Source organism: Neptunicoccus cionae, from assembly GCF_002860325.1.
Taxonomy (GTDB): Bacteria; Pseudomonadota; Alphaproteobacteria; order Rhodobacterales; family Rhodobacteraceae; genus Amylibacter; species Amylibacter lutimaris.
The window spans coordinates 399,173-456,843 of sequence record NZ_PKOJ01000001.1 but is presented as its reverse complement, the minus strand read 5'-3'; the positions used below and the strand labels follow the sequence as shown (position 1 = coordinate 456,843).

General features: G+C 57.0%; 41 protein-coding genes (1 of these 41 cut by a window edge). 30 read left to right on the top strand and 11 right to left on the bottom strand.

Annotated features, from left to right (window positions below; all coding sequences use genetic code 11):
- Nucleotides 1–135 precede the first annotated feature (135 nt).
- Nucleotides 136–1,422: an acyl-CoA dehydrogenase family protein gene (locus tag C0U40_RS02110; protein ID WP_101654092.1), complete on the top strand. Its 1,287-nt coding sequence runs from the start codon at nt 136–138 to the stop codon at nt 1,420–1,422.
- A gap of 8 nt (nt 1,423–1,430) precedes the next feature.
- Here the strand turns inward: C0U40_RS02110 and C0U40_RS02105 are convergent, their stop codons facing one another.
- On the bottom strand, nt 1,431–2,195 hold the full coding sequence (locus tag C0U40_RS02105; protein ID WP_101654091.1) for a DeoR/GlpR family DNA-binding transcription regulator: 765 nt from the start codon (nt 2,193–2,195) through the stop codon (nt 1,431–1,433).
- A 144-nt stretch (nt 2,196–2,339) separates the two neighbouring features.
- On the opposite strand from C0U40_RS02105, the gene C0U40_RS02100 reads away from it, so the two are divergent.
- Together C0U40_RS02100 and C0U40_RS02095 are read left to right on the top strand one after the other, a co-directional pair.
- A complete protein-coding gene (locus tag C0U40_RS02100; RefSeq protein ID WP_101654090.1) occupies nt 2,340–4,757 on the top strand; it encodes a GcvT family protein in 2,418 nt (805 codons plus the stop codon).
- Nucleotides 4,758–4,767: 10 nt separating this feature from the next.
- The gene (locus C0U40_RS02095) at nt 4,768–5,694 is read left to right on the top strand and encodes a choline kinase family protein (protein WP_101654089.1); all 927 of its coding nucleotides are present in this window, start codon (nt 4,768–4,770) and stop codon (nt 5,692–5,694) included.
- Here C0U40_RS02095 and C0U40_RS02090 read toward each other — a convergent pair.
- A complete protein-coding gene (locus C0U40_RS02090) occupies nt 5,691–6,461 on the bottom strand; it encodes an inositol monophosphatase family protein (protein WP_101654088.1) in 771 nt (256 codons plus the stop codon). The genes C0U40_RS02095 and C0U40_RS02090 overlap by 4 nt on opposite strands.
- 218 nt (nt 6,462–6,679) lie before the next feature.
- On the opposite strand from C0U40_RS02090, the gene C0U40_RS02085 reads away from it, so the two are divergent.
- The 11 genes from C0U40_RS02085 to trhA all read left to right on the top strand — a co-directional run bounded on the left by C0U40_RS02085 (nt 6,680) and on the right by trhA (nt 19,667).
- Complete coding sequence (locus tag C0U40_RS02085; protein ID WP_101654087.1) at nt 6,680–7,612, top strand: ABC transporter substrate-binding protein; 933 nt, start codon at nt 6,680–6,682, stop codon at nt 7,610–7,612.
- Nucleotides 7,613–7,731: 119 nt separating this feature from the next.
- Nucleotides 7,732–8,745: a quaternary amine ABC transporter ATP-binding protein gene (locus C0U40_RS02080; RefSeq protein ID WP_101654086.1), complete on the top strand. Its 1,014-nt coding sequence runs from the start codon at nt 7,732–7,734 to the stop codon at nt 8,743–8,745.
- A complete protein-coding gene (locus C0U40_RS02075) occupies nt 8,746–10,728 on the top strand; it encodes an ABC transporter permease (RefSeq protein ID WP_101654085.1) in 1,983 nt (660 codons plus the stop codon).
- Nucleotides 10,725–11,600, top strand: a complete 876-nt coding sequence (locus C0U40_RS02070) for a choline kinase family protein (protein ID WP_101654084.1) — start codon at nt 10,725–10,727, stop codon at nt 11,598–11,600. Before C0U40_RS02075 ends, C0U40_RS02070 begins: the two co-directional genes overlap by 4 nt.
- Before the next feature lie 8 nt (nt 11,601–11,608).
- Nucleotides 11,609–14,041: a GcvT family protein gene (locus C0U40_RS02065; protein ID WP_101654083.1), complete on the top strand. Its 2,433-nt coding sequence runs from the start codon at nt 11,609–11,611 to the stop codon at nt 14,039–14,041.
- A 472-nt stretch (nt 14,042–14,513) separates the two neighbouring features.
- Nucleotides 14,514–15,038, top strand: a complete 525-nt coding sequence (locus C0U40_RS02060) for a hypothetical protein (protein WP_101654082.1) — start codon at nt 14,514–14,516, stop codon at nt 15,036–15,038.
- The gene (locus tag C0U40_RS02055; RefSeq protein ID WP_101654081.1) at nt 15,035–15,433 is read left to right on the top strand and encodes a phage holin family protein; all 399 of its coding nucleotides are present in this window, start codon (nt 15,035–15,037) and stop codon (nt 15,431–15,433) included. The genes C0U40_RS02060 and C0U40_RS02055 overlap by 4 nt, the downstream gene beginning before the upstream one ends.
- Nucleotides 15,426–16,682, top strand: a complete 1,257-nt coding sequence (locus C0U40_RS02050) for a DUF3618 domain-containing protein (protein WP_180957593.1) — start codon at nt 15,426–15,428, stop codon at nt 16,680–16,682. The genes C0U40_RS02055 and C0U40_RS02050 overlap by 8 nt, the downstream gene beginning before the upstream one ends.
- Before the next feature lie 60 nt (nt 16,683–16,742).
- Nucleotides 16,743–17,690 (top strand): YihY/virulence factor BrkB family protein, encoded by a 948-nt coding sequence (locus C0U40_RS02045; RefSeq protein WP_101654079.1) that lies wholly within the window; start codon nt 16,743–16,745, stop codon nt 17,688–17,690.
- Between the two features lie 55 nt (nt 17,691–17,745).
- Nucleotides 17,746–18,891: an AI-2E family transporter gene (locus tag C0U40_RS02040; RefSeq protein WP_101654078.1), complete on the top strand. Its 1,146-nt coding sequence runs from the start codon at nt 17,746–17,748 to the stop codon at nt 18,889–18,891.
- Nucleotides 18,892–19,025: 134 nt separating this feature from the next.
- Nucleotides 19,026–19,667 carry a PAQR family membrane homeostasis protein TrhA gene (trhA, locus tag C0U40_RS02035; protein ID WP_101654077.1) on the top strand — a complete coding sequence of 214 codons (642 nt, stop codon included), beginning with the start codon at nt 19,026–19,028 and terminating at the stop codon, nt 19,665–19,667.
- A 19-nt stretch (nt 19,668–19,686) separates the two neighbouring features.
- Here the strand turns inward: trhA and C0U40_RS02030 are convergent, their stop codons facing one another.
- Nucleotides 19,687–22,179: a cation:proton antiporter gene (locus C0U40_RS02030; RefSeq protein ID WP_101654076.1), complete on the bottom strand. Its 2,493-nt coding sequence runs from the start codon at nt 22,177–22,179 to the stop codon at nt 19,687–19,689.
- Between the two features lie 391 nt (nt 22,180–22,570).
- Here C0U40_RS02030 and C0U40_RS02025 point away from each other — a divergent pair, with 391 nt between their 5' ends.
- Together C0U40_RS02025 and add are read left to right on the top strand one after the other, a co-directional pair.
- Nucleotides 22,571–27,814 carry a DUF11 domain-containing protein gene (locus C0U40_RS02025; protein ID WP_180957592.1) on the top strand — a complete coding sequence of 1,748 codons (5,244 nt, stop codon included), beginning with the start codon at nt 22,571–22,573 and terminating at the stop codon, nt 27,812–27,814.
- A 195-nt stretch (nt 27,815–28,009) separates the two neighbouring features.
- Entirely contained in the window at nt 28,010–29,029 is a 1,020-nt protein-coding gene (gene add, locus C0U40_RS02020) for an adenosine deaminase (protein ID WP_101654074.1), read from the top strand.
- A 7-nt stretch (nt 29,030–29,036) separates the two neighbouring features.
- On the opposite strand, the gene C0U40_RS02015 is transcribed toward add, so the two are convergent.
- The 7 genes from C0U40_RS02015 to C0U40_RS01985 form a co-directional block, all read right to left on the bottom strand.
- Complete coding sequence (locus tag C0U40_RS02015; RefSeq protein ID WP_101654073.1) at nt 29,037–30,416, bottom strand: amidohydrolase family protein; 1,380 nt, start codon at nt 30,414–30,416, stop codon at nt 29,037–29,039.
- 6 nt (nt 30,417–30,422) lie between these two features.
- Complete coding sequence (locus C0U40_RS02010) at nt 30,423–31,307, bottom strand: aromatic ring-hydroxylating dioxygenase subunit alpha (protein WP_101654072.1); 885 nt, start codon at nt 31,305–31,307, stop codon at nt 30,423–30,425.
- Nucleotides 31,308–31,317: 10 nt separating this feature from the next.
- Nucleotides 31,318–32,736 carry an 8-oxoguanine deaminase gene (locus C0U40_RS02005; protein ID WP_101654071.1) on the bottom strand — a complete coding sequence of 473 codons (1,419 nt, stop codon included), beginning with the start codon at nt 32,734–32,736 and terminating at the stop codon, nt 31,318–31,320.
- Nucleotides 32,733–33,668, bottom strand: a complete 936-nt coding sequence (locus C0U40_RS02000; RefSeq protein ID WP_101654070.1) for an ABC transporter permease — start codon at nt 33,666–33,668, stop codon at nt 32,733–32,735. Before C0U40_RS02000 ends, C0U40_RS02005 begins: the two co-directional genes overlap by 4 nt.
- 1 nt (nt 33,669) lies before the next feature.
- On the bottom strand, nt 33,670–34,725 hold the full coding sequence (locus tag C0U40_RS01995; RefSeq protein ID WP_101654069.1) for an ABC transporter permease: 1,056 nt from the start codon (nt 34,723–34,725) through the stop codon (nt 33,670–33,672).
- Nucleotides 34,722–36,218 carry an ABC transporter ATP-binding protein gene (locus C0U40_RS01990; protein WP_286134736.1) on the bottom strand — a complete coding sequence of 499 codons (1,497 nt, stop codon included), beginning with the start codon at nt 36,216–36,218 and terminating at the stop codon, nt 34,722–34,724. Before C0U40_RS01990 ends, C0U40_RS01995 begins: the two co-directional genes overlap by 4 nt.
- An 80-nt stretch (nt 36,219–36,298) precedes the next feature.
- Nucleotides 36,299–37,423, bottom strand: coding sequence for a BMP family ABC transporter substrate-binding protein (locus C0U40_RS01985; RefSeq protein ID WP_101654067.1), 1,125 nt, complete (start codon nt 37,421–37,423; stop codon nt 36,299–36,301).
- Nucleotides 37,424–37,756: 333 nt separating this feature from the next.
- On the opposite strand from C0U40_RS01985, the gene C0U40_RS01980 reads away from it, so the two are divergent.
- The 14 genes from C0U40_RS01980 (at nt 37,757) to C0U40_RS01915 (ending at nt 52,830) form a co-directional block, all read left to right on the top strand.
- Nucleotides 37,757–38,041 (top strand): hypothetical protein, encoded by a 285-nt coding sequence (locus C0U40_RS01980; protein ID WP_219619762.1) that lies wholly within the window; start codon nt 37,757–37,759, stop codon nt 38,039–38,041.
- The gene (locus tag C0U40_RS01975) at nt 38,038–38,721 is read left to right on the top strand and encodes a Rieske (2Fe-2S) protein (protein WP_101654066.1); all 684 of its coding nucleotides are present in this window, start codon (nt 38,038–38,040) and stop codon (nt 38,719–38,721) included. Before C0U40_RS01980 ends, C0U40_RS01975 begins: the two co-directional genes overlap by 4 nt.
- Nucleotides 38,718–39,338, top strand: a complete 621-nt coding sequence (locus C0U40_RS01970) for a glutathione S-transferase family protein (RefSeq protein WP_101654065.1) — start codon at nt 38,718–38,720, stop codon at nt 39,336–39,338. Before C0U40_RS01975 ends, C0U40_RS01970 begins: the two co-directional genes overlap by 4 nt.
- An 8-nt stretch (nt 39,339–39,346) precedes the next feature.
- A complete protein-coding gene (locus C0U40_RS01965; RefSeq protein ID WP_101654064.1) occupies nt 39,347–40,270 on the top strand; it encodes a LysR family transcriptional regulator in 924 nt (307 codons plus the stop codon).
- Between the two features lie 101 nt (nt 40,271–40,371).
- Nucleotides 40,372–40,872: a thiamine pyrophosphate-binding protein gene (locus C0U40_RS01960; RefSeq protein WP_101654063.1), complete on the top strand. Its 501-nt coding sequence runs from the start codon at nt 40,372–40,374 to the stop codon at nt 40,870–40,872.
- Complete coding sequence (locus tag C0U40_RS01955; RefSeq protein WP_101654062.1) at nt 40,869–41,477, top strand: thiamine pyrophosphate-dependent enzyme; 609 nt, start codon at nt 40,869–40,871, stop codon at nt 41,475–41,477. Before C0U40_RS01960 ends, C0U40_RS01955 begins: the two co-directional genes overlap by 4 nt.
- A gap of 7 nt (nt 41,478–41,484) precedes the next feature.
- Entirely contained in the window at nt 41,485–43,008 is a 1,524-nt protein-coding gene (locus C0U40_RS01950) for a GMC family oxidoreductase (protein WP_101654061.1), read from the top strand.
- Nucleotides 43,005–44,375 (top strand): amidohydrolase family protein, encoded by a 1,371-nt coding sequence (locus C0U40_RS01945; protein WP_101654060.1) that lies wholly within the window; start codon nt 43,005–43,007, stop codon nt 44,373–44,375. Before C0U40_RS01950 ends, C0U40_RS01945 begins: the two co-directional genes overlap by 4 nt.
- A gap of 10 nt (nt 44,376–44,385) precedes the next feature.
- Entirely contained in the window at nt 44,386–45,225 is an 840-nt protein-coding gene (locus C0U40_RS01940; protein ID WP_101654777.1) for an aromatic ring-hydroxylating oxygenase subunit alpha, read from the top strand.
- Entirely contained in the window at nt 45,222–48,281 is a 3,060-nt protein-coding gene (locus C0U40_RS01935) for a molybdopterin cofactor-binding domain-containing protein (RefSeq protein WP_101654059.1), read from the top strand. Before C0U40_RS01940 ends, C0U40_RS01935 begins: the two co-directional genes overlap by 4 nt.
- A complete protein-coding gene (locus C0U40_RS01930; RefSeq protein WP_101654058.1) occupies nt 48,268–48,732 on the top strand; it encodes a (2Fe-2S)-binding protein in 465 nt (154 codons plus the stop codon). The genes C0U40_RS01935 and C0U40_RS01930 overlap by 14 nt, the downstream gene beginning before the upstream one ends.
- Nucleotides 48,729–50,237 carry an aldehyde dehydrogenase family protein gene (locus C0U40_RS01925; RefSeq protein ID WP_101654057.1) on the top strand — a complete coding sequence of 503 codons (1,509 nt, stop codon included), beginning with the start codon at nt 48,729–48,731 and terminating at the stop codon, nt 50,235–50,237. The genes C0U40_RS01930 and C0U40_RS01925 overlap by 4 nt, the downstream gene beginning before the upstream one ends.
- A gap of 24 nt (nt 50,238–50,261) precedes the next feature.
- Entirely contained in the window at nt 50,262–51,590 is a 1,329-nt protein-coding gene (locus C0U40_RS01920) for an amidohydrolase family protein (protein WP_219619761.1), read from the top strand.
- A gap of 94 nt (nt 51,591–51,684) precedes the next feature.
- Nucleotides 51,685–52,830 (top strand): YHYH protein, encoded by a 1,146-nt coding sequence (locus C0U40_RS01915; protein WP_101654056.1) that lies wholly within the window; start codon nt 51,685–51,687, stop codon nt 52,828–52,830.
- A gap of 18 nt (nt 52,831–52,848) precedes the next feature.
- Here C0U40_RS01915 and C0U40_RS01910 read toward each other — a convergent pair whose 3' ends face one another.
- On the bottom strand, nt 52,849–57,671 hold the 3' portion of the coding sequence (locus C0U40_RS01910) for a calcium-binding protein (protein ID WP_101654055.1). It continues 3,673 nt past the right edge of the window; only the last 4,823 of its 8,496 coding nucleotides appear in the window; its start codon lies beyond the right edge, outside the window — the gene reads right to left on this strand; the stop codon is at nt 52,849–52,851.

Genomic DNA, 57,671 nt, shown 5'->3' with positions numbered 1-57,671 from the left:
CCAAATTCCGCTATGCTACGCCATTAGTGTCAGACAATACGTCACTAAATTCTGTTTATCAATGGGTCTCTCCGGCTTAGCGCCACGCAAAATGCAGCCGCCGGAGCAAGCCCGCCCCTAACGAACGAGCCTGAAATGATCCCTGAGAAATCCGATAAAACCCGCGAACTGGAAGACCGTCTGAAAGATTTCATGGACCAGCATATCTATCCGAACGAAGCCCGCTTCTATCGGGAGTCTGAGGATATCGGACCATGGGGCGTCCATCCGGTTGTGGAAGAACTGAAGATCAAAGCGAAAGAAGCCGGATTGTGGAACCTTTTCCTGCCGGAATCGGACAAAGGGGCCGGACTGAACAATCTGGAATACGCCGCGCTGTGTGAAATCATGGGCCGCAGCCATCTTGCGCCCGAAGTATTCAACTGCTCCGCTCCTGACACGGGCAATATGGAAGTGCTGGAACGCTATGGCACGGAAGAACACAAGAAACAGTGGCTGGAACCGCTGTTGAAGGGTGAAATCCGCTCCAGTTTTGCGATGACGGAACCCGCCGTTGCCTCCTCTGATGCGCGGAATATTGAAAGCGCCATCGTGCGGGACGGCGATGAATATGTGATTAACGGGCGCAAATGGTACACCACTGGTGCGACCGACCCCCGCTGCAAGATCATCATTTTTATGGGTAAATCAGATCCGAGCGCCGAGACTTATCGTCAGCAATCCATGATCCTCGTCCCGAAAGACACTCCCGGTGTCACGGTGAAACGTTCGATCCCTGTGTTCGGATTTTACGGCGTGCCGGACCGTGCCTCTGAAGTGATCTTTGACAACGTGCGTGTACCTGCCTCTAACATGCTGCTGGGTGAAGGCTGCGGGTTTGAAATTGCACAGGGCCGTCTTGGGCCGGGTCGTATCCACCACTGTATGCGCCTGATCGGGCTGGCCGAACGCACGCTGGAAAAAATGGTAATCCGCGCCGGTGAACGGACGACATTTGGCAAGGTTCTGTCCGAACAATCCGTCACCCGTGAACGCATCGCCCAGTCCCGCATCCTGATCGAACAGTCCCGCTTGTTGACCCTGCGGGCCGCCCATATGATGGACACTGTCGGCAACAAGGAAGCCAAGGCCGAGATTGCCATGATCAAGGTTGCGGTGCCAAATATGGCCTGTCAGGTGATCGACTGGGCCATCCAGCTTTTCGGCGGCGGTGGCACCAGCAACGATTTCGGACTGGCGGCAGCCTATGCGACGGCGCGTATGTTGCGCCTTGCCGATGGTCCCGATGAGGTCCACCGCGACCAGATCGCGCGGCTGGAATACAAGAAACAGGCCAAGGCGAATGCAGAGCGGCCCAATGTGAAGCTGTCAGATCAGGAACCGGCGGTCAGCAATATGGCTTTGGGCCTGACGCTGGACTGAAAAACGCGTTAGCCCTGCTCTGCGATCCGCAGTTCCAGTCCTGACAGGAGCTTGTCAAAGGCTGGGTCGGGGCGGCGGTCTGTTACGACAAAATCGCCAGCCTTTAACAGGGGCTGGCGCACCGCGGGGCGACGGTCCTGCGGTGTGAATTTGGAATGGTCCACTGCCATTATCACCTTGCCTGCATTGCGCAGCATGGCGGTGGCAATTTCCACTTCGCATTGTTCATGCACCAGAAACCCTTTGACAGCATCCACCATCGACGCGGACAAAAGCGCGTAATCCACCTGCATCCTCTCGATCACGTCAAATGCCGAGCGGTCAAAGGCTGCCCCGTCATGGTCGCGCAACTGGGTTCCCGCCATAAACACCTTGTTGCCCGGAATAATCGCCAGCGTGCTGGCCACAAAGGCCGAATTCGTCACAACGGTCAGTTCCTTGCGCGCCCGCAAGGCCTGCGCGATAAACCCCGAGGTCGAACCGGTGTCGATTGCAATACTGGCCCCGTCCCCGATGATCTCTGCCGCTTCCTTGGCAATGGCTACTTTGGCGGCACGGTTCAGGTTCATCCGCGCCAGATAAGGCGGGTCCGTTGCGATACGATTGGAAACCAGCGCTCCGTGCACCTTGTCCAGACGCCCGCTTGCGACAAGAGGCTGTGTTACACGGCGGATGGTCTGGTCGGACACGCCGAGCATTTGCGAAAGCTCCACTACCGAGAGTGTTCCCCGCATATCAACCGCGTGTAGAATCTGTGCTTCATATTTCGACATTTGCGATACCTATACCCAGAAACTTGCCAAACAACAGCCCGCATTTGTTGATTTTGCGGCTTATATCAACACAAATCAACAAATTCGTTGCCACGATGTTGATTTTAACTACTGTGAACCGTGAAAACCCCCTTGGATGGCATCATGGCACAACACGCAGCGAAACATCTGATCATTGGCGGAGGCATCATCGGGTGCTCTATCGCTTATCACCTGACCCGCATGGGCGAGAAAAACGTCGTGCTGCTGGAACGGGCCAGTCTGACCGAAGGCGCCACATGGCACGCGGCAGGGCTGGTGGGGCAGTTGCGCTCCTCGCGCAACACGACGCGGATGCTGAAGAAATCGGTCGAGATGTACGACAGGTTGCAAGATGAGGAAGGGTTGCAGTTTGACTGGAAGAAGACCGGCTCCCTGCGGCTGGCGGCGACCAGAGAACGGATGCTGGAAGCAAAGCGGCTGGCAACCATGGCCCGCAGTTTTGATCTCGAAATGCAGATCATCAGCCCTTCCGAGGCTAAAGACCTGTTCCCGCTGATCGACGACAAAGGGCTGGAAGGCGCTGCCTTTATCCCTTCTGACGGCTATGTAGATCCGGCCTCGCTGTGTCAGGCCATCGCAGGAGCCGCGCGGCGGCAAGGCGCAGATATCCGCCAGAATGTTGAAGTGACAGATTTCAATACCAGCGGCGGGCGGATCACCTCGGCTGAAACCACCGAAGGGCGCTGGGAGGCGGAAACGGTTATCCTTGCTACCGGCATGTGGAGCCGCGAAATCGCCGCGAAACTTGGCATCAGAGTGCCCGCCTGCGCGGTCGAACACCAGTATATCATCACGGAATCCACTGGCAGCGATATCGGCAACTACCCCACCCTGCGCGATCCCGAGCGGCTGGTCTATTACAAACCGGATGTTGGCGGGCGGCTGGTGGTCGGCGGCTATGAAGAGGACACCCTGCCCTTCGGCAACACAGGTATTCCGGGGAAATTCGTGCGCCAGCTTTTGCCTGAAAACCTTGACCGTTTCCTGCCGTTGGCGGAACTTGCGGGTAAGGTCACACCCGTCATCAACGAGGTCGGCATCCGGCAGGTGATCAACGGTCCGATCCCCTATTCCGCCGACGGGGATTTCGTGATGGGCTGGCAGCCCGACTATAAGAACCTGATGATGGCGACAGGGTTTCTTTATGGCATTGCCGCAGGTGGCGGTGCCGGAGAGATGATTGCCGAGTGGGTGGTGGACGGGCAACCCTCGCTTGATCTATGGCCATTGGATGTTCGCCGTTTCGGGCCGCATCACGGCACGCGCGCCTTTATGTATCCCCGCGCGGTGGAACATTACGCCCATCACTACAAGATGCGCTATCCCGGGCAGGAACATGAAACCGCCCGCCAGTTGCGCCTGTCCCCGCTCTATCAGAAACTGAAGGATCAGGGCGCGGTTTACGGATCGAAAAACGGTTGGGAGCGCCCGCTATGGTTCGCCCCCGAAGGGGTTCCGGCTACAGACCAACTGGACTTCCTTAACCCCGGATGGAAACAGTTTGCCGCACAGGAACACAAAGCCGTGCGCGAACGTGTGGCCCTGATCGACCAGACCAGTTTTGCCAAATTCGAAATCCTCGGGTCAGGTACGCTGCACCTTTTGCAAAGACTATGTGTTTCCAACATGGACAAGCCCGTGGGCAGCATCATCTACACCCAGATGTGCAACGCCAAAGGCGGGACAGAGGCTGACGTGACCTTCATTCGCCTTGGTGCAGAGCGGTTCTACATGGTCACAGGATCGGGCTTTGGGGTGCATGACAGCAACTGGATCAAAAGGCATCTGCCCAACGACGGGTCGGTGCATCTGATCGAGGTGACAAGCGGAACCGCTGTTCTGAATATCGTCGGCCCGAAATCGCGCGACGTTCTGGCCGCTGCTTCTGAAAGCGATGTATCGGACAGCGCCATTCCGTTCTCAACCGCGCGGGAGATCATCATCGGTGCAGCACCGGTACGGGCCGCACGGATGGGATATGTCGGGGAACTGGGGTATGAATTACACATCCCCACCGAATTTGCCGCCCATGTCTATGACACTTTATGGCAGGCGGGACAGCCCCACGGCATCGCAAATGTAGGCTACCGTGCGATTGAAAGCCTGCGGATGGAAAAGGGCTATGTTTATTGGTCGGGTGACATAACGCCGGATTACACCCCAATCGAAGCGGGGCTCGGCTTTCGCGTGCATCTGAAATCCAAGGGCGACTTTATCGGCAGAGAGGTTCTGGAAGCGCAGAAAACCGGCGGGATCGACCGGCGGCTTTGCACGTTTGTAACGGACGAACATTTGCCCCTGACCGGGGGCGAGGCGATCCTGCTCGGGGATCGTCTGGTCTCGCTCGCGACATCTGTCGGCTATGGTCACACTGTGGGGCAGACCATCCTGCGGGGCTATCTGGATCGGGAACATTGGCAACAGACAGATTTCACGCTGGAGGTTTTCGGGGACCATTACAGCATCCACCAGACCGACAGTCCGGTCTATGATCCGGCGAACAGTGCATTAAAAGGGTAACGGGGGAACGATGACAGACAACAGGGACAAGGTACTGGCAGCGCTGCGGGAGGCACCGCAATTTAACCATGTGCAGCAGGTAGATAGTATTACACGGCTCGGCGGGATGACCAATCTGGTCTACCGTGTGGAATTTGACGGCTCGTCCGTGATTGTCAGGATTCCGGGCGAAGGTACGGAAGATTACATCGACCGCGCGGTGGAGAAGCACAATGCGAAGGCCGCTGCGCGGGCCGGTGTGTCACCAGAGGTTCTGCTTGCCCGATCCGAAACCGGCCTGATGATCACGCGAACGGTGCCTGACATTGAAACCATGACTCCTGCGCTGTTTCAAAGCCGGAAAGGCGCGCCCGCAAGGGCAGGCAAGGCGCTGGCAAAACTGCATGGCTCGGGCGAGACGTTCCAGTTCCGGTTCGAGCTGTTTTCGATGATTGACGATTACCTGAAAATCCTTGCGACCAAAGACGTAGACCTGCCCGAAGGCTATCACGATGTGGTATCAGCCGCCGCGCCGGTTAAACAGGCACTCGCCAATGCGGACCTGCCCCTGGCGCCTTGCCATTGTGATCCGCTGTGCGAGAATTTTCTGGATGACGGCAATATCATGTGGATTGTGGATTGGGAATATTCCGGCATGAACGATCCCTTGTGGGATGTGGGCGACTTGTCAGTCGAGGCAGGTTTGAATGCAGCACAGGACCGAGAACTCTTGGAAGCCTACTTCGGACGTTCACCGACCGCAGCCGAGATCGGGCGCATGGTGATTTACAAGGCCATGTGCGATCTGCTCTGGACCCTTTGGGGATTGATCCAGCATGCCGACAAGAATCCGGCCGAGGATTTCTGGGCTTATGCCACGGAACGCTTCGCGCGGTGCAAGGCCCTGATGCAAGACCCTGCCTTTGCCGGTCATGTGGCTGCGGTGGAAAAGGGTTAAGCGTTCACAAGTTCCATCAGTTCACGGTGCAGGGCCGGTGTCGCCGCTGTAAGGGTGCGCCCGTCGGAATTCATGGTTAAAGCCTGGCCCTCCCAGTCTGTCATGATTCCCCCCGCCGCATGGACCACCGCGGACACCGGCAGGTAATCGTAGGGTTGCAGATCGTAATCCACGACCGCGTCGGCCAGCCCGCGGGCCACCAGCGCATGGGGATAGCAATCCGCCCCCATACGCCGCAACTCTCCGGCCTGCACGAGTCGGGAAAAGACCGCAGGTTCGCGGACCGCCAGCTTGTCCCCCTCGTTCAGAAACAGACGCGCGGTTGCAAGGCTCTCGCAACGGCTGCTTTGGACCGGCACACCGTTACACATCGCCCCCAGCCCGACCGCGCCGGTATAGGTTTCGCCCAGCGCAGGCATCCGGATGATCCCGAGTTGTGGCGTACCGCTGTGCAAATATCCCAGCAGCAGTCCGAACAGGGGCAGACCGGTAATAAAGGAACGGGTTCCGTCGATTGGATCAACAATCCACATATCCGCACCGGTCCCCGAACGGCCGAACTCCTCGCCGTAAATCGGCTCTTGCGGAAAGGCTCTGGCCAGACCGTCTCGGATCGCGGTTTCGGTTTCTTTATCTGCAACCGTTACAGGGCTCTGGTCCGACTTGGTTTCAATGTCGGGGCTGTTGCGAAAATGGGCCATCGCCACTTTTGCAGCTTGTTCGGTAATGCGGGTTGCCGTTTCAAGGCGCAGTTTCAGATCGCTCATTACGTTTATCCGGTCTGCCAAATTTTCGGGCGTTTAGGCGGTTTCCTGTTCGGTATCCCGCAAATCCTGACGCAAATCTACATATAATCGAAACTTTTGTTGATTTTTGTTGATATTGATTTGGAATCTGATTGTATAGTTGGATCATTACCGGCGATCCGCGGGCATTTGACCCGACCCAAGACCGGACGCCCCGATCCAACACAGGGAGTTTTAGAATGAAGTATATTTCCGTAGCGGCGGCCGCGTTTTTGGCGGCATCACCGGCGCTGGCACAGGAATCCACCGACCCGATCAAACTGACCTTGCACGACTGGTCCGGTCAGCTCATCACCACCACGCTGATGGGCGAGGTTCTGGAAGAAGCCGGATATAACGTCGAATATGTTCAGGCGGATTACATCGCGCAATTTGCCGGTCTGAAAACCGGCGATCTGCATGTGGCGATGGAACTGTGGGAAACCACAGCGCGCGAAGCAATGGACGAGGCCTTTGCCACCGGCAATGTGGTCAATCTGGGCGAAACCGGCATGATGGCGATCGAGGAATGGTGGTATCCTTCCTATATGGAAGAACGCTGCCCCGGCCTTCCGAATTGGGAAGCGTTGAAGGATTGCGCGGATGAGTTCGCCACAGCCGAAACCGCACCGATGGGCCGGTATCTGGGCGGCCCTGTCACGTGGGGCGGCTTTGATGATGAACGGGTTGAAGCACTGGAACTGGATTTCGAAGTGGTGCACGCAGGCACCGATGCGGCGCTATTTGCCGAACTGGAAGCGGCCTACCAGCGGAAAGACCCGATCATGCTCTGGCTCTATTCACCCCACTGGGCACCGGCAAAATTCGAAGGCAGCTATGTCGAGTTTCCTCCTTACACACCGGAATGCTACAGCGATCCGTCTGTTGGTGTAAATCCGGACGCTGCCTATGACTGCGGCAAGCCGACAGGTCCGATCTGGAAGGCGGCATGGGCCGGACTTGGCGAGAAATGGCCAAACGCCGAGAAAGCAATCAAGAACTTCAAGATCACCAACGAAGACATGGGCGCAATGGTGGCCGATGTGGATCTGAACGGCAAAACCGTTGAAGAGGTTGTTGCGGCTTGGATGACCGAGAACAAAGACGCATGGTCTTCGTGGATCGTGAAGTAACAGCATATCCAAAAAGGAGCGCGGCAGGAAATGCGGCGCTCCAGCATCCAATACCCCCTGATAGCACGACACATGCTTAGGCTGCGCGGCCTGCCCGCGCCAGCCGCCCCGAGGACAGAATGAACCAATCAGTCATACTAGAATGCCGCGATGTCTGGAAACTTTACGGACCGAACGCCGAAACCTTCCTGAAAAACACGCCGGCGCCGAAAAAGGGGGATCTGGGACGGGCCGGATTGATCGGCGCGGTACGGGCGGCCAATGTGCAGATTTTCAAGGGCGAGATTTTCGTGATTATGGGCCTGTCGGGATCCGGTAAATCAACACTGGTCCGATGTCTGTCCCGCCTTGTGGAACCCACGGCGGGTGAAATCCACTTTGAAGGTGAAAACCTTCTGAACAAGACCGACAAGGAGCTGATCCAGATCCGGCGCAGCAAAATGGGTATGGTTTTCCAGCAGTTTGCCCTGCTGCCCCATCTGACGGTTCTGGAAAACGCCGCCTTCCCGCTGGATGTGCAGGGCGTGCCCAAGGCGGAGCGTCTGGCCCGCGCGCAAGAGGTGGTGGAACTGGTCGGTCTCAAGGGGCGCGAAGGTTATTACCCGCGCGAATTGTCCGGTGGCCAGCAGCAACGGGTCGGCATCGCAAGGTCTCTTGCGGTGGAACCGGACCTGTGGTTTCTGGACGAACCGTTTTCTGCGCTTGATCCGCTGATCCGGCGCGAAATGCAGGACGAATTCATCCGCCTGCAGAACATGCTGCACAAGACGATCATCTTCATTACCCACGACTTTGACGAGGCGATCCGCCTTGCCGACCGTATTGCCGTCATGAAGGACGGCGCGATCCAGCAGGTGGCCAAGCCCGAAGAACTGGTTCTGAACCCTGCAACCGATTATGTGGCGGAATTTACCCGCCATGTGAACCGCGCCAAAGTGATCACTGCCGCCGCCCTTGCAGAACCGCTAAGCGGCGACAGTTTTTCCGGAACCGTTCCTGCAAACGCCACAATTGAAACCATCGGAGATCGTGTCGAGGCTGCCGAACACCCGTTTCACGTGGAACAGGACGGCGAAGTCATCGGCCAGATCACCCGAAGTGCCGTGATCGACGTTTTGGTGGGGCGGCGCTGAATGGGACGCTGGCTCACATCCGGCAGGGTTTTCTGGCTTGGCCTGTTTGCGGTCACTTGGCTGCTGTCGCAATATTCCTTCCAGCTTTACAAGGCGCTCGATGCCCGCTGGATCATCCGCTATCCAAAGAAATGGCAACTGCCACTGGAAGACTCTATCAGCGGTTTTCTGGACTGGCTGGTGGAAACTGCGAACTTCTATTTCTTCACTTTCAGGGACCTGACCCGCGCGATTGCCGCCGTGCTGGAAGCCCCTTACCAGTTCCTGCGCAATCTGCTCATTGAAGGCTTCACCACAGGCTATGGCGACAGCGCCGTGCAACTTGCCCCGTCGCTTGGCTGGGTGGCTGTCGTGGTCTGCGTCATTGCCATCGGCCATTACGCCCGTAACTGGGCGCTGGCTGCGCTGGTAGGGGCGTGTTTTCTCTACCTTGCTGTGTTCGGGCAATGGCACAGTGCCATGATCACGCTGGCCTCTGTTCTGATCGCGGTGCCGATCGGCGCGGTCGGCGGGTTGTTTCTGGGGATTGCGGCCTACCGCGCACCGTGGTTCAACCGCCTGCTGCAACCCGTTCTGGATCTGATGCAGACAGTACCGGTCTTTGCCTATCTGGTGCCGATCCTGATCCTGTTCGGTTTTGGCCCTGTTGCCGCACTTGTGGCAACCGTGATTTATGCCATGCCTCCGATGGTACGGATCACCATTCTGTCGCTTCATTCCGTACCCGAAGAAATTCAGGAAGCCGGACGCATGGCGGGCTGCACAAAGCGCCAGATCATGTGGAAGGTTCTGGTGCCCTCGGCCACACCGTCCCTTATGGTTGGCGTCAATCAGGTGATCATGCTCTCGCTCAACATGGTGATTATTGCGTCAATGATCGGCGCGGGCGGGCTCGGGTTCGATGTGCTGGCGTCTTTGCGGCGGCTCGACATCGGCGCGGGAATTGAAGCAGGACTGGCCATTGTTGTCATGGCCATCGCGCTTGACCGTGCCAGTCAGGCCTTTGCGGAACGCAGCCAGCGAAACCTGCCGGAAGGCAATCTTCTTCAACGCCATCCGTGGAGCAGCACCGTGCTCTTGGTGATCCTGGCCAATCTGGTGCTGGGCCGTTTCGTTCCCGCGCTGCAAACCTATCCCGATGCCATGACCCTGACCACCGGCCCCTTCTGGAGCGATGCGATGGAGTGGATCAACGTCAACTTTTTCGACACCTTCGAGGCGATCAAGGTCGTTGTGTTGCAAGGGCTTTTGCTGCCGGTAAAGAAATTCTTCAGCGGTATCCCCTGGGCTTGGGGCATCATCGCGACCGGCCTGATTTCATGGCGCATCGGCGGCTGGAAGCTGGGCGTTATGGCCGCCCTGATGATGGCCTTTATTGCAGCAAGCGGGCTGTGGGCCAAGGCGATGATAACGATTTATCTGTGCGGTGTGTCGGTTCTGATCGCCACGGTGATCGGCATACCCCTTGGCATTTGGGCCGCCGAGAAACCCGCTGCGGGGCGTGTGATCCTCGGGTTTATGGACACGCTGCAAACCCTGCCAAGCTTTGTCTATCTGATCCCGGTTGTGATGCTGTTCCGCGTCGGTGATTTCAGCGCCATGATCGCGGTCGTTCTTTATGCGCTGGCCCCTGCGGTACGCTATGCCGCCCACGGTTTGCGTGATGTACCCGAACAGATGATCGAAGCCGGTGTCATGTCCGGTTGCACCAAACGGCAACTGCTGTGGCGGGTGAAACTGCCGCTGGCCACGCCGCAACTGCTGCTGGGGCTGAACCAGACCATCATGCTGGCAATTTCCATGCTGGTGATCACCGCTTTGGTGGGCACCCGCGATCTGGGGCAAGAGGTCTATATCGCCCTGACCAAAGCCAACGCAGGGCAAGGCATCGTCGCGGGTCTGTCCGTGGCCTTCATCGCCATTGTGGCCGACCGGATCGTAAACGCACTGGCCGAAGGACAACGCAGGAGGTTGGGCTTATGACAGAAAACGCGATAGAACGGACAGCCGCCCTGTCCTGCTTTAGTAACCCGCAGGACATCAAACCGCTAAGCGGCGGAATCACCAATGTGAACCTGACTGTCACCGATCAGGGCCGAAAATACGTGGTTCGCATCGGTGCGGATATTGAAGAACACGGCGTCATGCGCTGGAACGAACTGGCCCTGTCCCAAGCAGCAGCCAAGGGCGGGTTTTCCCCCGAAGTTGTTTACCACGAAGACGGTGTTCTGGTGCTGGAGTTTCTGGAGGCGCGTACCTTTGCCGAAGAAGATGTGCGCAAACCCGAAAACCTGCACCGGATTGTGGCGCTGATGCACGACGTGCACACAGAAATGGGACAGCATCTGATCAAACCCGTTCTGGCCTTCTGGCCCTATCAGGTGAACCGCACCTATATCACACGTTTGCTGGCCGCAGGCTCCAAGTACCAAGGCATGTTCGACGAACTTACCGCACAAAGCGAAATGCTGGAGCAAGCGACCGGAGCAGTGGAACTGGTGATCGGGCACAACGACCTGCTGGCGGCAAATATTCTGGACGACGGTGACAAGCTCTGGCTGATCGACTGGGAATACGGCGGCTTTAACGCGCCCCTGTTCGATCTGGCCGGACTGGCTTCGAACAACGGGTTGGGCGAGGCGCAGGAACGGCAGATGCTGGAACAGTATTTCGCCGCCTCCGCCGATGATCGCTGGCGCCCCTATCAGGCGATGAAATGCGCCTCCCTCATGCGCGAAACACTCTGGTCGATGACCTCTGAAATCCACTCGGCGCTGGACTTTGACTATGCGCAATACACCAGCCAAAACCTCGACAGGCTGAACGCGGCCCTGTCCGACTTTGCAAACACGTAAGGCAAGATATGAAACTCCCATCCTCTTCGAAAATCGTCATCGTCGGTGGCGGAATTATCGGGTGCTCCACCGCCTACCATCTGGCGCAAATGGGTCAGGAGGTGTTGCTGCTGGAAAAGGCGCAGCTGACGTCCGGTTCCACATGGCACGCAGCCGGACTCGTCGGACAGCTGCGGTCGAACGCCAATATCACGCGGCTGCTGGGCTATTCCATTGATCTTTACAAAAACCTCGAAGCGGAAACCGGCCTTGCCACCGGCTGGAAGATGAACGGCGGGCTGCGATTGGCGTGTAATCAGGAACGCTGGACCGAGGTGAAACGGCAGGCCACCACCGCCCATAGCTTCGGGCTGGACATGCAGCTTTTGTCCCCGCAAGAAGCACAGGACCTGTGGCCGCTGATGGACATCGGTGATGTGGTTGGCGCGGCCTTCCTGCCCACAGACGGACAGGCCAACCCTGCCGACATCACACAAGCGCTGGCCAAAGGTGCGCGGGCCAAGGGCGCGAAACTGGTGGAACATACCCCTGTAACAGAAATCCTGACGGAGAAGGGAAAGATCACCGGCGTGCGCACCCCGCAAGGCGATGTTATGTGCGAAAAGCTGGTCTTGTGTTGTGGCCAGTGGACCCGCGAACTGGCCAAAACCATCGGCGTGACCGTGCCGCTGGTGTCTGTCGAACACCAGTATATGGTGACTGAACCCTTTGATGTGCCTTCCGATCTGCCGACCCTGCGCGATCCTGACCGTTTGACCTACTACAAGGAAGAAGTTGGCGGGCTGGTCATGGGCGGCTACGAACCTAACGGCATCCCTTGGGCGAAAGAAGGTATCCCCGAACCGTTCGACTTCCAGCTGCTGGAGTCGAACTTCGACCATTTCGAACAACTTGTCGAACTGGCCCTGCCCCGCGTTCCCGCCTTGCAAACGGCAGGGATCAAGCAACTGATCAACGGTCCCGAAAGTTTTACGCCCGACGGGAATTTCATCCTTGGCGAAGCTCCGGAAATGGCCAATGTCTTTATCGGCGCAGGGTTCAACGCCTTCGGCATCGCTTCGGGTGGCGGCGCGGGCATGGCGCTGGCGGAATGGGTGGCCAACGGCGCACCGCCCTATGACATGTGGCCGGTGGACATCCGCCGCTTTGGCCGCCCCCATTCCGATGAGGACTGGGTGCGTACCCGCACACTCGAAGCCTACGGCAAGCATTACACGATGGCATGGCCCTCAGAGGAACATTCCAGCGGCCGCCCCTGCCGCCGCTCACCGCTTTATGAAACCCTGCTGCGCAGCGGGGCCGTCTTTGGCGAGAAACTGGGCTGGGAGCGGCCCAACTGGTTTGCCGAAGAAGGTGAGGATGCCCGCGACATCTACACATTCGAGCGGCCGAACTGGCACGCCGCTGTCGGGCGCGAACACCAGGCCGCACGGGAAGCAGCGGTGCTGTTCGACCAGACCTCTTTTGCGAAATTCATCCTGAAAGGGCCAGATGCAGAAGCGGCGTTGAACTGGATCGCCTCCAACCGTGTGGACAAGCCCGTCGGCAGTATCATCTATACCCAGATGCTGAACGACAAGGGCGGCATCGAATGTGACCTGACCTGCGTGCGCATCGCGCTGGACGAGTATTACATCGTGACAGGCACCGGCTATGCCACCCATGATTTCGACTGGATCGCCCGCAACATCCCCGAAGGCATGAATGCGCAACTGGTGGATGTGACCTCTTCCAACGCGGTGCTGTCCCTTTTCGGACCCAAAGCCCGCGAGATCCTTGCTGCCTGCACCCGCGACGATATTAGCAATGAACCCTTCCCGTTCGGCCAGTCCCGAAAAATCGGCATCGCAGGCTGTCCGGTACTGGCCCTGCGGATCACCTATGTCGGCGAACTCGGCTGGGAATTGCACCTGCCTGTGGAATACGCGCTGACTGTCTATGAAGCGATTCACGCGGCGGGTAAGGAACACGGGCTGCGTAATGCAGGCTACCGCGCCATTGAAACACTCCGTCTGGAGAAAGGCTATCGCGCGTGGAGCTCGGATATCGGGCCAGACCATACACCGGATGAAGCGGGGCTTGGCTGGGCAGTAAAAATGAAATCCAACATTCCGTTCAAAGGACGCGAGGCGGTGCAGGCACAGCGGGAAGAGGGCAAGAAAAAGATCATGGCCACTTTCACCTGTAACGGGGATGTAATCCTGTCGGGCCGCGAAACCATCTATCGCAACGGGGAAACCTGCGGCTGGCTGTCCTCTGCCGGCTACGGGCACACGCTCGGGCAGAGTATCGGCATGGGCTATGTGCGCAGCGACAGAGTGATTGATCGCGACTATGTGCTTTCAGGAGAATATGAACTGGAAGTAGCCACAGAACGGGTGCCCGCAAACGTCACGCTTTCCCCGTTGTTCGATCCCAAAATGGAGCGGGTGAAAGCCTGATCTCCAGCCCCCAGGGCTGCTTCTGCAAGGCTTCGACCCCCATTGCATCCGGTGTCTCGTTACGCCGGGTGCGGTACGGAGTCTGCCAAAAAGATACTGTCGCATTGTAACCGCCAAGCTGCGTTTTATTCCAAAGCACACGGACACATCCGCGCCGGAGGCAAAATCTTTGCCTGCCAGTTCACGCCAACGCGACTTTCCATTTTATCCAGTCACAGCCGCCGCTTAGTGAAGCTCACCCTTCACGCCGCGGGGTGTATTTCTCCCGCTTCACTCACCCTTTGGTGACATTTCCGTCAGTTTTGCTGGAACGATTCCGATCAAAGCCGCGTTGGAACTGCAATGGGTGACGCGCAGACGCACCGCTTAAGAAGGAGAAATGAACATGCACAATGTATTCTACATCATCGGGGTGGTCGTCGTCGTTCTGGCCATCATCAGCCTTGCATTTTAAACCGACAGGAGACGCATTATGACCAATCAAAATACGTTGAACACTCAAGGCAAATCTTCCGTAGCGGAAAAAGCAAAAGAGACTGCTTCGGAACTGGCCGGACAAGCTAAAGAAACGGCCAACAGCGCAGCGCAAACTGCTGCGAATGCCGCAGTCCAACAAGCAGACAATGCAAAGGCATCCGTCGCTGACGAAGTGTCAGGTGTTGCCTCTGCCCTGCGCACCGCCGCAGGTGAAATGCGCAACGGATCGCCACAGGAACGCACGTTCGGCCAGATGGCCGAGGGTCTGGCAGATGCGTCTGATGCGCTGCGGGACAAAGACCTTGGCACGATGGTCGAGGACGTGACCCACTTCGCCCGCAAGAACCCGCTGCTGTTTCTTGGTGGCGCCGCGCTGCTCGGCTTTGCCGCAACACGCTTTGCCAAAGCGTCCGGCAGCTCCAGCCACGACGACAGCAACGCAGACGCTGCGCAGGGATACCAGACCTACGCACCAGCCGCACAAACAGGAACAACACGCACAGGAGGAGATTTCTCATGAGTGACCATCAACCGAATAAAAGCGCCGGTTCTGTCCTGAGCGATGCGCTGAACAACGTCAGTTCGCTGGTCCGCAGCGAAGTTGATCTGGCCCGTGCCGAAATCAGCGAAAACGTTAACCGTGCCGGTACTGCCCTTGGTATGATCGCAGGCGCCGCAATTATTGCGCTGGTCTCCCTGAATGTTCTGGCAGGCGCCCTTGTGGCCGGTCTGGCCGAAGCGGGTCTTGATGCCGGATGGGCTGCGCTGATCGTTGGCGTGATCCTTGCCGGTATAGCCTACGGGATGATCGCCAAAGGACTGAACGATCTGAAACTGTCCAGCCTTGCACCGACACGCACCGCAAAAAACGTCAAACGTGATGCCAAAGCTATCAAGGAGTCTTACGATGCCTAACGACACCAGAAGTGCCAGTGAAATTGAACGCGACATTGAACGGCAGCGTGCCAATCTGAGCGACAATATCGAAACCCTGCAAGACAAGTTTTCCATCGACACGATGGTACGTCAGGTCGGTGACCAGTTCCGCGAACACGGTGGTGATCTGGGCCGCTCTGTTGTGGAGCAGGTCAAAGCCAATCCGGTACCGCTGGCCCTGACAGGGATCGGTCTTGCCTGGATGATGTTCGGAAACGGGCAGAAGCGTGAACAGTCTAACCACTCCCGCGCTTACCGGACGGATGAACGTTATGACAGCCGCGACCGCAATGCCTACCCCGCGACCCGTGTCGCGCCGCATCCGGCGGACGATTATCGCTCCCGCGAGGACGATTACCGCCAGTCCCGTACCCGCAGCGGAATGCCCTATACACCGCCTGTAAACACACTTGGCAATGGTGATCCACTGCCATCTTGGTCGCAAGATGATGACGATGACGGGTCTTCCTTCATCTCGGATCGTGCCGCTGATGCCAAGGAGTCACTGGCAAACGCGCGGGATCGTGTCGCTGACGCGAAGGATCAGGTGGCCGGTAGCGTGGCTGATGCCAAAAATCAGGTGTCCGGCAGTGTATCCCACGGTGCTGACAAATTGCGCGACGGTGCGGGTAATCTGCGGGACAAGGTTTCTTCAGCCGCAGCCTCAGGCAAATCCGCAATCGCCAGTGGTGCAGGGACCGTTCAGGACAAAATGGCGGCCGCACGCAGCCGGATTGCGGAAGGTACCGAGAACCTTAGCGAGGAAGGCCGCAAACGGGTTATTGCAGCCCGCGAGAAAGCCATCGAGATGCGCCGGACCGCAACACAGAAAGCCTCTGAAGGGGCGGACGCCGCGGCGGACTTCTACGACCGGCAACCACTTGTCGTTGGTGCTCTGGCGCTTGCCATCGGTGCTGCATTGGGCGGGGCCCTGCCTCGTACACGTACCGAAGATAAATACGTAGGCGCACACAGCGACAAGATGTTTGAAGAAGCGGAACGCATCTTTCAGGAAGAGAAAGAAAAAGCCGCACGGGTTGCAAAATCAGTCCAGAAAGAGGTGAAGGATATCGCATCCGAAACCAAATCCGATCTGGACAGCGGCGCACCCGGTAACAAAACCGCAGTGGAAGCTGTTGGCGACAAGGCCAAATCGGCTGCCAATCGTGTCGCAGACAAAGCCAAATCAAAGGCCAAGGAAGAGGAGCTTGGAAAACCAAGCACCTGATTGACGAAGGGGGCTTTTACAGCCCCCTTTTTCCCCTCCTAGCAAAGAAGGAAGACCCAGATGGCAAGAGGCCGCACAGCAGAATCTCCTGATCACATCCCTGCCAAAGGCTGGAAGGATGTCGCGTTCCGCGTCAAGGACGAGATCGCGAACGATCGGATAGGGTTGGTTGCTGCCGGTGTGGCGTTTTACGGCCTTCTGGCGTTATTTCCGGCCATCACCGCTGTCATCGCCATCAGCGGTTTGCTGGTCGAACCCAGCCAGATTGTCGAGCAAATGCAGTCTTTCTCCGGTCTGATGCCGGAAGAGGTTATGACAATTATTACCGATCAGGCGACCGCAGTTGCCGGATCACGAGACGGAGGTCTCGGGCTGGCTGCGGTCATCGGCATACTGGTCGCGGTCTATTCGGCGTCCAAAGGGATGGCCAGCCTGATCGAGGGGTTGAATGTCGTCTACGACGAAAATGAATCCCGCGGCTTTATCAAATTGAAACTGGTTACAATCGGCCTGACACTCCTGCTGATTGCCGGCCTGATTATCGGGCTCGGAGTTACACTATCAGTCCCTGCAATTCTGGCTTTTGCCAATCTGGGGACGCTGTCCTCGGTCTTCGCAACAGTACTGCCGTGGCTGGTACTTGTGGCAATGACGATGTTCGGACTGGCCGCGCTGTACCACTTTGCTCCTTCAAGGGACCGCCCGGAATGGCAATGGGCCTCTCCCGGAGCCATTATCGGCTGTATCATGTGGATCGCCGCCTCCATCGGCTTTGCTTTTTACGTGGGGAACTTCGGGTCTTACAATGAAAGTTTTGGCACCTTGGCCGGTGCAATCGTTTTGCTGATGTGGTTCTGGATTTCCGCCTACATCGTTCTGGTTGGCGCGGAGGTGAACGCAGAGCTGGAGGCGCAAACCCGCAAGGACACAACGGTCGGGCAGGATGAACCGATGGGGGAGCGCGACGCTGTAAAAGCGGACAATCTGGGCGAGGCAGCGGGGAAGTGAACAACATAGTCCCCAACCGCCACTGCGCGTTTTTTCTAACGGCGAGTCTGGCGTGATGACAAACACCCCACCGGAAATGCCTCCTTCACCCCAAGAAAAATTATCGTCGCACCTTGTCGGGTTGCGGGTACCTGTTTTTGGCATCTTTCTTATTTTGCTGTTGCAGGCCCTTGTCTGGGCCAGCGACTTTTTAATTCCCGTCACCACGGCATTTCTCGGCTATCTGATCCTGAACCGCCCCCGCCGCTGGCTGGAGCGCAGCGGGGTTCCGCCTTTCCTGTCGGCAACGCTGTTTGTGACCGTGCTATCTGTCGTGATCAGCATGTTTCTCGTTCAGATCAGTTCCCCGACAGCCCAGTTCATAGAAGATCTGCCGTGGCTGATCGAACAGATGAAGGCCCAGCTTTCAAATTCCGGCGGTACGCTGGAAGCGATCAAGGATGCAACGGTCGCGGCGGGTGAAATCATTGCGGATCAGGAACAGGAAACGGTTGAGGTAGAAGTGGTATCCGATCCCGGTATCGTCACCGCAATTTTCAGCATGGCACCAAGCTTTTTAAGCCGTATTCTATTCGCGCTGGTGCTGTTGTTCTTTCTGATCTCATCAGGCGACCTGTTTCTCGCAAAAACCATCGAGAGCATTGACGCTTTCGCAGAAAAGCGCCGTGCTGTTGAAGTCCTGCACGCTATCGAGGACCGGCTCGGCTATTACCTCGGGGGGATAACACTCATCAACATCGGGCTGGGCATTACAATCAGCATCGCGATGTATCTATGGGGGATGCCCAACGTGCTGGTCTTCGGATTTCTCGCCTTTGGTCTGAATTTCGTCCCCTTCCTGGGAGGTCTGATGGGGGCGGCGATTGCAGGTTCCGTAGCATTTGTCAGCCTTGAAAGCGCATGGACCGCACTCGGGGTGTTTGCAACCTATGCGACCCTGACCTCTATCGAAGGGCAACTGGTGACGCCCATGCTGATCTCGAAAAGGATGCGGTTAAACACGACAATCGTGTTCCTGACGGTCGCTTTCTTTGCCTGGATCTGGTCGGTAATGGGGATGGTCGTGGCCCTGCCCATTCTTATCGTGATCAAAATCGCCTGCGATGAATCCCGTTCCCTGCGGGTGATCGGCCGCTTTATCGGCGGAGCGGATGACGACCGCGCTGTGGCAGCCGCCCGTGAAGAGCGCACGGCCGGCTGACCCGGCAACATTGGTTGAATAGGGCATTCCAAGGTCGCCAAGTTACCCAAACGTCATACGCCATCCAGCGCGGATTGATTGGACTTTCAGGCCTGATACGGCTAGGTCCGTTTGGGTTAACAGACAGGGCAACCATGACAGATACGACCTATCCGAGCCAGTTCGTCTCCCACCGCCGCGCGGATACAGCCGTGCACCTGCTGGGGCTGGTATTGATTTTTGTCGCCGGCGGGCTGGTAATGATCAAATCTGCCGCGGTTCATCCGCTGACGGTTTTTCTTGCTGTCAGCGTCTATGTTTTGTGTGCGCTGGTGTCCAATGTGGCATCATGGACCTATCATTTTGCCCCGTGGCACGGGCACCGCGTTACCCTGCGCCGGTTGGATCATGCCGCGATCTATCCCAGCATTGCCGGAACATTCACACCGTTTTTCGTACTCGCCAATACCGGCTGGACCCTTTCCCTTCTGGTGATCTGCTGGGGCCTGACCTTTGTCGCAATTTATAAAAAGCTGACAGATGTGGCTGTGCAATCCAAATGGTCGACGGCTTCTTACCTCGGGCTTGGCGCTATCGGGCTGCTGGCCCTGCCCGATATGCAGCACATGCCGCTGGTGACACTCTGGTGTATTATCGCAGGTGCGGGCGCCTATGTGATCGGCACCGTCTTCTACACGCGCCGGTCCATGCCTTTCCGTTATGCGATCTGGCATCTTTGGGTGAATATCGGCGGCATTTTCATGTTTGCCGGAATCTGGAACGCGCTGTTTATGTGATTGCGGCTGTCAGACAGCGCTACACCAGATCGCTGGTGGAAATACCCCGTTTGCTGGCACTGGCCCGAACCGCTTCCTGAATGGCAGGACTGCGGTCAAGAAGGCGGCGAAAGCGCATTTCATCGAGCACCAGCAACGTTGAAGGGGCAATGGCCCGCACTTCGGTGCGACGTGCCTTATTCGTCAGGATCGCCATCTGGCCAAACATTTCACCACGCCCCAAGCGCCATGTCTGCCCCGCCGTTTCCATTTCCGCAGCGCCGGAGGCAATAAAGAACACGCTTCGCGCCGGAGTATCCCTGCGCATGATAATTTCACCGGCATTGGCGTATTGGGTCTGAAGCGCACGGGCAAGCCGCTTGAGAGCAGTCTCGTCAAGATCCACGAACAGGGGGAACTGACGCACTAGTTCGATCCGTTGGAAGGCAACATCAAGTCGGGGGCGGTCTTCGGCAGCGGCCCGACGTGTCGCTGTCTGCTCCATCAGCTTGGTAAACACCTCGGCACCGATCAAACCGTCCTCGCGCATGGCAGTGTATTCCCGCTCCTCCAGCCGTAGCGCAGTGCGACGGATAAAACGGCGCTCCAGTTCTTCCGCATAGCCCGGATACTGCAACCGCAATCCATCCAGTGCCGTTTCAACCACTTCAATCCTGCGGGACAGTAATTCCGCCAGCAGATCCGACAGACGCCGGCCGTGAATACGCCGGATGCGCCCTCCGATAAAAGCGTCCAGATCGCGCAGGACCAAGCGTTGTGACAAAAGCAGTTCGAACCGGTCCGCCGTCATTCCGGCCAAGGGACCCGAGATGCCCAAACGGTTGTGCAACAACCCTGCGATCCGGAACCCGCGCCCGTAGGACACACTCCGCCGTGCGGCCCTTTGATAGCCGCTGCGGCCACCACTGCGCGCGCCCTCGATCAGGCGGTCCGCATCCGACAGCACCTGCTCGGCCATCCGCGCCGAAATGGTGCGTTCGCGCACACGGTCAAGGATCGTGTCACGTTCGTGGCCAGCCAGCGCGATCAGGCCCAGCGTCACCCGGTCCCGTTCCAAAATATCCGCATTGTCTTCGGCCTGTTTCACAGCCTCTTCCAACCGGTCTCCGAACCGCTTGGCTTCGGAGCGCACGATCTCATGGGTCAGGTCGTAGTTTTCGGTGGTGCGTGACAAATCCTCCCGCACGGTTTGCAACGCAACCGCCACCACCTGACGGGACAGTGCCTCGTCAATCGGGGACAGGTTTTCCAGCCCCAGCCAGCGGATCACCCTGCGCAGGGTTGTCCCCTGCACCAGCAGCGTAAATAGCGTGAAACCCGTGGCCAGAATGCCAACGACCCGCTGGATGTCGTTGGGTACGCGGAAACTCTCTGTTACCGCCAGTGCCAGCGCCAGTGTCACCGCTCCCCGCAACCCCCCCCACAGGATAGCCGTACGGTAGGGGCGCTCGACTTTGGGGGACAGACGGAATTTATGAAGTATCGGCATCAGGACAAACAGGATCACGGCACGCGCCGTGATCGCTGCAAGGATCACCACACCGATCAACAGGAAATCATGCAACCGGACATCTGTAAGGAAACGGGGGATCAGGAATGCCGCCAGAATAAAGATCAGCGCACCGGCCCAATGGGCCAACACATCCCAAAGTTCGCGCAGGCTGATCCAGGTCTGGGGCAGCAACCGCCCCGGTCCTGCAAGGTTCAAGGTCAGCCCCGCTGCGACCACCGCAATCACACCCGAAGCCCCGATGCTTTGTTCTGCCCCGATGTAAACCAGATAGGGCAACGCCACCGAGATCGAGACCTGCGCCAGCTCGAACTGCGGGAAGGCTGCCATTAACCATATTGCAATGCGCGCGACGATCCAGCCGACCAGCACACCACCCGCAATCAGAAGCGGGAAGCGACCCAACGCATCTGCCAGAGTCGGGTCTGGCACACCAAGCATGACAAACCCCATGAACAGACCAAACAATGCGATGGCAGCCGCGTCGTTCAACAGGCTTTCACCCTCGATGATCCGCGCAACACGGCGCGGCGCGGAAATAGAGCGGAAGATCGACACCACAGCCGATGGATCCGTCGTGGAGACAATCGCTCCGATCAGCAAACAGGCCGCCAGCGGCAATGTGCTAGCCCAGGAAAGCGCATACCCGACAAACAGGGTCGCCACTACAACAGCCACCACTGCCAGAACGAGAATCGGCACCCAGTCATCCAGCATCCGCCGCAGATTCATACCCAGCGTCGCCTGAAACAGCAGGGTCGGCAAAAAGACGTACAGGAACACATTGGACCGGATAGGAAAGCCCAGAATCACCTCTGCCACCGGATTAAGAGCGTCTGTCAGATCCGTCTGCATAAAGAAGATCGCGGTCACGCTGATCAGAATACCAATCACCGCAAGAAGCGCGCTATACGGCATCCGCAACCGCGCAGCCAGAGGCTCTGCGACGCCGATTACAACAAACAGCGTCGCAACAATCGTAGTGATTAAAACTATGTCCATATTATTGAAATACCACAGCAAACATCTGGTGCACTGCTAAAATAGAGCGTCGTTGAAAAGAATTAGCGAAACCTTGCCCATTCAGACCGCAGGGGATGAAGCCCCGCAATAAAGAGACGGATTTATAAAGGTGCGCGGCGGTCAGAATGCAATAATTTTTATAATAATATCCTTCTTTCGATTGTCGCCACCCGCCATTCGAAAATGTTGGCAGTAGGGCAGTCTTCCCAGCGAAAACCGTCCGGATGAGAGCCCCTTCTAAGGCAAACGGTCATCCGAAAGGAATCCTTAAGATACATCATCCTATACTTTTGGGACTATGGTTTGCCCGCAGCATAGCGCGTAAATCCTGATGGTCAGATCAACAACCTTTGAATTTATTTGCATGCCTATGATAACCCATACTAACGACCGCGCCCGCAAAGCGGCCATTACGCCCCGTGCAGCCTGCATGCGCAGTTCTGCACACTGTTTCGCACGCCTGTTTGTCCGGTATTCCGTCCTGCTGCTTTTGGCAGTGCTGTTTGCGTTGGTCAAATCCGGCGGGGTTTGGGCGCAGCAGCTTATCCTGAACCCGACCGGCGCGCCAACAGTTGTGGGTAACGGGATCGGCAAGCGCGGTGTCTGGCGGAATGTGGGTACGGTGAATGGCGCCTCTGTAGATATCGTCGGCATCATGACCCTTGCAACGCGCGACCACCGTTTCGGAACCGGCAACGGCCAGATCATGATTACATCGGTCGGACAGGATCCCCATTTTGCGGATTTCCATATCTACGAAGCCGGAACCTACAATATCTTTTCCAACTCCGGCGGCGTTCCCGTGGTTGCCGATGTGGACATCCAGATTAACGACATCGACGGCCCTGTAAACGAACAGGTATATGTCAATCTTTGCGACGGTTCCGTCGAATACGTGCGCGTAGACCGTAACGCCACCACCTATCGCGGATATATCGAAGGGCCGGATGCCAACCTGGGCACAGAGGTATTTTACCTTGCCGGTGATCAGAACTATGCAAACCAGCCGGTCTCCGGTCTGGAAATCTCCTACCCCCAAACCTCAACCTTCAGCTTCGGGCGCACGGCAAATAACGGTTTCCTCGTACTGCTGGCAAACCCGACCTACGATGTTTCAGACACATACGAATTGAAATGCGGTGACTTCAAAGCACCGGTTTTGCAGGACGATATCAAAGAACAGGTCCTTGGCGAGCCTGTCACGGTGAACATTCTGTTCAATGACTCTGTGGCGACAGAGAACGACAACGCGCCAGCTAATAACTCCCAGCAACCCAGCGAATACGCGATGCAGGCCATCGACCTTATTCCTCCAACCGGCGCTTTGAATATTGTCACAGACAGCGCAGGCCACCGCGTGGGTTTTGATGTAATCGGTGAAGGCACGTGGAGCTACGATGACGTCACCGGTGAACTTACCTTCACCCCTTTTGTGGCATTTTTTGCCGCGCCGACCCCGATAGATTATCGTTTTCAGTCGCCAATCATCCTGCCAAGCGAGCCACAAGCCTATTCCGCTCCGGCGCGGGTCTCGATTGATGTCGGATCCGTGGGTCTTTTGAAACTGGCCCAACTTGTTGATACCAACCTCAACGGATATGCCGATCCGGGTGAAACGATTGCCTATGTGTTTACCGCAGAAAATTTCGGCAATGTGGATTTGACCAATGTCCAACTCGCCGAGACCCAATTCAGTGGCGCAGGCATCCCTCCTGTAATTACCTTTCAGGCCGCGACTTCCCTGTCTCCCGAAGGGACACTTCTTGTAGGTGAAAAAGCTGTCTATACAGCAACTTACACTCTTGTTCCGGAAGATCTGGACACCACGATCTCCAATCAGGCCGAGGTCACGGCGCAGACACCCAGCGGGACAACAGTGTCCGACCTTTCGGACTCCGAAAACCCGTCGGACGGCGATGGTGTGGCACGAAACGGTCCCGGGGAAGGGCGCGACGATCCAACCACCATCTATGCCGGTTCCGGCCCGGACCGTGGCGATGCACCGATCACCTATGGCGACCCGCAACACGCCGACACTTCGGCGTACTGGATTGGCGCGCTCAACGGTGATGGCGACGGCTCTGCGCAGCACTCCGCAGATGGCACAGGCGATGATCTGGATGGAAAAGACGACGAAAGCGAAGAAAATTTTCCTCAGCTTTATGGTGATTTGACCCGCACGGTTACGATACCTGTTAATGAGCCCGTACCCGGATCAGGTTATTTGCAGGCCTTTATCGATTTCGGCGGGGATGGCACCTTTCTGTCCCTTGGCGATCAGGTCGCAACAGATATTCAGGACGGAGGCCCTCAGGATCTTGACGGCACAGCAAACGGAGAGATCAGCTTTGCAATTTCGGTCCCTGCGACTGCTGTGCTGACTCCGACATTTGCACGGCTCCGCTGGTCAAGCGTTGCCGGTCTGACAGCGATATCACCCGCTACCGACGGCGAGGTCGAAGATTATGGCATCACCATCAAGACACCGCCGGAAGCCGACCGCGGCGATGCACCAGCCAGCTATGGTGATCCTCAACACATCGTAGAAGGACCGGCGGCACCGGAAATATACCTTGGAACAATTGCGCCGGATGTGGATGTGATCGCACAGAACACTGCAACGGCTTCCGGCGATGATCTGGACGGCAACGATGATGAAGACGGCGTCGTCTTACCGACCCTTTATCTGGGCGGACTGGCCGAGATTACGGTAACCGTAAACGATGTAGGAAGCCCGCCCCAGAAATCCGCCTACCTGCAAGCCTTCATCGATTTTGACGGCGACGGTACATTCCTGCAGGCGGGGGAGCAGGTTGCCACCAATCTTCAGGATGGTGATCCTTTGGATAAGGACGGTGCATCAGACGGCTCTATCCGGTTTGAAGTTGCGGTGCCTGCCGGTGCCACAACCCTGCCGACATTCGCCCGCTTCCGCTGGTCAACGGACGCAACCGGACAGGCCATCGCCTTCAACGGTGAGGTTGAAGATTACCCCCTTACTATTTCCGGCGATCCGCCCCCTTTCCTGTGTGATGGCAGCATCTACCGTTATGATGATGACAGGGTCGTGCGCCGGCTTACCTTCACAGCCAGCGGCTCAAGCTATGCCATCGGATTTCAGGACATTGGAACCGCCCCGCGAAATCTGAATGCAAACTGGGGATACAACGCTCTTGACGGGTATATGTATGCCGTGCGCCCCGGCCGCAGCGATCTTTACCGGCTGGACGGTGCGGGTAACTTTGTCGATCTCACCAACCTGCCCGGCGGAACGGCCGACGGATCCGGAGCGGGTGACATTATGCCAAACGGCACGATGGTCTATGTGGCGAACGGAAACACCTGGCAATTGATCAGCCTTGTGGACGCAAGCAATCCTGTCAATCTGGGCGTGCTCAACCTCAGCCAAAGCGTGGATACCAGAGATATTGCCTACAACCCCGTGGACGGACTGTTTTACGGCATCAACCAGTCTTCGGGGCGGGCTTTCAAGGTCGATCCGAACGGCGGGGTCGCCGGTCTTGCAACGGTTACAGAGTTTGGCCCTGCCATATACGGCGGTATTTTCGGTTCGGTCTGGTTTGACCAAGACGGACGCTTTTACGTTTACAGTAATACCACCAACAATCTTTACCTCACGAACACCACCACCGGAGAGGCACAGCTGATTGCGAACAGCACTGTCGATGAAGCAGGGGACAGCGATGGCATGTCCTGCCGCGGTCCGGCTCCTATCCCATTTGGCGCCATTTCGGGTAACGTATATGACGATACCAATGCTTCCGACGTAAAAGACAACGGGGAAACCAACCTTGGTGCGGGAATCGCCATTTCTGTTTACGCGGACTCCGGTACACCTGCCGACACCAGTGACGATCTGTTTCTGATCACCACCGATACAGAGGCAGACGGCACTTATGCGGTTGCAGACCTGTTGATAAATACCAACTACCGCGTTGAATTAGACGAAGCCGACCCGGATCTGGGCGGTGGAAAAACCATCGGCACATCCAACCCGCGGCTCGGGGTCGAAGTCACCGCGGGAGAGACCACTACAGATCAGGATTTCGGCTTTGATGCAGCAGCAAGCGATCTGGAACTGACAAAATACGCCGCTCTGACAGGCACAACCACGCCGGTCACGAATGTTTCCGAGGGTGACGTCATTGACTGGATCATCACAATCACCAACGTCAGCGGAGGCTCTCCCTCCGGTGTCAAAGTGATTGATCTGATCCCCAGCGGCTTTGCCTATGTTTCCGATAGCGCCCCATCAACCGGTGACACCTATGATCCCGATACAGGCCTGTGGTTTGTCGATGAAATTCTGGCCGGCGCGAGTGAAACGCTCGTCATCACCACAACAGTGCTGGACAGCGGCGAACTGACAAATACCGCTGAAATTATCTACAGCTCCTTGCCCGATCCCGACAGTGATCCGTCTACCGGACCGCTTACAGATGACCTGTTCGACCAGATCGCAGACGATGACGAAGCGTCCTATACCGTCAATCTGATAACAAACGACAGGGTCTTTTCGGGGCGTATTTTCAGCGACAACGGGGAATCCGGCGGTACGGCCCATGATGCGGAAATCAATGGCGGGGAGGTCGGCCTGTCCTCGGCCCTTCTGGAAATCGTCGACAACACCGGCACCGTCATCGCAACGCCAGATGTGGCCTCTGGCGGAACATGGACCTACGCCTTGCCTTCTTCTTACACGGGCGAGCTCACCATTCGTGCAATCCCCGCGAATGGCTACCGCGCCATCTCTGAGGCAACGAACGCCCTGCCGGGCCTCTCCAATCCCGATCCGCACGACGGCTCTTTCACATTCACGCCTGATCCGTCCGGAAATCTGGTTAATCTGGACATCGGGCTGCTGGAACTTCCGATCCTCACCGAAGATCGGGTCAGCACAGTCGGACAAGGGCAAATCGTGGCCTTGCCACATCTCTACACCGCGACGTCAGATGGAAGTGTGACGTTCTCTCTTGCAGACAGCACTTCCGCTCCGACAGGTGCCTTCAGTGCGGCGCTCTATCACGATGCCAGTTGCACCGGTGCGCCGGGCGTGCCTGTGACAGGGCCCCTTTCTGTCAGCGCGGGTGAAACCATATGCATCCAGTCCCGTATCTCTGCGGGTGCAGGCGCTGGCACAGGCAGCAGGTTTACCTATAAAATTATCGCGAAAACCACCTTTACCGGCACAACCGCAGTAAGCAGCGCCAGCAATACAGATCAGGTGACAGTCACAGCTGAAAGCGGGCAGGTCCATTTGACCAAAACGGTCGAAAACGAAACCGCCGGAACCGCCGAGGCCACCTCCAACATGGGCGGTGCAAACGATGTGCTGCTTTACCGGATCTACCTTGAAAACACAGATACAACCCCCGTAACCAACGTAAAGGTATACGACAGGACGCCTCCGTACACGGCCCTGTCCGAACCGATTGCCGATCCGCAGATCCTGTCCCCCAACCTGAGCTGCAATCTGGCCAAACCGGTCACGAACACTGCAAACTACTCGGGTCTGGTTGAATGGAACTGCTCCGGTAATTTCTTACCCGGCGAGGTCGGCGCGCTGCAATTCCGCGTAGCGATCACCCCGTGACCGCAGGGTCTGATCTATGACCGTCTACTCAAAGGTTAAAATTAAAACGAAGCTGTTCAAAAACATGGCAATTGCGGAAAAGACCCGCCTATTGCCTTCATTAGAAAACTTACTCGTTTCAGATGGAAGCGGGCGGTGGAACTGTGGAGCAAATACACCGCACTTAGTAACTGCCTCTTTTTGAAACGATTGAATATGGAACTGTATCAGCATCTTCAAAAGCTGCCAAAAGTCGAACTTCACCTGCATCTGGAGGGCGCTATCCGTCCCCAAACAGCGGTAGAACTCGCGCGGAAGAACGGCGTATCCCTACCTCATAGTGATCGTCCTGATGATTTGTATGATTACAACACACTTGATGCGTTTCTGGACGTCTACGACGCGATTTCCAAAACCATCGTACAGGTCGATGACTTCCGGCGCATAACTTATGAAATGCTGCAATCTGCCTCTCGGAGCGGTGCGCGCCACGTCGAGTTTTTCATCAGCCCTCACGCGCATGAAGGCGTTCCCTTTGCCCGACAGTTTGAAGGTATCCGCCTTGGCATCAAAGACGCCCAAGTCGATTTTGGCGTAACTTCGTTAATCATTCCGGGCATGAATCGCGAACTCGGGCCGGAGCGGGGAGAAGCCTATCTGGATGAAATCCTTGCAAACCGTGGTGATGATGTCGTCGGGCTTGGGCTTGATTATTTCGAAGCGCCCTACCCGCCCGAGCCTTTTGCAAAAGTCTTTGCACGCGCCCGCGAAAGCGGGTTGAAGCTGTCAGCCCATTGTGGCGAAGCCGGTCCGGCTTCTTATGTTCGCGGGTGTTACGAGGCTTTAAAAGTGGACCGTTTGGACCACGGGTATAATGTGGTCGACGATCCTGCCCTCATGGCCGAATTACGCGATGCCGGTATTCTGTTCACCTGCTGCCCGTCAACCACACGGTTTACCACACCGCACCGCGATCTGGGCAGTCCGTCCCATCCGATCAGGGTGATGAAACAGGCAGGACTTGCCGTGTCGATCCATTCTGACGATCCGCCGATGTTCAACACAGACCTGAATGGGGAATATGTGATTGCTATAGAACAGATGCAGTTCTCGCCTGCGGACATAAAGACCGCAGTGCTCGCAACCATAGATCATGCGTGGGTTGATGAAACCACCAAAAGAAACTGGCGTCAGGACTGGATGCCTGAAATAGACGCCGTCATCGACGCCTTGTAAACCGCCGTTATCCTTCTGATTTCTGAAGGCGGTTTATCCCGTCCGTCCACACACCGGCGATATTGGGTTTGGACACTGTATAAAGGAGTTTCTCCAATAACAGATCGTTGGGCGCTTCGGTTTTATCCTCTGGCCAGATCCGCACCGTCCCCGCAGGTTCCAAAGTGTTTATCGCAATTGCATCGAATTTCATGCCCTGCACAAATGCGCCAACGGGCAGTCCCAGCGCCGCGCCTCCGCCTCGCGTTGCGATGTAAAACGCCTCGCGAAAATCAATACGTTTATCGCCGCAACCCCGGGTTTCCACCGGCTTTGCTGCGTCCACCCCGCTTTCGCGAATGCGCGAGGCGCTGATGCCCATGCGCGCGGTTTCCCACATAGAGGCTGTCGGGCCGCCTGACACATCAGAACCAAAACCAACTTTGAGCCCCCGCTCCAAAGCCTTCCGAAGCGGAAAGACCGCGCCCGAGAAATAAACGTTAGACAGGGGGCAATGGGCCACAGCAGCGCCATTCTGCGCCATGAGATCAAGATCGCTATCAGACAGATGGGTGCCATGCGCAAAAACCGCATTGTCCCGTAGCAAACCGAACCGCTCGAATGCCTGCGCGTCCGAACAACCGCAGCGATCTTTGACATATCCGTGCTGCCAGTCACTTTCCGAGATGTGGCTTTGAATATGCGCACCGGTTTCGGCTGCAAGTTTTCCCAAACCTTCAAGGCAGGCATCCGTGCAAGACGGGACAAACCTCGGCGTGATAACCGGAAACACCATACCGTTATTGTCCGGCAGCCCGTTAATATGATTAATCACTGCGCGTGTACCCTCCACGGCATCCTGCGCCGTGGAATCGCGGTAATCCAGCGGACACTGCGCCGGATCATCCATTGCGACCTTACCAACAAGCGCCCGTTGTCCCTTTGCCAGACAGATCTCGGCCAGTCTTTGGGTTGCCGGAACGTGGATGGTTGCAAAGTGCAGGGCCGTGGTAGTGCCAAGGGCCAGCATATCGTCAATCAGCGCAGAATAGACTTCCCCAGCATAATCCAGATCGGCAAAACGCGCTTCGAGCGGGAAAGTATAGGATTGCAGCCAATCCTCAAGCGGGACATCCAGAGCGGTTCCAAGTTGGGCATATTGCGGCGCATGTACGTGCAGATCCACCAGCCCCGGGATCAGAAGCCACCCTTCCGGCAAGGCGATTGCATCTTGGGGATCTCCATCCGGATCGACGGACAGAATTCTTCCCTCCTCGTCCAAAGTTAGGATTGCGTTGCGAAACTCTTCGAGCACGCCGAGTTCGGGCGCATGAAATCCGGAAAACAGGAGCTTGCACCCCCGCAGATCACCAAGGGCCTGCACCCCTGCAATTGTTGCTGCTGTCATATAACTTTAGACCTGTTGGAACTGTTGCGTGCCAAGCGCTGGGCCGAGCGATGTACCATAGAAGCAGCCCTTTTCCTTCAACCACCGGCGATAAGCGATAGAGGAGGCATCCGCCCTTGTGGGCGTTTCGCTTCGGGGTTCGATCGGCAAAAGGACCGGACGCTGGTTTTCAAGAATAATCCGGTCCTGAAGGAAAATAACCTGCTGAAAGGCAATCAATTCGGCGTCCGTGCTAACATCATCCAGCAAGAACATGACCGGATGGGCACGGCTGAGACCCGGCTCCACCGGCTGCACAAACAAAGCGATAACATCCCAACGGGTCTTCGAAATCGGGCAGGTTTTGTAAAGCACCACAGTATAAGGCGTTGTGATCCGGTAAATGTAATCCGTGCGCAACGGCTCAGTCGACAGTTTCGCCGCGCGGGGCTGGGTAAAAACACAGTCGGTTGCCCAGACTTCATCCACTTCGCGCCGGATCTCACATTTGTATTTTTCCACTTCCGGATGTTCTTCGGACCCCAAAATATCCGTGTGAACAAACGGGAAATGAGCCATGTCGAGAAAATTCTCCACCACCCGCGGCGCAGAGGATTGCACCTTCACCGCGCCACAAGGCACGTAACGGCGATCCGGTTCTTCGGCTTCGGGGATATCCGGCACGTCCTTGTTAGGCGCACCAAGTGTCGTCCACAGATACCCGTAACGCTGGCGTACAGGCAGTGTGCGGACACCCGTGTCTTCAGACGCCTGCACCGTGGGCTCTGGTCCTGCGGAAATGGAAAGATCCACCCCCAACAGCCGCGTCCGCACACCGGAAACGGGAATCTCCGCAACATTCTGAATGCAATACCATTGATCCAGCGTGGCTTGGTCCAGTGATTTGGTCATCGGCTGCTCCTTAGGCATAAATCCGATCCATCGTTTCGCTATGATCGCGCAATGCAGCGTCAATATCCAGACGGGTAAAACTGCCTCGTTCAACCAAAGGCACACCGTTGACGAAAGAATAGTCCACGTTAAAGGGGCCACACATCACCAGCGCCGCAAGCGGGTCGCGTTGCGTGCCTGCCATACCAAGTTGGGTACGCTTCACTGCGATCAGATCCGCTGATTTTCCGGCTGCAATCTGACCGATGTCATCGCGTCCCAGCAAATGGGCGCCGCCCCGTGTCGCCATCCAGAGCGCCTCGCGAACAGACAATGCGGTTGGAGTTCCCCCGAAGCCGCCACGCCCCCCCGGTGCTTCGGAAAGATAACGGTCCGGTGCGACACGCTGTAGGAACTGCGCGAAGCGCACCTCGGAAAACATGTTGGAGGTGTCATTGGACGCAGACCCGTCCACCCCCAGCCCCACGACAACACCGGCATCCAGCATCTCGCGCGTGCGCATAATCCCAAGCCCGCAGCGCATATGGGCGGAGGGGCAAAACGTTGCACCGGTTCCGGTTTCTGCAAAGGCCCTGATTTCAGCATCATTGAGGAATATTGAATGGGCGAACCAGACATCCGGCCCCAGCCAGTCGCAGCTTTCGGCATAGGCGACGGAACGCATGCCGTAGGTTTCAATACAATATTCTTCTTCGGAGAGAACTTCGGCGATATGGGAATGAAGGCGTACACCATCATGGGATCGTGCCAGCGCAGCAGCGTCTTTCATTAGCCCTTGCGTAACCGAAAATGCCGAACAGGGCGCAAGCACTATGCGCGTCATCGCATGGTCCGACATATCGTGATAGGTGCCGATCAAACGCTCTGCGTCTTGCAGAATATCATCTTCTTCTTCCACACAGCTATCGGGTGGCAGGCCGCCTTTGCTTTCCCCACGGCTCATCGCGCCGCGGGCTGCGTGGAACCGCAGACCCATCTCCTGTGCGACACGGATCGGCGTGTCGAGCGTGCAATCATTGGGCATGATATACTGGTGATCCGAACTGGTTGTGCAGCCGGACATGATGAGTTCCGCCATCGCCATACGGGAAGCTGTGGCCATTGCGCGATCGTCAAGCCTCGCCCAGATCGGGTAGAGCGTTTTGAGCCAGACGAACAATTCATCGTCTTGCACCATAACACGGGTCAGGTTCTGGTAGAAATGGTGATGGGTGTTCACCATACCCGGCATGACCACATGATCGGACATATCCAGCACACGGTCCGCGCTCTGCTCTGCATTTTCGGGGCAATCGGCCATTGGCCCGCACGCCGCAATGACATTGTCGCGGATCAGGACAAAACCGTCCGAAATCTCGGTGCCTGCATCCCTCAGGACGCCGTCGAATTGGGCTAAATGCGAAATATGTTTCAGCAGGATCGTCGTCATCTTTGGTCTCTGAAATAGGGGGCTGTTATGCCATCAGGGGCAGCCATCAGGCGGCGCATTCTTTGCCATGTGACCACAGGCAGGATCATCAGCGCCATTGTCCCGAGATAGGGCAACATGGACAGTATAGAGGCCGCGACAGGCCAGTTGCGTGCCTGCCCGACAAAGCCGAGTCCGGTGACAAATCCGAACAACAAACCAGCCAGTACTGCGTTGATCGGCCGGAACCCTGCGAAAATCACTAGAGCGACTGCGATCCAGCCCCGCCCCGCGACCACTCCCTCCGACCAGCTTGGCACAAAGGTCAGTGTCAGGTAGCCCCCGGCCCCTGACGCAAGAGCAGCGCCCAGAGAAGTATACCAGAAACGCATCTTCATCACCGGAATGCCGGCGGCGTCTGCAGCGGCCGGATTTTCCCCGACAGCCCGCATGTTCAAACCGTGCCGCGTATAAAACATCATGTAATGCAGCGCCAAAGGCAAAATAAGAAAGATTACATAGATCAGGATGTTATGGCTAAACAACGCCCGTCCGAAGAAGGGCAGATCGGACAGGACCGGTATGTGAAGGGGGGAAAACGTTTCGGGCACTGGCGTGCCGGAAAACGGTTTGCCGATCGTCGCCGCCATACCCGTTCCGATATAAGTAAGAGCAAGACCGCAGAGGATTTGGTTGGCGCGCACAACAACTGTGGCCGTTGCGAACACCATACCCGAGAGCAACCCTACAAGCAGGGCAACACCAAGGCCAAGCCACGGCGACCCCGTGCTCACCACAGTCACGACGGCAGACATCGCCCCCAAGGCAATGAGCCCTTCAACACCAAGGTTAACAACGCCGACCCGTTCTGCGAGCACTTCACCGAGCGCGGCAAGGGCAAGAACACCACCAGCCAGAAACGCGGTTTGTATGAGACCTGCAAGAATATCCATGTCAGCCGTCCTTCGCTTTGGTGCGCAAAATTTTGTAATGGGCCGCTTCGTCCCCGATAGCCGCATAGAGAAGGATCAGGCCGGTCACGGCCAGAACAGTATGGGTCGTCAGACCCTGTGACTGGAGCACGATCCCGCCATTGAGCAAGACCGCCATGAAAAACGCCGTAGCCAGAACGCCGATAGGGGCAGCCCGCGCAAGAACCGCAACCATGATGCCGATGTATCCGTAGTTGTTGGAAATGCCGCCCTGCAACCGCCCCACAGTGCCCGCCACTTCCATCATACCACCCAGCCCTGCCAGCGCGCCGGACAGCAGCATGATCCCGATCAGTTGGGTGCGCACCGGCATACCCGCATAGCGTGCGGCACCCGGATTGGCCCCTGCGATCCGCACCTCATAGCCCCAACGGGTGTATGTCACGAACAGGGACAATGCGATCGCGATGAGTATTGCGATTGGAAGACCCCAATGCACGATGCCCCAAAAGGCCGGCACCGAAACCGGCAAACGGGATGTCGTCGCCAGCGCCATGCCCGACGGATCAAGCCACGGTCCGGTCGCGAGCCAATAGACCAGCAGCATTGCGACAAAGTTCATCAATAGCGTGGTAATCAGCTCTGAAACGTCCGCGTAAGCCCGCGCCAGTGTCGGAACCAGAATCCAGAGCGCGCCGCCAATCATGCCGGCCACCCCCATCAGAGGCAGGATAACCCAGACCGGCCCGGATACGAACAGCGCAACGCCGGTGGCACAGAGCGCGCCAAAATTGAACTGCCCTTCAGCCCCGATGTTCCACGCCCCGATGCGCAGAGCCACCGCAACCGACAAGCCGCAATAGATCAGCGGAGAAAACAAAAGCGACAGATCTTCCAGCCCGAAGGAACTGCCAAAGGTCGAGGATATTACCTTCGCGCCCAGCGCCAGCGGATTGTGCCCCGAACCCCATAAAACCAGCGCGGCCGTCAGGATAGCCAGAACGACAGACAGCACGCGCAATGCAAAAGCCACGCGGGGCGGCGCCAGAGGCATACGTTGCAGACGCATCGAAGTCATGGCAGATCCTCCTGACGTGTGCCGCCCATCATCAGGCCGATTGTTTCGGCGTCTGCTTTGTCTGTCGGGCAGGTTCCCATTATTTCTCCGTGGAACATGACAGCAATCCGGTCCGAAAAACTCAGCAACTCTTCCAACTCCTCTGAGATAAGAACCACCGCTACACCGCTGTCGCGCAGTTCCAGAAAATAGCGCATCATCGTGTTGATAGCGCCCACATCCAGACCACGGGACGGATAGGCAGCGATCAGGATTCGCTCCGCAATACGCATCTCCCGACGTGCCACCAGCCGTTGCTGGTTGCCACCCGACAGGTTCCGCGCTGGCATGTTGAAATCGGGCACCATCACTTCGGCGATACTTGCAATCTCCCGCGCGAGATTGGCTGCTCCCCTTGGAGAGAACCATCCCTTGCGGGACAGGGGCGGCGCCCCGTATTCACGCAAAACCGCGTTGTCGGTGATCGAAAGCGTTGGGGCCATACCGGAATGCAGCCGGTCTTCGGGGATATGCCCGATGCCTTTTTGCGCAAGCGCACGGGCACCAGCGCGTGTGACGTCTTCACCATCCAATACAATCTTGCCGGAACTGGGCTGCGACAGGCCGGAAATGACATATGTCAGTTCCCGTTGGCCATTACCGGCGACCCCTGCAATGCCCAGAATTTCCCCCGGATAAAGGTCGAAGGAAATATTCTTCAGAACCGTGTCCTGCTCTCCCTTGAGGCTGACGTCTGACAGGCTGAGAACAGGAGCAGCTTTTACGCGAATTGCCGATTTCTTGTGGGTCTCGGTCAGCACAATCTCCCGCCCGACCATCAATTGCGCAAGGCTTTTCTCTGTACAGTCCTTTGTCCACTCTGTGGCGACTTTTTCGCCATTGCGCAAAACAGTGATGCGGTCGGAAATTTCGAGCACTTCTTCAAGTTTATGGGAAATAAAAATCACCGCGTTCCCCCGCGCGGTGAAGGCGCGCAAGGCGGTGAACAATTCTCTCGCTTCCTGCGGTGTCAGAACGGCTGTCGGTTCATCAAGGATCAACAATTTGGCATCGCGGGCCAGCACGCGCAGGATTTCGACCCTTTGCTGTTCTCCGGTAGACAGGTCCGCAACCACTGCCTTGGGATTAACGGCAAGCCCCAAATCCGTTGCAAGTTGGGCTGTGCGGGTTTCCAGACTGTTACGCGATATGCGCTTTGGGGTTTCAGGCCATCCCAAATGGATGTTTTCAGCGACAGTAAAGGCCCGCACCAGTTTAAAATGCTGGTGCACCATGCCGATACCGGCCTCAATCGCATCGGTAGGTGACGAAAAATCCCGCCTGCGACCATCCACAATCAATTCACCTGCATCCATCTTGTAGATGCCGGTAACAATATTCATCAGCGTGGATTTCCCCGCGCCGTTTTCCCCGAGAAGGGCGTGAATTTCGCCCGGATACACGTCAAGATCAACTGACTCATTGGCGATAACACCAGGGAAGTACTTGCTCACGCTTTTCAGCGAAAGAATTGGTGGCGTCCCGGGCGTTAGCCCGAGACGCTGCTGAACGGATGCACTGTCTCGCATGGTTCCTAGCTGTCCAGTCCGGAAACACCCTCGATGGACCAGTTCCAGTGATAAAGCTCCTGCTCGCTCATGGTTGCACCTTTGGCGACTTTCACGTTGCCTTTGGTATCCTTGAGCTCGCCTACGAACGGATTGAAAGACCCGTCCAGAATAGAGGCTTTGACAGCATCGGCTTTGGCAGCAACCTCGGCAGGTACGCTTTCGCCCCAGGCATCCACATCGACACCGTTTCCGAAGGGCAGAAGATCCTGTGTTGGCGTCCATTCACCGGCCAGACGGCGGCGGACTTGCTCTACGTAGAAGTCTTTGAAATCCACGATGATCGAGGAGATATAGGCGTTCGGACCATAGCGGCGCAGGTCGGTGTTCCACATTACTGCCTTGGCGCCGCGTTCTTCCGCAACTTGCAGATAGCCGGCCTCATCCATGATTCCGAACAACACATCGCAACCGTTATCGATCAGGGCCGTACCGGCCTGCGTTGCCGCCTGCGGGTCAAACCAGCTGTTGATTACAATCGCCTGCAACGTGGCTTCGGGGTTAACCGAACGCGCGCCCATCAGGAAGGCATTGGTTCCGGAATAAACCGAAGGCACCGGGAAAGAAGCAACATAGCCGAGTTTACCCGAAGGCGACATCGCACCAGCGGCAATACCAGCCACATAAGACGGATACCAGTGCGACAGATAGAAGGTCCCGAGATTTTCAAGCGGGCTTCGGCCGTCACATTCGTAAAAAGCAACGTCAGGGGCGCGATTGGCAACATCGTACAGGAAATCGCCATAGTTCGAGGTCGCGAAAACCATATTCGCGTCATCCGCGACGAACTGGCGGAAAATACGTGTGGCATCGGCGGAATATGGAATGCTTTCCACATAGGATGTGCGCAGTTTCGGGAAGGCGGCCTCAACCGCTTTCATGCCTTGGTCATGGGCCCAGGTCCAACCCTCGTCAGAGGTCGGGCCAGTGTGACCGAAAGCGATGTGAGCATCTTCTTCGGCGACAGGAGCAAGCGGGGTGGCGGCATGGGCGGGGCTGATCAAGCCCGTCTTGGGCAGCAGATACCCTGCGCCGGCTGCAACACCCATGTTCAGGAAGCCGCGGCGGGATAGGGACTTGGTGGAAATCATCGGGAGGAACCTCTTGTCTGTTGGAATATGTCCGCCCCGTTTTTCTGGTGCTCCGGGTGCGGACCGCGACTGAACGCGTTTGGATAGAATGCGCGACACAGGCCAGTTCTACCGGTGCCTTGCATCAACACCCGCTGCGGTAAAGGGCCGGACTGCCCATTCCCTCATTTGCGAGTGGTCCCACGTTTCCAAAACTAAACGATGCTGAATAGTGGTAAATTTTGCACCTTAATGTTGCGTTCATAACAACACTTGACGGCAGGGATTTTCCGCTCTCTTAGTGTGTCGGAATACAGAAAACCCAACCGCTGCCCCTTGATTTCAGGGGCTTTTATGAAGGCTTTACAGGCGCAGATGAAAACCGAACAGGTCACATTCTCATTCAGGGGCACCCTGCCAGCGCAGAGCTTTCTTGAGTTTGCGCAACACCGCGCAAAGCGACTGTCACTGCAACTGGAGACGCAGTTCCAGAACAATACAGAAGCACGAATGCGGGTTACCGGACAGACCGATCTGGTGGACGCTTTTGAAATGGCACTGAGTCTCGGGCCGCCGGATTGCGTGGTTCGGGACGTGCAGCGGGTTGGAACACAGTCAGAAAAAGGAAAGTCACAATGACGCAAACAGGGAGCGCCCCTTCGCAATGGGTTCCGGTTGCCTTGTCGAATATGATCGAAGCAGGGACATCCGCAGGAACAGTTGTGAACGATGCAGAAATCGTTGTGTGGCGGGATACTGCCGGAAAGGCCCACGCATGGGAGGACCGCTGCCCCCATCGTGGCATGAAGATGAGCTTCGGCTTCGTGCGGGGCGATCACATTGCCTGCCTTTACCACGGGTGGGAATACGACACGAGCGGCACCTGCCAGTATGTTCCGGCCCACCCCGAACTGGAGGTTCCCAAATCGATTTGTATCTCGCGCTATGGCACGACAGAAACAGGCGGCATGATCTGGGCCTACACACCCCTTGGCACTTTGGAACAGGATTCACCACCCGACCTGCCCGCGCTGGAAGGGGTTCGTTCTGTTTACATAGATGCGCCCGTTGCACAGGTATCCGGCGCGCTGGAGCAACACGGCAGTACCCCCGCAGGCAACAATGAGACCAACAGCAATTTCACAACGGTAAAGCTGGAGAGCACAGTTGTGACAGTCGGCCTGCAGCAGATTTCCGAAGGACGATGTGCGCTGCATATTGCCGTGCCGCAGGATACGACAATAGCGACCAGAGAAGCCCTGCTCGACTGGTGCGAAGACCTGCGGCGGAGTGTTGAACAACTGGAGGCCGCCGCATGATCCTGCACAACTACGACCTTTATGAAGATTGCTTCCGCGTGCGTCTTCTGGCGTCCTGCACGGAGCAATCGCTGGAACTCGTGAACGTAAACGCCTTTCCCGGAGCCGAGGAAAAATCCGCCCCTTACCTGAAGCTGAACCCTCTGGGGCGCCTTCCCATTCTGGAAGACGGGGAGCTTTGCCTGCGAAACCTTTCAGCCATTCTGATATATGTTGCAGAACAGGATGCGCAAAAACGTTTCATTCCGAAAGACAGTGCAGAACGGGCGCGCATGATGGACTGGCTTGGTTTTGCTTGCCAAGACCTGTCAGTCGCAACCGAGGCCCGTGCAGTTGCTTTGCTGGATGCGCCGGGGGACGTTGCAGTATTGCGTGCCAAAGCAAGGCAGCTTTTTCGCATTCTTGACGACCACCTGACCCGACAGTCCCTCCGGGGCGAAATTTACGTCGCAGGCAAGTCTCCCAGCCTTGCAGATATTGCTCTGTTCCCTGCATTTGCCCTGTGCAGGGACTTTAATCTCGACCATGATGAGTTTCCCGCCGCGCGTCTTTGGGCGCGCCAGATACGAACGCTCCCCGGCTTCATTACGATGCCGGGCATACCGGATTATCACTAGGAGTCCCCGTGGATTTACATCGCCTTGGTCTGGTTTCCTCCCGCGTTTACCATTTTTCCCTCGTGGCGCGTTTGGGGTCTATCCGTCAGGCTGCCCTTACGCTGAATGTTGCACCATCGTCTATTTCCCGTTCCATCAAACAGCTGGAAGATGATCTGGGAACGCCCCTGTTTGACCGGACAAAACAGCGTTTGCGGCTGACGTCTGCGGGTGAATTGCTTGAATATCATCTCAAGCAGTCCTCCAGCGAGATGAACCGCGCACTGACAGAAATCAGCGACATGCGGGGGCTACGGCGCGGCACGGTGACTGTTGCTGTCATCGAAAGCGCCGCCCGCGGAATCCTTATGGATGTGCTCGCGGGATTTTGGGTCCGTCACCCTGAAATCAGTGTAGATGTGCAGGTCGTCGGTTCGCAGGATGCGGTGGATATGGTACATCAGGGGGAAGCAGATATCGCCCTTGCCTTTGATGTGCGGGTTCCCAGAAATGCCCGCAGACTTTCTGCAATTTCCCTGCCCCTTGGCGTTCTGGTCCCCCCAGGTAGCCCGCTAACAAAACTGCAGGGCAAGCTGCGAAGCTATGATCTGGCTGGGGAAAGGATCATCCTGTCCGATGGATCCCTGTCGCTTGGAAGCTCGGTCGAGCAGATGTTTTCCGGCGCCTTCGTCGAATTCTCCCGCCGGACACGTACCAACTCCATCAGCTTGATGATTGATCTGGCGACACGGGGGCTCGGCACGATCCTGCAAACCAAGATGGGCGTACAAACCGAAATCGCGCGCGGGCAACTGGTGTTCATACCGCTCGCCGATCCGGGCCTGAGCATGCGGCGCCTGAACCTTGTGTCACGGCCGAAAGGTCAGGTCACAGAAGCCGCACAGGCGCTGGCGGACAGCTTGACCTCCACGCTGGAAGGGATGCGGGACTAGTGTTGCACTGAGGTGAACAACTCGTTCGAATATTACCGTCTTTTGCGAACAGTTTTTCCCTGTCAGGTTGAACTCAACAAGACAGAAAACTGGAGAAAAAGATGCAACAGAGTGCCGTCGAGGCTGTGATCCGCGGCCTCAAGCGCGCCGGAGTGACACTGGTATGTTATCTTCCTGACAGCCTGTTCAAGGAACTCTACCCCGCGCTGGACGCCGACCCTGACATTCGCACCATTCAGGTCACAAACGAAGGGGAAGGCGCTGCGATTTGCGGTGGTTTGTTCCTGTCCGGTCAGCGTGCGGCCCTCGTTATGGAAAACTCCGGCCTGCGCGCCTCGGTAGAGCCACTGTCGCGGATGGGGTTGGGGGCCGGCATTCCGGTTGTCATGCTCATGAGCTATCGCGGCGACATGGGAGAAAACAACTGGTGGGCCGTACCGCATGGAATCACGATGGAACCGATCCTGAAGGCATTGCGCATTCCTTACACTGTAGAAAGGGAAGAAGCCGACATCGAGCAGTCCATCGTGAACGCTTACGAGCTCGCCTATTCCTCCTATTACCACACCGCCGTGGCCCTTTCCGGGAGCATTGTACGATGAAACGCTTTGATTGCATGACCAGACTGGCCACCCGCCTGTCTGATGAACTTGTCATCCTGTCGCTCGGTGCTTCGGTGGATGAATGGTACAACGCCGCGCCTCATATGCGGGAGGCTTCCCTGTTCCAGCAACAACTCGGCTGCGTAACCCCACAGGCATTTGGCCTTGCTGTCGGCCTGCCGGAACGACGGATCATATCGCTGGACACGGATGGCGGCCTCTTGTTCAACCTTGGCATCCTCGCGACTTTGGGAAACGAGCAACCGAAAAACCTGTTTATCGTTGTCTGGGACAACGAACAGTATCAATCCATTGGCGGCCCCAAGACGCATACGGCGTCCGGTCGGGTGGATCTTGCGGGGATCGCCCGTGCATCGGGGATCGACCACGCCTATACCGCAACAACGCTGGAAGAATTCGACGCCCACTGCGAGGCGGGCCTGAAAGCAGATGTTCCTTATGTTGTTGTGGCCAAGGTTTCCGGCACGGTCCAGCCGGAAATAAAGCGCAAGCATTCCGACGGACGCGAGGACAAATACATCTTTGTCCGCCATGTAGAGAAAACCGAAGGGATCACAATCATGGGTCCGTCCGAGCATAATTGAGCATGGCATGAAGACCGGTTTCGACTACATTGTCATCGGCTCCGGCTCCGGAGGGGCCGCGGTCGCGCGGCGTCTTCACGATGCGGGCGCCGATGTTGCGATGATCGAAGCTGGCAAGAGCAGTTTTGGCATCGCCGAAATCGAAGACCCTGCAAGGTGGTTTTCCCTTCAGACTGGCACGTGGGACTGGGGGCATCACTACACCCCGAGCCCGCGCATTCTGGACCGCAAGATCGCAATTCCACGTGGCAAGGCGCTGGGGGGATCATCGGCCACCAACGCCATGATGTGGTATCGCGGCGTCCCTGCGGATTACGACCGCTGGAATGACACCGCCCCGGGGTGGGGCTGGCAGGATTGTTTGCCTGCTTTCAAGGCGGCAGAATGCTGGTCGGGCGGCGCGAATGAATTGCGCGGTGGCGACGGGCCGCTGCAGATCACCCGCCCCAATCCGGATCATCCTCTGACCCGCGCCATGATTGACGGCGGTGTTGCGATGGGGCTGGACCGGATCGATGATCCGAACGGGCCGGAAGCCGGTGGTGTCGGGCTGGCGAATTTCAACATTGATAAGGCCGGTCTGCGCCACACCTCTGCGCAAGCTTACATCGCGCCGATCCTGTCGTCGGAGCGGCTGACAGTATTGACCGAGACCCTTGCCCATCACTTGACCTTTGAAGGAGACCGCGCCACCGGAGTGGCTATACTTTCTCCGAAGGGTGAGGCGCTTCTGACGGCACGACAGGGCGTTATTCTTGCGGCAGGCGCATTGGAAACCCCGCGCCTGTTGATGTTGTCCGGCATCGGTCCGGCAAAGGAACTGGCGGAATTGGACATAGCACTGCGGATAAAGGCCGAGGGCGTCGGGCAGAACCTTCAGGACCACCCGCTTGTACGCGCACTCAATTTCCGCGCAACTGCCCCCCTTGGTGCAATGGTGGGAAATGGTGGTGGCACGCTGAGCATCTGGAAATCCGACGATGCCCTGCCCCAAGCCGATCTGCTGGCCTTTCCGGTTCAGGGGCGCTCCGCCGTGCCTGCGCTATGGGATCATTACAATCTGGACGGGGATGACATATTTTCGATCGGGCTGGGGGTAATGCGGTCATACTCCAAAGGTGCCTTGCGGCTTACGGCTGCAACGCCAACGGCACCGCTGGAAATCCAGCCGAATTTGCTCTCGGATCCCCGCGACCTTGCAGCCCTTGTCAAAGGGGTGGAGTTCCTGATGGATATGGTCGCAACGCCTGGATTTTCGTCCTATTTCAAAGACTATGTTGCACCGCAACGCGGGGACAATTTTGAAACTTTCGTGCGCCGGTCCTGTTCCACATTCTTTCACTGTTGCGGTACCGCACATATGGGTGCGGGCGAAGATGCGCCGGTCTCCCCCCGTCTGGGCGTCAAAGGGTGCCGCAAACTTTGGGTCGCGGACGCTTCGGTAATTCCTGAAATCCCATCCTGTCACACCCATGCACCCGTCACCATGATCGGTGAGCGTGCAGCTACATTTATCTTGGAGGACGCATGAGCGATCTGATCTTAACGGCCGATGCAATTGTGACGATGAACGCGGAACGCGAGACGCTTACCGACGGCGCGATCCTGGTAAAAGGCGATCAAATCGCCGGGGTAGGTCCGCGCACAAAGGTTATCTCGGCCAATCCGGATATCCCCGTCAAAGCCTTCGGTCAGGCCGTTCTGATGCCCGGACTGATCAATGCTCATGCCCATTCCGGCTTTCTGCGGGGCACGGCGGAACATCTGCCTGTCTGGGACTGGCTGACGCAGCATATCAACCCGATGCACCGTGTTCTGCTGCCCGAAGAAGCCGAAGCGGCAAGTTACCTCGCCTATGCGGAAAGCCTGCTTGGGGGAACCACCACCATCGTGGACATGTGGCGGCACATGGACGGCTCTGCACGGGCGTGTGAAGTGCTTGGCAACCGCCTCATCGCGGTGCCTTATGTGGGTGAGCATCCCGACTACGACTATTTTGACACGCTTGATATGAACGAAGGCATGATCGAGCGGTGGAATGGCAAGGCGCAGGGACGTGTGAATGTCTGGGTCGGTCTGGAGCACCTGTTCTATTCCGATGAAAAAGGCCAGCAGCGCGCCATTGATATGTCCAAAAAATATCAGGTTCCGTTTCACACCCACTGTTCGGAAGCGGAAATCGAACTCGCGGAATACAAGACACGCTATGGCAAGATGCCAATGGAAATTTTCCGCGATCTCGGCTTCTTTGAAACACCGCTGGCAATGTTTGCCCATGCAGTCTGGTTCTCTCCCGAAGAGATAGAGATGGTTGCAGACTACAACGTATCGGTTGCCCATAACCCGATTTCCAACATGAAACTGGCGTCGGGGATTGCACCGATCAAGGAAATGCTCGCCGCTGGTATACCTGTGGGGATCGGGACCGACGGGGAAAAGGAAAACAACAACTTCGATATGTTCGAAGAGATGAAAACCGCCTCTCTGAAAGGCAAGTTGCGGATGCTGGATGCCGCTGCGATGGACAGCTGGACGGTATTGGAGATGGCTACCTGTCTGGGCGCCAAAGCTGTGGGGCTTGAAACTGTGACAGGGTCTCTGGAAGTGGGTAAAAAGGCGGACATTATCGCCGTTGACGGAAAATCCCCCCGCATGACGCCGTTTTTCCCCGACGGGCGCTGGTTCAACCTGCAACACAACCTTGTGCATGCGGTGAAGGGCAGTGACGTAAAAATGACGATGGTTAACGGGCAGATTTGCGTGGATGAAGGCAAGCTGGTGTCCGGCGACCTTCCTGAAATTATCGAACGGGTATCCCGTCTTGCCCCCGGCCATTTCGAACGGCGGCAGACGTGGCTTGACGCCAATGGCGGCGGCACCGCGCAGTGGACAGATTGAGGAAGACACGATGACTGGCACGCAAGACCCTGTAGCCCTTAACGATTGGTATGCCGTTGGCACGGTGGCCGAACTGGAGCGGGCCGAAGACACCAAATTGCTGGGCCATCCGATCACAGTCGGGCCGGGAAAACAGGTCACGCAAGCGGGCCGCAGCCTGCCTGTCCGTGAAAAATTCGGCGTGCTATGGACGACCCTAGGCACCCCGAACAAAGAGATCTTCGACATTGCCGAAAGCGAAGAAAAAGACCGCCGCTATGTGCCTTGCGGCTGGGTGAAAATGCGCGCATCGGGGTTGCGGGTCGTGGAAAATTTTCTCGACATGGCGCATTTTCCCTTTGTCCATGCCGATATACTGGGATCGGAACCCCATACCGAAGTGCTCGGCTATAAATCCGAAATCCGTCATGATGTGGATGAGGTTTGGGCGACAAACTGCAAATTTTTCCAGCCGCAAATGACTTCTACACGCCCGGAAGGAGAATTTGCGCAGCTGACCTATCGGGTGCCCTCCCCATTTGTGGTGATGCTCTATCGCGCCGTGCCGGATATGGACGGCGTAGAGGATGCCATTGCGCTGTTCATTCATCCTGTTGAAGAAGACGAAGTGCGGGCCATTCCGGTCATGTATCTGACCGATCAAGAGGCCAGCCACACCCAACTTCTGAGGTTTGAACAGGTCATCTTTCTACAGGACCGCATTATCGTGGAAAACCAGCGCCCGCTGCTTTTGCCGCTTGAGGCCCGCGCCGAAATTCCGACACGGGCGGACAGTTCATCGGTGGCCTACCGGCGCTGGTTGAAACAGAAAGGGCTAACGTTCGGGACCACCACACCGGAGGCCGCATGAAGGTTGCACGGCCCGACAGTCTGGAACAGGCCCTGTCCCTGATCACGGACGGCGGCGTGCCGGTGGCGGGCGGGACCGCCTTCCAGCTGGAATATGCACAAGGGACGACGCCTCCTGCGCAATACGTGCCTGTGGGGCATCTGATCCCGACCGGCATCAAAGGTCTGACTATTGGTGCAGGCACACCGCTTGAGGACTTGCGCCACGCCGGTATTCCCCTGCTGTCGGACGCCTGCCGTGATGTGGCCGCTCCGAATATCCGCCGTTTGGGAACGCTCGGCGGGAATCTGGCTTGGCGCAAAGGCTGCCTTGTTCCGGCACTGATTGCCTTGGATGCGCTCATCACAACGACAAACGGTTCGATGCCAGTGCTGGAATATCTCTCGGCACCAGACGGTCTGGTTCTTTCGATCACGCTGCGCCCTTTGGAGGGCGGTCAGATTCAAAGCACTTGGCGCAAGGTCGGACTGCGGCAGGCGTTCACTGCATCCGTAATCGCAACGGCCGGAATGATGTCCCTGTGTGACAACACCATCGTGCAAATCCGGCTGGCGGCGGGGGGCGGTGCAACACCCGCCCAGCGCTTGACAGCGGTTGAGCACTGGCTTGTCGGACAAAACATTCACGCCATCGACCAAGCCATCCTGCGCCAGCGTCTGGAAGATGCGATCATCGCTGTGGATTGCCCGTTCCGTACAGCAAGCTATCGGCGGAAAGTGGCGGCAGCTTCGCTGGCGGCGGGATTGTTCGGACTGCCGCTTGCCCCACGCAACAAAATGCCCGAACCGTCCAAAACCGCGTTTCCCCCCGCGTTGACCGAACTGTCGCGACTGAAGGGAGGCGACCGCTGGCACACACGCCCCGATATGCCCGCGAAACTGCGGGGCACCTTCCCCTATCTTACCGATAAACGGGCGGATGGAATGCTCGTCGGGCGCATTTTGCGGGCAGGTCGCCCTCATGCCCTTATCCGAAGCATCGACACCACAAAAGCAGAGTCTTTGGACGGGGTCGAAGCTGTCGTAACCCATAGGGACATCAAAGGGCTAAATGCCTTCGGGATTGTCTTTCAGGACCAACCGGCACTGTGTCATGACAAGGTCCGCTATACCGGAGATGCCGTAGCAGCGGTGGCCGCAATTGATGCTGAAACAGCGGAAAGGGCGCTGTCCCTTATCGAGGTTGTTTATGACGATTTGCCCGTCATCAGTGATGCAAGCTGCGCACTCGCGCCTGATGCCCCACCGGTCCACACAGCAGGCAACCTTGTAACCGCGGTCGCACATGGAAGGGGCGATACCTCCACGGGCTGGGCGCAAGCGGTTCACATAGTCGAAGACACTTATGTAACCCCGCGCCAGATGCACGGATTTATGGAGACCGAAGGCGGTTGGGCCGCACCCGACGGTGACGGGCTGATCATCTGCGCGGGCGGGCAACACGGGTCTCGGGACCAGATGCAACTCGCCCGTATTCTGGATGTTCCGGCGGACAGTTTGCGCGTCGTTACCTCCCCCACAGGCGGGGCTTTTGGCGGCAAGGACGAACTGACAGTGCAACCCGCACTGGCCCTTCTGGCACAAAAAACAGGCAAACCTGTGCGGCTGCATCTGTCCCGTGCAGAAAGCGTGCAAGCCGGAACCAAGCGCAACCCATTAACGATCAGAATGAAAACCGGTTGCGATGCGCAGGGAAATCTGGTGGCACAAGAGGTGGAAGTTATTTCGGATTGCGGCGCCTATGCCTCGCTTGCGCCCGGAGTTCTGGAAACCGCATTGGAGCATGTAGTCGGACCTTACAAGATCGACCACTATCGCGCGAACGGTCGGCTGGCCTATACCAATAACGGAACCTGTGGTGCCTTCCGGGGGTTCGGTGCCAACCAAATGACGTTTGCTATTGAATGCCAAATGGACAGGCTGGCTGTTTTAGCCGGTCTTGACCCGTTGGAAATCCGGCGCCGCAACCTGCGCATTCCCGGCAGCCCCGGCGTGCTCGGGCAGAGGGTCGCTCCGTCAGAGCGCCTGTCCGAAATGCTGGCTGCGGCTGCTCACTCTGACATGTGGCAGCCTTTTCCAGTAAACGCCGACGAAATTCCCGGTGTCGGGATGGCGCTGAATTATCAGGGCAACGGGCTTGGTACGATCCCACAAGACGAAGCAGACTTCGGGCTTGGCTTGAAGGACGGGAAAATTCAGGCGCTTTGCGGGTTGGATGAAATGGGTCAGGGGCTGACGGCTTCTTTGCACGGAGCCGTTGCGGACAGGCTCGGCTGCGCACGCACTGATGTCTGTTCCGTAACCGGCGACACCATGCTTGCGCCGGACAGCGGCTCTACCACGGCGGCGCGGGGTGGCTTTGTGGTCTGGCAGGGGGTGAACCGGACGGCTCCAGCTTTTGAAGCCGCCCTGTTAGAGCGTGCCGCAACCATCAAAGGTTGCACGCCGGAGGCGCTGAAAATCGTGCCAGGCGGGGTCGGAGAGACACGGTTAAATTCGTCTACACCCTGCGTAAGTTTCGCAGAACTGGGGGAGATTGCGCCGGTGATGGCGCATTATGACTTTCCCAAGACCGATTACACCAAAGGGAACGCCCGTTTCATTTTTGCTTTTGGCGCAACCCTAGCCCGGGTGGCTGTGAACCGGATCACGGGAATGGTTCGTGTTGTCGACCTAGAGATGCACACCGCGGCGGGGCCGGTGATCGATATGGCCTCTTATCTCGGGCAGATGGAGGGTGGTCTGGTGCAGGGGCTCGGATACACGCTGACAGAGAACATGAGCTATCAGAACGGTCGGCCGGTCGCGGGCAATTTTGACAGTTACATGGTGCCCAGCGTGAAAGACGTTCCCGAAGCGATGCGCATCACCGCCCACGAAGGACTCGACGCCAATGATCCTTATGGCCCGCGCGGAGCGGGGGAACTTGGGATCGGGGCCATTATGCCTGCGATCGCAAATGCGGTGGCGACTGCAACAGGGCAATGTCCGGCAACCATGCCAATCGCGCCGGAAACCGTGCTTGAAATGTTGGAGGGTGCCCATGGTCCGCTTTAGCCTGAACGGTGTAGAAACGGAAATCGCACCTGATGCCATGCTTTTGACCCGTCTGCGCGAGGGGCTGGGCAAAACCTCCACAAAGGTCGGGTGCGAAATTGGACGATGCGGCGCCTGCACGGTGTTGCGGGACGGCGTGGCAGTCAACGCTTGCCTTGTCATGGGCTGGCAACTGGACGGTGCAGAAATTTGCACCATCGACGGGTTGGAAACCATGCCTGCCGGTCAACTGCTGATCAAAGCAATGGAGATCGAAAACGGCTTTCAGTGCGGTTATTGCGCGCCCGGTGTGATGATGAGCCTCGCGGGGCTGCTGTCCGGTGAAACCATACCGACAGATGCGATGATCGAAGAAGCCCTTGAAGGCAATATCTGCCGCTGCACCGGCTACCACTCTATCCTGCGCGGTGCCCGGCTGGCCCGCGATATGATTAAGGAAAAACACCTATGACGATCACGCTTCGGCCCTGCTCCCCCAAGACAAAAGGGGCGAAGGATTTTCTGTCCCGCGCCGTGCAGCCGGTCTGGATCGGGGGGCGCTGGCGGGTTCTTCCCGACAGCTTTGACAGCCATGATCCGGCTTCGGGCGCACTGCTGACACGTTTGTCAAAAGCGGGCAGGACCGAGGCGGATCAGGCGGTCGAGGCCGCCAATCGCGCGTTAGGCACGCCGGAATGGGCCGAAATGCTGCCCGCTGCACGACAGTCCCTGTTGTGGAAAATCGCAGACCTGATCGAAGCCCACGCCGACGAACTGGCAGAGCTTGAATGCCTTGATCAGGGTAAGACCTATGCCACTGCCCGTTTCGGAGAACTGAATGGAGCCATCGCGCAATTCCGCTACTACGCCGGTTATGCCACCAAACTGACCGGCCAGACAATCACACCCTCAATCGGTTATGCCCCTGAAGGCAAGCAGGTGATGGCCTATACACGACGGGAACCTATTGGCGTCGTGGCGGCGATCGTGCCGTGGAACTCTCCTTTGCTGATGGCAGCGATGAAACTAGCGCCGGCGCTTTGTGCGGGGTGTACGGTGGTATTGAAACCCGCCGAGGAAACGTCCCTGACAGCGGTACGCCTGTGTGAATTGATCGAACAGGCCGGAATGCCCGCTGGCGTAGTGAATCTTCTGACGGGGTTTGGACACGAGGTCGGCGAGGCCCTTGCAACGCATCCTGACGTGGCAAAAGTTGCCTTCACCGGATCGACCGAGGTCGGTCGCCGCTTGCTTGGCGCCGCCCAAGGGAATTTGAAGAAACTGACACTGGAACTCGGCGGGAAGTCACCAGCTGTGGTGATGGAGGATGCCGATCTTTCGCTTGCTGTGTCCGGTGTTGCGCGGGGGATATTTGCCAATTCTGGACAGGTCTGCGTGGCCGCTGCGCGGATATATGTACAGCGCGGGATTTACGACCGGTTCGCAGAAAGCTTTGCACAAACAGCGCGAGCAATGCGGCTTGGTCACGGGTTGGATCCCGACAGCGATCTCGGCCCGCTGGTAAATGCAGGTCACGCCAGCACAGTGGCCGCAATGGTCGAATCCGGCCGGAGTAGCGGTGCCGAAATCCTGACAGGAGGAGAGACAGACGCCGGCTACCCCGCCTTTTACCACCCGACGGTGCTGGCCAATGTGCCCGCCAGCGCAGAACTCATGCGTCAGGAGGTTTTCGGACCCGTCGCCACCCTCACTCCGTTTGACGATCCGGACGAAGTCATCGCAATGGCGAATGACACAGAATACGGTCTGGCAGCTTCTGTCTGGACAGAAAGCCTGTCTACCGCGCACCGCATGTCAGCACAGGTTCGCGCCGGTACAGTCTGGGTAAACTGCCACAGTTACTTCTCTCCGGAATTGCCAAAGGGCGGAATGAAAGCCTCTGGTTGGGGTGTCGAGAACGGGGCGCCCGGACTGGACAATTACCTTGAAAACAAAACCGTCTGCATGGCGATTTAAGCCTCCGACAGAAAGACCGACACGATGACGATTGATATTGCGATTACCAACGGCACGGTAATGCCGATGGGCGGGGCCAGCATGATAGAGCGTGGTACCGTCACTATAAAAGGCGATAAAATCGCTGCGGTCGGTCCTTCCGCTAATGTAGATATCACCGGCGCTGTCAAAGTGATCGACGCAAGTAACTGTGTGATCATGCCCGGCTTTGCAAACAGCCACACCCACATTGCATCGAATATGCTTCTGCGCGGCCTTCTGGAAGATGTCCGCCTGTTTGAGTGGCTTGGCACCATGTGGAAGCTGAAACAGAATTTCGATCCTGAAACCCTGTATTGGGCCAATATGAACGGTCTGGTAGAGATGGTGAAATCCGGCATCACCGCGTTCAACGAACATTTCGATGCTTATGCAGTCGAACCCCAGATCGAAGCACTAAAAGAATTACCGTTGCGGGCAACGCTTGGCTACGGATTTGCGGATCGCGGGATTTACGCGGCGATCACCGACTGGTCATGGAAAACCCTTCACAATTTCGGTGATCTGGTGGACCGGCATCACCACAGCAACGGCGGGCTCTTGCAGATCGGCCTGTCCCCGCACGCGCCCTATTCCTGTGGTGCAGGGATGTACCATCTGGTGCGCGAAGTGGCTGACGCATACAGCGTTCCGATCCACACCCACCTTGCCGAAGGTCCGCAGGAAATCGCCTATGTACAGGAACACTACGGCACCTCTCCGGTGCGCTGGCTGCATTCTCTGGAGTTTCTGAAATCCGACGTGACAGCCGCCCATTGCACCCAACTTGACGAGGAAGATGCCCGTATTCTGGCGGAAACCGGTACGAAAATCGCCCATTGTCCAATCTGTAACGCCAAACTGTCGTCGGGCACTTTGCATCTGGAATGTGTGCAGCGCCACGGGGTGACGGTGGGCCTTGCGACGGACGGACCGGCGAGTCACAACTCGCTCGACATGTTTCAGGAAATGAAATTTGCCAGCATTATTCACAAGGACAAAACAGGGAACGCAGAGTTTTTGCCGACGACCCAAGTGCTTGAAATGGCGACCGCAGAAGGGGCAAAGGCGATGAACCGTCCCGAAACCGGTCAATTGTGCGCGGGGATGGCGGCGGATGTTATCGTGGTCAATCTGGACACGACACATACCATGCCGGTCTACGACCCTGCTGCGTCCCTTGTCTATTCCAGTCGCGCGGACGATGTGCTCCATACGATTGTCGCTGGACGGTTGCTTATGGAGAACCGGATTGTTGCGGGTGTTGACGAAGCAGAGATACGGAGAAATTTTCGCGCCAAGGCGCACGCGCTTCGCATCCGAAGTCTGACCTGAAAACATCAGTGGTGGTTCCAAAGGATTGAAAAAGATCGACGGAAAATTGTTCGTCCTACGTTAAAGGTATCATAACCGCCAAGGACACCTTTTGATGCTTCACAGAACCCTCTCCGTCGCAACATTGATTGCATCCGGTTGCCTCACGCCGCTGGTTGCTTATGCCCATCCGGATGCCCATAGCATCGCCGACACCGCGCTCACACAACCCGCCGAGATCGTTGATTGCACGCTCGAAAACGGTGCAGCTGCCAAATGTGCAGCCTATACCGTGAAATTCCTACCGGAAACGCTGGACATCGGACCGTTTTGCCCTGCAACGCTCGACGAAGCAGGCGGGGTCTGGGATTGGGATGGAGAGAATGCGGGATTGTACCGGATCGATCGCGCCTATCTCGAAATGCTTTCCGAGCTCGGTTACACCTTTTTTAACAACAACGGAGAGGTCAACGTTTTTGACATCCGCGTTGAAGGGCCTGAAGAAGATCACGAATGTATAGCCGGTTCGCTGGATACCAGTGCGGATATGTCGATCACCGCCTTGATCCCCGTAACGCCCCGGAAGGCTGAAACACCGACCCCGCTCGGGACTGTGGCCAAGGTCGGGATGGGGCTGGATGGCGTACCCGTTTTTGCGGACGCGCCCTCCGTTCTTGATACCGGACACATGCCCGCACTGGACACCTGCGGCGGCCATGTTGATCCGGGGGGTTGGTACCACTGGCACGCGACAGCGACAGATATCAATACAGTGTTCGAGAATGAAAACGTGGATGCCACCTGTGCAAATGTCGGACAGGACCAGACCGCACAGTTCGGCTACGCATTCGACGGGTTTGCTTTATTCGGTTCCCGCGAAGCGGATGGTACCTTGCCTGTCGGGCTTGATGAATGCGGTGGGCATATTGGTCCGGTTGCCGGCCAGGACGGTGAGGTCTATCACTACCACGCAAGCGAAAGCTTCCCGAACCTGCCAACCTGTCTGGTCGGCGTCGTGGCGCAAGACAACTTTTCAACCACTGCTGCGCAGGGTATCGGCTCTGCCAACGAACCCGGCGGACCGAGCGGTGGCCGTCCCGACTTCTCTAGACCGGCAGAAGCACTGGGCATCGAAGCATCCGAATTGATGAATGCAATCCGCGCCGAAGGCGGACGTGACGCAGACCTCGGCAAAGTTGCCGAACGTCTCGGTATCTCCGAAGACGCCCTGAAAGCCGCAATGCCAAGACGCCGCCCTTAACGGCGGCGTCCTGTGTCATTAGAACAAGAAATCTGACGACGTCAGTGTTGTGCTTCCAAGGCCATAAAAGGTCAGTGATGGCCCGTCTGCAATACTATCCAAGTCAGCATCAAGCTGCATCACCAGATGACCAGCAGGCGACACGCTGATCAGGAAATTTTCAATGGTTAACTTCTCCCCATCAACTGCAAGACTCCGGAAATCGATCCTGTCTACTCCGGACGCGAAGTCCATAATCGTGTCTTCGCCGGACTCATACTCCATAAGGAACACATCTGCACCGGCACCGCCTGTCATCAGATCATCACCGAGCCCTCCGGAAATAAGATCATTCCCGCCTCCACCGTTGATCTTGTCATCACCGGTTTCGCCGTAGAGCCCATCGTTTCCACCACCGCCATCGATCAGATCGTTGTCATCGCCACCCGAAATCACATCCTTACCATTGCCCCCGAAAATCTCGTCAGCGCCACGCGCCCCGTAGACTACATCTTCGCCGTCGCTTGTAACAATCACGTTGCCTGAATCGGTTCCAAGCACAAAGTCATTGCGATTTGTCGCCGCGATATTTTCGATATCATGTAGTGCATCGAAATCCCCAAACGTATCGTAGGAACCTGATTTGTCGAACATCTGGCCGCCAAGGTCAGCAACGACCCCGCTGAACACTACGATTTTATCACCGATTACACCGGCGGGTAGTTCGTTAAGCGCATTTCCTTTTTCAAGGTCATATCTGATCCAATCTTTTCCGTGGCCGCCCTCAAAACTATCCGAACCGGCGTGTCCTACGAAGACATCAATCCCGCTACCACCTGCGGCAAAGTCCGATCTCTTTGTTCCCAAAAGGACATCGTCAAATTCGGTAAACACGATTTTTTCAACATTTTTGAACTGTGCAACTTTGCGGAACGTACCGCTTTCATCCGTTGCAGATTCCAGATCATTAGTTGTCACCTGTGCTTTATTTTTTACTGGCCGCACAGAAAGGTCCACGACGATAGACGCGCCAAAGCCGGAAAAGTCAATTGTATCCCGTCCACCGCGTCCGTTGAACTTGTCAAATCCACCTCCCCCGGGGGCTCCGATATACAAAACAGTATCGTCAGTTTTGCTACCATTGAATTTGTCTGACTTTCCACTGCCGCCGACCGCATCGATATTTGTCAGCGTGTCGGTCCAACCATTTTTGCCAGCTGAAGTGACCTCTGTTTTGTTGCCGAAAGTAATCTTTAGTTTCTGCGACATGCCAGAGTAGTCAACAATATCAAAACCGTCCACGCCACGCTTTACACCATGACCATTAATCTTGTCGTTGCCTTCTCCTCCGGCAATGATGTCCGATCCAGCCCCCCCGATGATGACATCCCGTCCGCCACCAGCATCAATAATATTGTCAGCCGCAGAACCGATGATTTTGTCTTTGCCATTACCGGTGTAAACTTCCTCGAAGTTGAGAGCTTTGTCTTTACCGATACGGCCTTTGCCTGCGCTGGTATCCTTGGCGACACCCTTGGCCAGATTAACCAGCAGATCAGTCTTGGCACTGGAGTAGTCGATGGCGTCATGGCCTTTGCCACCATCATAAATGTCGCTGGTGCCTTTGCGCGCAGTGGCGGCTATAAGCACATCCTCACCGCCCGCACCTTTGAATTTATCTCTGCCGCCGCCGTCAAAGAAAATGTTGCTGTTGTCGTCCCCTTTGAAGACATCCCGTTTGCCGGTGCCTTCAAAGACCTCAATCTCTGAAACGCGGTGTTCGCCGCCAAAGCCGTCCACATAGCGTTTTTTGGACAGGTCCACGTTGATGCCCTGCAATAGAGACCCGGTTGAGCTTATCCCGTCAAGACCGCTGCCGCCGGTGTAATCGCCCCCTTTGGAACCCTCGTACAATATGAAACGGTCGTTACCTTCGCCCAAATCAAAGGCGTGTCCTTCATAATCCGTGACCACATCATTGAAGGCAGAGCCCAAATACCGCTCTACTCCGGAAATATCGGCAAGGGCGACCATCGCGTCTTCGCTACCAAGGTCTATTGCCCCTGTGCCATTGGTCAGTGCCTCCACGCCGCCGGTCAGGTTGTTTACAAACCAGATCGCGAAATCCGCACCGGCAAAGTCCATCACGTCGGCGTCACCATTGCCTCCGTAGATGACATCCGGCGCAGTCGCCAGCAGCGGATCAACGGTGTTGTCCCACCCGAAGGTGTCATTGCCCGCGCCGCCGTTCAGCGTGTCATGCCCGTCGCCGCCAAAGATCACATCGTCGCCTGCGCCACCGTCAACCCAATCGTCACCGGCATCACCGCCAAGCACGTCATTGTCCGCGCCACCGCTCAGGACATCCGATCCGTCACCGCCAACCAGCAAGTCATTGCCGTCTCCCCCATAAAGGCTGTCGTCGCCCTCAAACCCGAGAAGCTGGTCGGCACCGCCGCCGCCCGACAGGATGTCCTCAAGGGCACCGCCCATCAAACCGTTTGCCCCGTCGTCACCAGTTAAACGGTTACGGGACGCCTCGGCACCAATGAGGGTTTCGATACCGATATAAGTATCGCCGGCCGCAGCACCGTCGATGCCGCGCCCGATGGCAAGGGAGGCCACAGTATCCGCTGTTCCCTCATAAATATCGCGGTAGGACACGATGTCCTCGCCAGAACCGCCGTCAAATACATCGCCGCCGCCATTGCCATGCAAGATGTCACTACCCGCGCCGCCGTGGATAATGTCATGACCCGTCGTGCCTGTCAGTTCATCCCGATCTGCCGTGCCATTGATCACAGTCACATCATGGAAGGCTTCGTCTTCGGGCTCTTCCTCCAACGGGGCAAACACGGCCGAGAACTCTGCCGCGCCGGTTGGAACCGCGTCTGCGGACAGCAGTGCGGACACATCAAAAGAACCGTCCGTCGTTTCTACATCAAAGGCGAAACCTTCGGGGGTTGCCGCGTTGATCCAGTTGGATATGCGCACGGTGCCACCGGCATGGGTGATCAACAGGTCTTTGGTTGTCGCAGCAGAGCTTGCGGACTCACCATCACTGCCCGGACCTTCTGTATGGGCGATGATCTGTGCGGAGACATCTGCGGTCGCGCTGCCTACAATCATCAGCTTGCCACCAAAGGAGGTTTCACCGACGATCACATCGTGGCCCGCATCGGCTCCAACCACATAGTGGTCATACCCAAGGCTACCTGCGAGCCTGTCATCGCCGTGACGTCCGACCAGCGTATCATCATAGGAGCCGCCGACAAGCCAGCTTTCGCCAGAGGTCGCCACAAGCAGCGAGGCTTTTGCATCGCTCAGCGTGATGTGGCTGGTTTCAAAACCGGAGAAATCCAGTCGAACATTGGTGGCCGAGTATCTCAGGATGTCTGCCTTGTCCAGATTGTTCAGGATGTGTTCCGCACCGTCCAGAGTGAACGCGCCTTCCGCTTGGGCAAGATATACAACCGAACGGCCTTCAATGTACGCCACAGAGATCTCCTCTGTGATGCCCTCTCCGGACCATGTCAGTTCATCCGTTCCAGCCCCGCCTTCAACCTTGGCATAGCCGCCGTGAATGATGATTTCATCATCGCCACCGCCGCCGCGCAGCAGGCCTGCCCGCGCGGGAAGTCCACCTTCCACACCATCTCCACGGTGGAAATCGTCGATTGACAGAATATCGTCGCCGCCGCCGCCGTCGATGGCATCAATACTCGCTATTCCGCTAAGTTTGTCGTCGGTCCCGCCCAGTTGCAACGCGAATATTTCAAAGCCTGATACGCTGGCTCCTGCAAGGTTGGCCCCGTCAACCCGCAAATCGGTTGAGACTGCCCCGAAACTGCTAAAGTTGCCGGCGAACAGATCGGCCTTACCTTCGCCACCACTGTAGATGCCCTCACCGATCATGATCATGCTATCGGCTTCCTTACCGCCTCTGAAGGTAGTTACTTCAAAATTGGTGAATTCTAATTTGTTATAAAGGACGGTGGTGCCAGACCCCTTTTTGATCTCCACTGTAGAATATATCGTGGTGTCTATCTTGCCGGTCAGTCCTGCAACTGTATCCAGCGCATGTTCTGCGATATAGGAATTTGAAAAGTTGTTCAGCGAGAGCAGATCGTAATAGGTACCGTCAACGTCAACCGTGAAATACATTCTGGCGAATTTGTCCCCCAGAACGATCAGCGCGTCTTCACCTTCACCACCATCCGCGTACGACGTGGACAAGGGCTCCCCGTCGAGTATTCCGGGGCGGTTGGAATCCCAGACGACTACATCTCCGTCTTCTCCACCCAATAACGTGTCAGAGCCTGCTGTGCCAAAGAGCACGTCATTCCCAACCCCGCCATTCAGGTAGTCGTTGCCGCTGCCGCCTTCCAGATGATCAGCGCCGTTCGTACCCCGTATCACATAGGTCTCAAAGTTGCGAAGCACGGTGCCATTGGCAAATTCGACCTCTGCGGGATTACCGTAGGCCCGCAAATTGATGGGGGCGATCTCTTTGGAAAAATCACCGAAGAAAACGTCCTTGCCGGCGCCAGCGTCATAAAGTTCGCCGCCCGTGTAGATATGAAGATCGTCACCGCTGCCTGTGACAACATCAACGGCCTCGAAATACCAGAACCTTGCAAACGCACCGTCCTTCAGCGAGACCGACGCATAATCAGTCGGGGACTTCCAGTCCCAAAGCCCGGTAAGATCGTCAACGTCACTTTTTACGCTCAGATTATAGACATCATCCCTAGAGGTTTCGACACCGTCTTCAATCACTCGGCGACGGAATTGCCAGGCCATACCCGATCCTGTGTCATCTGCCGCCGAAATCAAAAAACGGTCGTGGTCCAGGTGTGGGT

Excerpts from the sequence above, each read along its gene's own strand:
- C0U40_RS02110 (WP_101654092.1), top strand. The coding sequence starts at position 136 with ATGATCCCTGAGAAATCCGATAAAACCCGCGAACTGGAAGACCGTCTG.
- C0U40_RS02105 (WP_101654091.1), bottom strand. The coding sequence starts at position 2,195 with ATGTCGAAATATGAAGCACAGATTCTACACGCGGTTGATATGCGGGGA.
- C0U40_RS02100 (WP_101654090.1), top strand. The coding sequence starts at position 2,340 with ATGGCACAACACGCAGCGAAACATCTGATCATTGGCGGAGGCATCATC.
- C0U40_RS02095 (WP_101654089.1), top strand. The coding sequence starts at position 4,768 with ATGACAGACAACAGGGACAAGGTACTGGCAGCGCTGCGGGAGGCACCG.
- C0U40_RS02090 (WP_101654088.1), bottom strand. The coding sequence starts at position 6,461 with ATGAGCGATCTGAAACTGCGCCTTGAAACGGCAACCCGCATTACCGAA.
- C0U40_RS02085 (WP_101654087.1), top strand. The coding sequence starts at position 6,680 with ATGAAGTATATTTCCGTAGCGGCGGCCGCGTTTTTGGCGGCATCACCG.
- C0U40_RS02080 (WP_101654086.1), top strand. The coding sequence starts at position 7,732 with ATGAACCAATCAGTCATACTAGAATGCCGCGATGTCTGGAAACTTTAC.
- C0U40_RS02075 (WP_101654085.1), top strand. The coding sequence starts at position 8,746 with ATGGGACGCTGGCTCACATCCGGCAGGGTTTTCTGGCTTGGCCTGTTT.
- C0U40_RS02070 (WP_101654084.1), top strand. The coding sequence starts at position 10,725 with ATGACAGAAAACGCGATAGAACGGACAGCCGCCCTGTCCTGCTTTAGT.
- C0U40_RS02065 (WP_101654083.1), top strand. The coding sequence starts at position 11,609 with ATGAAACTCCCATCCTCTTCGAAAATCGTCATCGTCGGTGGCGGAATT.
- C0U40_RS02060 (WP_101654082.1), top strand. The coding sequence starts at position 14,514 with ATGACCAATCAAAATACGTTGAACACTCAAGGCAAATCTTCCGTAGCG.
- C0U40_RS02055 (WP_101654081.1), top strand. The coding sequence starts at position 15,035 with ATGAGTGACCATCAACCGAATAAAAGCGCCGGTTCTGTCCTGAGCGAT.
- C0U40_RS02050 (WP_180957593.1), top strand. The coding sequence starts at position 15,426 with ATGCCTAACGACACCAGAAGTGCCAGTGAAATTGAACGCGACATTGAA.
- C0U40_RS02045 (WP_101654079.1), top strand. The coding sequence starts at position 16,743 with ATGGCAAGAGGCCGCACAGCAGAATCTCCTGATCACATCCCTGCCAAA.
- C0U40_RS02040 (WP_101654078.1), top strand. The coding sequence starts at position 17,746 with ATGACAAACACCCCACCGGAAATGCCTCCTTCACCCCAAGAAAAATTA.
- trhA (WP_101654077.1), top strand. The coding sequence starts at position 19,026 with ATGACAGATACGACCTATCCGAGCCAGTTCGTCTCCCACCGCCGCGCG.
- C0U40_RS02030 (WP_101654076.1), bottom strand. The coding sequence starts at position 22,179 with ATGGACATAGTTTTAATCACTACGATTGTTGCGACGCTGTTTGTTGTA.
- C0U40_RS02025 (WP_180957592.1), top strand. The coding sequence starts at position 22,571 with ATGATAACCCATACTAACGACCGCGCCCGCAAAGCGGCCATTACGCCC.
- add (WP_101654074.1), top strand. The coding sequence starts at position 28,010 with ATGGAACTGTATCAGCATCTTCAAAAGCTGCCAAAAGTCGAACTTCAC.
- C0U40_RS02015 (WP_101654073.1), bottom strand. The coding sequence starts at position 30,416 with ATGACAGCAGCAACAATTGCAGGGGTGCAGGCCCTTGGTGATCTGCGG.
- C0U40_RS02010 (WP_101654072.1), bottom strand. The coding sequence starts at position 31,307 with ATGACCAAATCACTGGACCAAGCCACGCTGGATCAATGGTATTGCATT.
- C0U40_RS02005 (WP_101654071.1), bottom strand. The coding sequence starts at position 32,736 with ATGACGACGATCCTGCTGAAACATATTTCGCATTTAGCCCAATTCGAC.
- C0U40_RS02000 (WP_101654070.1), bottom strand. The coding sequence starts at position 33,668 with ATGGATATTCTTGCAGGTCTCATACAAACCGCGTTTCTGGCTGGTGGT.
- C0U40_RS01995 (WP_101654069.1), bottom strand. The coding sequence starts at position 34,725 with ATGACTTCGATGCGTCTGCAACGTATGCCTCTGGCGCCGCCCCGCGTG.
- C0U40_RS01985 (WP_101654067.1), bottom strand. The coding sequence starts at position 37,423 with ATGATTTCCACCAAGTCCCTATCCCGCCGCGGCTTCCTGAACATGGGT.
- C0U40_RS01980 (WP_219619762.1), top strand. The coding sequence starts at position 37,757 with ATGAAGGCTTTACAGGCGCAGATGAAAACCGAACAGGTCACATTCTCA.
- C0U40_RS01975 (WP_101654066.1), top strand. The coding sequence starts at position 38,038 with ATGACGCAAACAGGGAGCGCCCCTTCGCAATGGGTTCCGGTTGCCTTG.
- C0U40_RS01970 (WP_101654065.1), top strand. The coding sequence starts at position 38,718 with ATGATCCTGCACAACTACGACCTTTATGAAGATTGCTTCCGCGTGCGT.
- C0U40_RS01960 (WP_101654063.1), top strand. The coding sequence starts at position 40,372 with ATGCAACAGAGTGCCGTCGAGGCTGTGATCCGCGGCCTCAAGCGCGCC.
- C0U40_RS01955 (WP_101654062.1), top strand. The coding sequence starts at position 40,869 with ATGAAACGCTTTGATTGCATGACCAGACTGGCCACCCGCCTGTCTGAT.
- C0U40_RS01950 (WP_101654061.1), top strand. The coding sequence starts at position 41,485 with ATGAAGACCGGTTTCGACTACATTGTCATCGGCTCCGGCTCCGGAGGG.
- C0U40_RS01945 (WP_101654060.1), top strand. The coding sequence starts at position 43,005 with ATGAGCGATCTGATCTTAACGGCCGATGCAATTGTGACGATGAACGCG.
- C0U40_RS01940 (WP_101654777.1), top strand. The coding sequence starts at position 44,386 with ATGACTGGCACGCAAGACCCTGTAGCCCTTAACGATTGGTATGCCGTT.
- C0U40_RS01935 (WP_101654059.1), top strand. The coding sequence starts at position 45,222 with ATGAAGGTTGCACGGCCCGACAGTCTGGAACAGGCCCTGTCCCTGATC.
- C0U40_RS01930 (WP_101654058.1), top strand. The coding sequence starts at position 48,268 with ATGGTCCGCTTTAGCCTGAACGGTGTAGAAACGGAAATCGCACCTGAT.
- C0U40_RS01925 (WP_101654057.1), top strand. The coding sequence starts at position 48,729 with ATGACGATCACGCTTCGGCCCTGCTCCCCCAAGACAAAAGGGGCGAAG.
- C0U40_RS01920 (WP_219619761.1), top strand. The coding sequence starts at position 50,262 with ATGACGATTGATATTGCGATTACCAACGGCACGGTAATGCCGATGGGC.
- C0U40_RS01915 (WP_101654056.1), top strand. The coding sequence starts at position 51,685 with ATGCTTCACAGAACCCTCTCCGTCGCAACATTGATTGCATCCGGTTGC.